A 54,864-nucleotide genomic window follows, 5' to 3' on the forward strand; every position below is an offset into this window, starting at 1 on the left:
CTGACGGCGGGCGCGTGCTATTGCAGCCCCCGGGCGAGGCCGGGAGGCGGGACATGCGGGCGATGGGACGGCTGGCGGCGGCGCTCGCCTTCGCGACGGGCGCTGGCGGCGCGGCGCTGGCCGTGGTGAAGGGGCGCGACGCGCCCGAACTGGCGCGCCACGCGGTGATGGTGCTCGACGACCGGGGCGGCTTCTGCACCGGCGTGGTGGTGGCCCCGGACGTCGTGATGACGGCCGGCCACTGCATCGCGGGGGCGAAGGCGTGGCGCATCCATTTCCGCGACGCCGCCGGCGCGCCGACGATGCTGGAGCCCTCCGGCGTGGCGCTGCACCCCGGCTATAACGGCCAGGCGGTGCAGAACCGGCGGCAGTCGATCGACCTCGCGCTGGTGCGCCTGCCCGCTCCCCTGCCCGCGCCGTTCGCCCCCGTCGCGCTGGCGGCTTCCGACGCGAGCGGCGGCAAGCTCTCCTTCGCCGGGCGGACGCTCGGCGTCGGCGGCTACGGGCTGGCGGCGGAAGGCGAGCCGCGCACCGGCGGCCGCTTCCGGCTCGCGGAGCTCGGCGTGGTGGAGCCGTACGGCCCCAGCCGCATCCTCGTCTGGCTCAGCGACCCGTCGTCCAAGCCCGGCGCGGGCGCGTGCCAGGGCGACAGCGGCGGCCCGGTGTTCGGCGACGGCGGCGAGGTCGTCGCCGTCACCGTCTGGGCGGAGGGCGTCGGCAAGGCCAAGTGCGGCGGCCTCACCCAGGCCCTCCTCGTCGCCCCGCAGCGCGGCTGGATCGACTCCGTGCTGGCGAAGTGGCGCTGACCCAGCGCCTTACGACAGGCCGAACTTCAGCAGCTTGATGGCGTCGAAGTCCTGGATGCCGCCGCCGACGCGCTTGGTGGTGTAGAACAGCACGTAGGGCTTGGCGGTGAACGGATCGCGCAGCACGCGCACGCCCAGCCGGTCGACCACCAGATAGCCGCGCCGGAAGTCGCCGCACGCCACCGAGAAGCTGTCGGCGGCGATGTCGGGCATGTCCTCCGCCTCGACGACGGGGAAGTTCATCAGCGTCGCCGGCTGGCCGACAGCCGCCGGCGGCTGCCACAGATACTCGCCCGTGCTCGACTTGAACTTGCGGATCGCCGCCTGCGTCTTGCGGTTCATGACGAAGCTGGCGTTCTGCCGGTAGCCGGCCTTGAGCGCGTAGACGAGGTCGACCAGCATGTCGGACGGGTTGGCGGCGGGGAAGCCGCCGGCGACGCCCGTCGGCACGTAGGCGAGCTTGCCCCAGCTCCACGCCGCCGTCGTCGCCTTCGTCGCGGCGAGGAAGCCCGACGGCTTGTTGACGCCGTCGCCGTTGACGAAGGCCGCGCCCTCCTGCTCGGCGAACACCGTCTCCACCTCCTCGGCGATCCACTGCTCGATGTCGACGGCGGCGTCGTCGAGCAGCGTCTGCGTGGCCGAGGGCATGGCGTAGAGCTCCATGGCCGGGAAGTTCAGCTCCTGGATGGTCTGGCTGCCGGTCACCGGGCGGGCGGCCGCCTCGGCCACCCAGCCGGCGGCGGGGCCGGCGCTGGAATAGGCCTTCTTGAAGGTGGCGGTGGAGATCTCGCGCACCGAGGCGATGGCGCGGATCGGCGACACCGCGCTCATGCGGCGCAGCAGCTCGCGCTCGGCCGGCGGCGGCACCAGGTAGCCGCCGTCGGGGCCCGAGCCGGCCGACAGCGCCTTGGCCTCCAGGCTCTTCAGCCCGGACGCCTCGCCGGCGCGGACATAGAGGTCGAAGGCGGCCTTGTGCTCGGCCAGGCCCGGCGCGTCGTCGCCGCGCGGCTCCGGCGCGCCGAGCGGCGGCCGCGCCGCCTTGATCTGCAGCCGGTCCAGCCGCGACTTGGCCTCGTCGAGCGCGCGGTCGATGCGCTCGAGCCGGTCGACCGTCAGCGGATCGGCGGTGAGCCGCGTCTCGATCTCGGAGAGGCGCGCGTCATTGGCGTCGCGGAAGGCCGCGAAGGCGCGGTTGAACTCCTCGAACGCGCCGGCGACGTCGCCGGCCTTGGTCTCGGGGGAAGCGGGAAGCGGGGTCATGTCGTGTCTCCGGTTGCGAGGTCAGGGACGCAGCGCGCTCGCCGCGCGGCGCAGGGCGGCGGCAAGGGCCGCGTCGGGGTCGCTCTTGACGGCGGCGACGCGCGCCTGCGGCAGGAGCGGGAAGGTGACGAGCGAGATTTCCCACAGGTCGACCCGCGTCAGCCGGCGCACGCCGCTGCGCGGATCGGCGCGCGCGGTCTCGGTCTTGAAGCCGATCGACAGGCCGTCGAGCGCGCCCTGGCGCATCAGCGCCAGCAGCTCGCGGGCGCGGGCCACGGCGAGGTTCAGCCGGCCGCGCACGAACAGGCCGCGCGCATCCTCGCGGATGACGCTCCACGCGCCGACCGGCTCGTGCGGGTCGTGCTGCCAGAGCATGCGCACGCCGGCGACGCCGCGCTTCGCGAGGCTCTGCGCGAAGGCGCCGGGCATCACCATGTCGCGGCCGAGGTCGACGACGCCGAACAGGCTGGCGTAGCCCTCGAACACGCCCGGCGCGCCCTCGCGCAGGGAGGGTGGCGCGGGGGCCGTCTTGGTCTCGGTCGGCCCGGGCGGCGGCAGCGGCGTCGGGCGCAGGGGCACGGCGGCGCTCATGCCGGCCTCGCGCGCGGCGGGCGGGAGCGTCTTCCGGCGGAGCGCTCCCGCGCCGCGCCGATCAGGCTGACGAAGTCGCGGATCACGGACGAGGCGTCGGGCAGGTCGTCCGTCGCGTCGTGCGTCTCGACGTCCGGCGCGGGCTCGCGGGGACGGCGCAGGCGCGCCTCCCCGTCCCGCGCCCCGGCGGGGCGATGGAGCATGGCAAGTCCTCGGTGCTGAAAAACGGATGCGAAAAAGGCGGCCTCAGCCGCGCCGGTCGGCCCGGCTGTTGAAACGGTGCAGCTCGCGCACGAACTCGTCGAAGCGGCGGTTCGAGGCGGCGAGTTCGCGCAGCAGGCGGTAGGCGAAGGCCGACGCGCCGCTGGCCCACAGCAGCAGCGCGATGTCGGCGAGGTCGCCGCGCCCGATCACGGCCTCGATGAGCGGACTTTCGAGCATGGGGACCTCCGGGCCGGGGGATTGCGGAAGGGGCCGGTCAGGCCCCGGTCGACGCCGCGCCGTAGCCGACGGCCTGGCGCTTTTCGTCGGCGGTGAGGAAGTCGGCCGCCGTGACGCGCCGCCACAGCGCCTCGCGCTCGCCGGCCAGCGCCTCGACGCGGTCGAGGTCCGGCTCCAGGCGCAGGCCTTCGCCGAAGGCGGGCGCGAGCCAGTGCGCCAGGCTCTGCGCGGTGCGCGACACCAGCGGCAGCACCGTCTGCCGCCAGAAGGCGCGGTTCGCCTCGGCGTAGTTGGCGTAGGTGTTGTCGCCCGGCAGGCCGAGCAGCGGCGGCGGCACGCCGAAGGCCAGCGCGATCTCGCGCGCCGCGGCGGCGCGGGCCTCGATGAAGTCCATGTCCTTCGGGCTCATCGACAGCGGCTTCCAGTCGAGCCCGCCTTCCAGCAGCAGCGGCCGGCCGGCGTTGGCCGCGCCCTGGAAGCCGGCCTCCAGCTCCGCCTTGAGCCGCGCGAACTGTTCGTCGCCGAGGTTGCCGCCCTGCCCGCCGGCGTAGATCAGCGCGCCGGAGGGGCGCGCCGCGTTGTCGAGCAGCGCCTTGTTCCACGCGCCGGCGGCGTTGTGGATGTCGAGCGCCATCGCCGCCGATTCCATCGGCGACAGGCCGTAATGGTCGTCGAGCGGGTGGAACAGCGTCAGGTGGAGGATCGGCGACAGGCCCTCGGCCGGCCGGGCGAAGCGCACGGCGCGCCCGCCCACCCCGTATTCCCAGCCCTCCGGCCATCCGTCCGCGCCGGGGATCACCTTCATGCGGTCCGGCCGTAGCGCGTGCAGCTCGCGCGGCGCGCCGTCGACGCACACCGCCTCGACATAGGCGTTGCCGGCGACGAGCAGGTGGCCGTACACGGCCTCCAGCAGCGCCGCGCCGCCCTCGCGCGGGTTGGGCCGGGCCAGGAGATCAAGCGCCGGGTGGCGCGTGGCCTCGCGCTCGCCATCGAAGGCGGAGAGCGGCACGCCGGCGGCCGTCTCGGCCACCATGCGCACGCAGCGATGCACGACGGCGTTGCGCTGGTAGCCCTCGCGCGCCAGCGCGGCGTAGTCGCGCGGCGTCCACGCCGGCCGGCCGCCATGCTGCAGGGCGACATAGGCCGCCACGCGCGACGCCTTGCGCTCCACCGCGTCGGCCGCGCCCGGGCGCGCCCCGCGCCCGAGCAGGCGAGAGAACAACGACATGCCAAATCTCCTCGATGATGATCGGCCAGCTTCCGTTTCGCGCCCCTACAGCCCCCGCACCCTCGGCGTCGCGGAGGGGGTGAGGGCGAGGGCGGTGACGGCCCAGACGAGGGCGTCGAGGCGGTCCGGCGAGCGGCCGGAGGACAGGCCGTAGCCGTCCGGGCCGGGGCCGAAGTCGCACAATTCGTCCTCCAGTTCGCGGAACGCGCCGGCGTGGCGCACGCGGCCCTGCTCGTAGAGGTGGGCGACGGGCTCGGCGCGCAGCGCCTTGCCGCGCGTGGCGCGCACCGCCGTCACCGGCACGGCGGGGTCGGCGGCGCGCAGCACCTCGCGCGCCATGTCGCCGCCCTGGTTGACCTCGACGATCAGCGCGTCGGCCTCCAGCCGCCGCCACAGCGCGATGGCCTTGGCCGCCCACGCGGCGGGGCTGGCCCCGCCGAGCGTCTCGTCGGCCAGCACGTGGACGATCCCCGCCCGGTCGATGCCGGCCGCCACGATGCCGCAGCGGTCGGCCCGGCGCGAGGCGGAGGCCGGCGGGTCCACCGCCACCACGATGCGCGCCAGCGGCGGCGCTGCGTCCTCGCGCGCCAGCTCCAGCCGCTCGCGGCTCCACAGCGCGTCCGGCCTGTCCTCGATCAGCTCGCCGTCCAGCTCCTGCCGGCCGAGCCGCGTGCCGGCGTAGCGCGCCACCACGCCGGCCAGGAAGTTCGGCGCGAGATTGAAGGCGTTGGCCCGCGTGCCGGCGCGGCTGATCGCCGTGAGCGGGTCTTCGATGAGCTTGCGCAGCAGCTTCACGGGCCGCGGCGTCGTCGTCACCACCTGGCGCGGATGCGCGCCGAGCCGAAGGCCGAACTGCAGCATGTCCCAGGTCTCCTGCGCCAGCCGCCATTTGGCGAGTTCGTCGAGCCAGGCGGCGTCGAACTGGGGGCCGCGCAGGCTCTCCGGGTCCTCCGCCGAAAAGGCCTGCGCGATGGCCCCGTTGGGCCAGGCGAGGCGGCGGCGGGAGGGCTCCCACACCGGCCGGTCGGCGCGGGCGTGGACGCTCATCAGCCCCGACACGCCCTCCACCATCACGTCGCGGACGTCGGCGAAGGTCTCGCCCACCAGCGCGATGCGGCCGGCCGGCGCGGCGGCGAAGGGCGGCAGGCCGAGCGCCACGCCGCGTACCCACTCCGCGCCGGTGCGCGTCTTGCCCGCGCCCCGTCCGCCCAGCACCAGCCAGACGGTCCACGGCTCTCCCCCCTGAGCCAGCTCAGGGGGGATCTGGTCTTCGCGCGCCCAGCCGCTCCACAGCGTCAGGAGCGCGTCGATCTCAGCCGGGCGAAGCGTCGCCACCAGCGCCCGCATCTCCCGCGCGCTCGCGCAGCCGCTGAAGACGGCGAGCAAGCTCCTCGCGGAAGCGATCGAGGTCTCTCGGGGGCTCGTCGTCATCGTCCATCCCCTGCGGGCTGTCGTCCGGAACGGCCGGCCGGGCCTTCGCGGCGGCGGCGCGCGACGCGTCCTCCCTGGCTCTCGTCGCCTTGGCGATGTCGGCCGCGCTCAGCTCCCGCACCGTGCGGGCCAGCACGGCCAGCGTGCGGGCCTCGCGCTCGCCCGGCGCGTGGGCCGGGTCGGCGTCCTCGTCGGCGGCTCGCAGCCGCTGCTCGATGGCCGCCACCTGCCGCTCGGCCGCGCGCCACAACCGACCCACCAGGGCGGCGCGGCGCGGCTCGGTGAGCCGCCCGCTGACGGACAGGCTCGGCCGGCGGGGCGGCAGAGGCGCGGGGGCCTCGTCCTCCTCCGGCAGCGCCTTGTTGAGCCAGTAGTAGAACTTGCCGGGGGTGAGGCCGGTCTGCTCCAGGATCAGCGAAACCTTGACCCCGCGCGCATAGAGCGCCCGGGCTTCCACGATGGGTGCGGATTCGAAATCGTGCTTGGTCATTGAAATCAACTCCCCTTGCAAGGCGAGGGAACGCGCCCGCCGAAAACCGGCGACCGCGCTGGCCCCCCGCCGGGCGCAATCGTGGAGAATGACCGAACCCTAGCCCACCAGCGTCACGCTGTCAAGGTGTTTTTTCCTACATTGTGATTTTTTGCTGAGAGATCGAGGCGGTGGGATGGGCGGGCTTTCGCCCGCCCCCCGTACCCGGAACCCCGCAGCGCCAGGGGTCCCACGGCGAGTGCGGGCCTCTGGCCCGCCCGCCCCCGGAGCGGTGGAGCGAAAGCGGAACCGAATCCGGGGCCCAGCGCACGATGTTCGCGCGTCAGCGCGGCATTAGGGAAAAGGCCTATGCAGCGCCGCTTCGCGGCATCATCCATGCGCTGGACCCCGGATTCCCCTCCGCTGACGCTGCGGGGCTCCGGGGACGGGCGGACTGGCGTCCGCTATGTGGTTGCACTCAGAGATTGGGGCGGACTTCGTCCGCAACGACGGGCGAACCGCCGCGCCCCCCCTCACACCACAAAATTCAATCCGCTCACACCCCAAAATCCGCCCTCTTCAACGCTCCGAGCGACACGCCCGCCAGCGTGATGGTGGCATCGCCGGCGCCGACGACCGCGTCGCCTAGCTGGCCTGGTCAAGCTCCGCCCTCACAAATAACGTTTTTAGGATTTACCGGGACAAGCTTCCTATTGTGGATATCGACACGCCAAGCTTGGTAGATCGGGCTTAGCTTCCATGTCAGCGCAGGTCCCTGTTTGTCTTTTCCATAAGCAACGAATAATGATTTTGAGTTCGCCCGATCACGACAATTAAGCGGATAGGAAATCGAGTTTCCTTTCACCATCACCGCATCGACAATGATAGACTTTTCGCCATCTTTAACATTGATCTCTTGATCGGTATCTAACAAAATAACGTTCTCGTTGTCGAATTGCACCAGCGACAATCCAAACGAACAAGACTTATATCCAGACACTTCCAGGCACGAACCGCCTAAAATTTTCACCCCTTCGTCGTGCTCGAGGTCCGATAATTTTTTCCCGATCAGGTGCCTTTTCTCGACTGCAAATGCATTCGTTGGAATGAGTGAATGCGATGTCATGTAAAAAATTGTCAATATCAATATTTTAGAAAATATATTCACTTCTTCACCTCGTATCCTGTAGTTTTTTGATACTTACTGCTTTGAAGTTCTTTGCTATTGCTTGGAATGAAACGATTTCAGGTCTGCAAGTTTGCCGTCAGTTTGCGACTGGAATGGTAACAGCGCCGCCTCTCGTGTCGAGGGACTGGCGGTTGAACGGCCATCCTGCCGAGTTCCTGAACCCGCGGGTTTCCGCGCCTCCCTCACACCACGAAATCCGCCCCCTTCAGCGATGCGAGCGAGACGCCCGCGAGCGTGATGGTGGCATCGCCGGCGGTGACGACGGCGTCGCCGGCGGCGTTTTCGGTCATCGCGGCGAGCACGCCGGCTTCGCCGTAGAGGCCGAGGCCGCGCAGGTCGAGCTTGTCCTGCGCCGCGGCGAAGTCCTCGATCAGGTCGTGGCCCGTGTCGCCGGCCCCGAACAGGAACACGTCGGCGTCGCCGCCGCCCGCCAGCGTGTCGTCGCCCTGCCCTCCGCGCAGCGTGTCCGCGCCGGCGTCGCCCGCCAGCCGGTCGTCGCCGGCCTCGCCGCGCAGCGAGTCCGCGCCCTCGCCGCCGGAGAGCGTGTCGTCGCCGGACTGGCCGGCCAGCAGGTCCGCCCCGTCGCCGCCGAACACCGCGTCGTCGCCGTGCGCGGCGTAGACGGTGTCGTTGCCGGCGTCGCCGAAGATGAGGTCGTCGTCGCCGGCCACGGCGTCGACGAAGGAGGGCCCGCCCTGCAGAAGGTCGTTGCCCTGCCCGCCATAGAGCGTGTCGTGGGAGAGGCCGCCGTTCAGCGTGTCCGCGCCGGGATCGCCGATCAGCTCGTCCGCGCCGTCGTTGCCGCTCAGCAGGTCGTTGCCGCCGCCGCCGATCAGGCGGTCGTTGCCTTCCTGCCCGATCAGGGAGTCGTCGCCCGCCGCGCCGCGCAGCGTGTCGGCGCCAAGGCCGCCCTGGATGGTGTCGCTGTCGGCCCCGCCGTCGACCGTGTCGTCGCCGGCGAGACCGTTCAGCGCGTCGGCCCCCGCACCGCCCCAGATCGTGTCGTTGCCGTCGTCGCCGGCGACCGAATCGTTGCCGTCGCCCGCCTGCACGCGGTCGGCGTCGCCCGAGGCGAACACCGTGTCGTCGCCTGTGCCGCCGTCGACGCTGTCGCGGCCCGCGCCGCTGGCGATGAGGTCGTTCCCCGCCCCGCCGAGCACCGTGTCGTCGCCGTCGCGCGAGGTGGGCATGTCCGCCGCCCCGGTCAGGGTGTCGTTGCCGTCGCCGCCGTCGATGCTGTCGTTGCCGGTGAAGTGGTCGTACTTGTCGGGGGTCTGGTGATCGAGGATGAGATCGTTGCCGGCGCCGCCGAGCAGGGTGTCGTTTCCGTCCGTTCCGTAGACGGTGTCGTCGCCGTCCCCGCCGTCGCTGACGTCGCCGGTATTGAGCGCGCCGGAGATCACGTCGTTGCCCGGCCCGCCGCTGTTGGAGGACGCGCCCGAGAGCGTGTCGTCGCCGCCCTCCCCGTAGAGCACCGGCCCGCCCTCGCGGGCGAAGAGATTGTCGCCGCCCTCGCCGCCGAGAACGGTGTCGCGGCCGAAATTGTCGACGATGACATCGGCCCCGTCGCCGCCATCGAGCAGATCGTCGCCATTGTGGCCGTACTGGTCGTTGCTATAGGCGTCGACGAGGGAGTCGGCGCCGAGGCCACCCAGCAGTGTGTCGTCGCCGGCGCGCGCCTCGATGGTGTCGTCGCCGGCTAAGCCGCTCAGGGAGTCGGACTCCGGGGTGTCCAGCAGCAGGTCGCCGCCATCCGTGCCGTTGATGATCGCCATGGCCCATCCCTCCCTTCAGGCGGACGCGGGGTCCGCGGGACGAGGGCGACAACGGGCGGCGGGGCGGAACGTTCCGGAGAGGGTCAGGGCTTGCGGCCGGCCTTCTTCGGCCAGGCGAGAGGCCAGGGGCGGATGCGGTCGACGACGTCCTCCAGCGCGATCTCGTCTTCGCGGCAATGGACCTTGCCCTTCACCGAGACGCCGGCCTGCTCCACCGTTTCCGGCGTGCCGGAGACCAGCGGGTGCCACCACGGCAGGTCGCGGCCCTCGGCGACCAACCGGTAGCCGCAGGTGGGCGGCAGCCAGGTGAGCGTGCGCACCGCCTCCGGCGTCAGGCCGACGCAGTCCGGCACCACGGTGGTGCGGTTCTCGTAGTCGGCGCAGCGGCAGGTGGCGGCGTCGAACAGCCGGCAGGCGATGTCGGTGGCGTGGATGCGGCCGGTGTCCTCGTCCTCCAGCTTGACGAGGCAGCAGCGGCCGCAGCCGTCGCACAGGCTCTCCCACTGGGCGCGGTCCATGGCTTCGAGCGGGGTGTCGCGCCAGAACGGCCGCGACGCCGGCTCGCGCAGCGCCGCGTCGGCGGGGGGCAGCTTCCCGGCGGCGGTCGCCCGTCTGGTCGTCCTCGTCATCCCGGCTCCACTGTCCCGCCCCGGGGCGGAGTGTTTCACGGCGTCTTGACTAAACGTCAACCCGCCCGGGCGATACGTGCGAACACGCGCTCGCCACGAGGCTTGATCGCGACTAGAATTGGCACTGAATCCTCACGCGCTCCGCCCGCCGGGGCGCACCCTGCAACCCAGCCGCGCAAGGGGGCGATCTTGGACTTCCGCGGCAGGCTCTCGGCCTGGCAGCGCTTCGTGCGCGCCTTCGAGGCCTTCGACTCGTGGACCGCCTTCACGCTCGGCGAGGCCGGGCGGCGGCTCGGCGTGGGCTGGGACCGCTACAGCGCCTTCGCCGACCGCTTCCAGGCGCGCGGCGGCAAGCGCCTGATGGCGGACCTGGCCTGCGAGGGGCTGACGCTGGGCACGGTCGGCCTGCTGTTCATGCTGACGCTCGCCATCCCGGCGTTCCGCGAGGTCGGCGGCGACGACTGGCTGAAGAAGCAGGATCTCGCCGTCGTGTTCCTGGACCGCTACGGCAACGAGGTCGGACGGCGTGGAATTCGACACGATGATTCGATCGCGCTCGACGATTTTCCCGAACATCTGATCAAGGCGGTGCTCGCCACCGAAGATCGCAGGTTTTACGAGCATTTCGGCATCGATTTCATCGGAACTGCGCGCGCGCTGATGGCCAACGCCCGCGCCTCCGGCGTGGTGCAGGGCGGCTCGTCGCTGACCCAGCAGCTCGCCAAGAACCTGTTCCTCACCAACGAGCGCTCCATCGAGCGCAAGGTGAAGGAAGCATTCCTGGCGATCTGGCTGGAATTCCACCTCACCAAGAATGAAATCCTCAAGCTTTACCTCGACCGCGCCTACATGGGCGGCGGTACTTTCGGCGCGTCAGCTGCGGCTGAATTTTACTTCGGCAAGTCGGTCAAGGATATCAACTTGGCGGAAGCGGCGATGTTGGCGGGTTTGTTCAAGGCACCGACCAAATTCGCGCCGCATGTCAACCTGCCCGCCGCCCGCGCCCGCGCCGCCGACGTGCTCGACAACTTGGTCGACGCCGGGTTCATGACCGCCGGCCAAGTCTACGCCGCCCGCCGCAACCCGGCGACGCCAGTCGCGCGCAAGCAGGAGATCAGTCCAGACTACTATCTCGACTGGGCCTTCGCCGAAATGAAGCGCCTCGCCGACGACGGGAAACTTGGGCATGACCGCGTGCTCACGGTGAAGACCGCGCTGGATACTTCCATCCAGAAAGGGGCGGAAGCATCGCTGGAGTCCATCCTGCGCCAGTATGGCGGCTCCTACGACGCCAGCCAGGCGGCGACCGTCGTGATGGACCCGGACGGCGCGGTGCGGGCGATGGTGGGCGGCCGTGACTATGGCGCGAGCCAGTTCAACCGGGCCACCGACGCCCTGCGGCAACCGGGTTCGTCTTTCAAGCCTTTCGTCTATACGACTGCTCTTCTCACGGGCAAGTTCAAGCCGTCGACGATCGTCGTGGACGCGCCGATCTGCATCGGCAACTGGTGCCCGAGCAACTACGCGCATTCTTACTCCGGCTCGATTCCTCTTGCCGTCGCCCTGGCGAAGTCGATCAATACGATCCCGGTGCGGCTCTCCATTGCCATCGGCGACGGAAGTCCCAAGGCCGGGCGCGCCAAGATTGTCGACACCTGCCGCCTGATGGGCCTCACCACCCCGCTCACCGACACCGTCTCCCTGCCCATCGGCGCCGCCGAGGTCACGGTGCTCGACATGACCGCCTCCTATGCCGTCTTCGCCAATGGCGGCAAGCGCGCCGACCCCTACGCCGCCGTCGAGGTCCGCAACTCCCACGGCGACGTCATCTTCACCCGCGAGAAGGATGGCCCGAAGGCGAAAACCATTCTGCCGGAAGGGGTTATCGCCGACATGAACTCCATGCTGGTGAAGGTCGTGGAGGAAGGCACGGGCCGCAAGGCGCTGCTCCCGGGCATCAAGGTGGGCGGCAAGACCGGCACCACGAACGCCTATCGCGACGCCTGGTTCGTCGGCTTCACCGGCAATCTCGTGGCGGGAGTCTGGTTCGGCAACGACGACTACTCCTCGACCAACAAGATGACCGGCGGCTCCCTCCCCGCCATGGCCTGGCACGACATGATGGCCCCCGCCCACCAGGGCATGGAGCTGCGCCCCCTGCCCGGCATCGCGCCGGCCGCGCCCGCCGTCGCCTCCGCCTCGGCCGCCTCCCCCGCCGCGCCGGCCGAGGCCCCGGCGGCCCTGCGGCCGACCGTGCTCAACCGCCGCTCCCTGGAGGCGCTGGGCGGTATCGAGACCCTGCTGCGCAACCTCAACGCCCGCCGCGAGCTCTTGCCCGACGCCGCCTCGCTGGAGACCGGCACGGTCGCCCAGAACGCCCGGACGACGGGCGGAAAGGTCGTGGTTCCGTGAGCGCGGCCGCCCGCCCGGGCGAAGCCGATTTCGCGCTGCGCGAGACCCGGGCCGGCTCCGGCCTCGGCCGCCTCGCCGGCGTCGTCGCCTGCTTCCTCATCGCCGCCGGCACGGGCCTGGGCGCGACCTGGCTGGCGCTCGAGAACAACGCCGGTCTGGACGCCGTGAAGGCGGGGCCGTGGACCGCCTGGCCGCGCAACGGCGCGCCGGACGCCGACCCCTATTCCCGCGCCGTCGTGGCGCGCTCCGGCGAGCTGCCGCTGGGTCTGGGCGAGGGGCTGGCCTTCACGGCGACGCGCGACAGCGCCCGCCGACCGCTGGTGGGGCGCTGCATCTACCGCGTCACCGGGCGCACCCCGCAGACCCGCGCCTGGACGCTGACGGTGAGCGCGCCAGGCGGGCGGCTGATCCCCAACGCGGCGCGCCGCTACGGCTTCACCTCGGAGGAGATCGTCCGCGACGGCTCCGGGCGCTTCACCATCGTGCTGTCGCGCGAGGCGCGCCCGGGGAACTGGCTGCCGGTCGAGACGGAGGGCCGGGTGGAGCTGATGCTCCGGCTCTACGACACGCCCGTCAGCGCCGTCGCGGCCGCGCTCGATCCGGGGTTGCTTCCCACCATCGAACGGGACGGCTGCTCGTGACCATCGGCCGCATCCTCTATGTCACGGCCGCGGGGCTGATCCTGGGCGGCATCGTCCACCTGGGATCGGTGCTCGCCATCCCCGCCGCCGCCTCCCCCAACGCGGACGACCGGCTCGCGGCCTACGCGCCGCGCCACCAGCTGACTATGCTGCCGCGCGCCGAGCCCGGCCCCGGCCTGCCTCACCGCGACCCCGCCGTGGCGCTCGGGGTGTGCCGCTTCGACCTCGCCGCCGGCCCGCTGCGGGTGCGCGCCTCCTCGGTCGACGGCTTCCTGTCGCTCGCGTTTTATACACCGACCGGCAGCGTGTTCTATGCGCTGACGGACCGCAGCGCGGTGCGCGGCGCGCTCGACATCCTGGTCGTGACGCAGGAGCAGCTCGACGAGATCGTCGCTGGCGATCCCGAGGACGAACCGGTCAGCGAGTTGCGGCTGCTGGCCCCCCAGACGGCGGGCTTCGTGACGTTCCGCGCGCTGGCCGGGGAGCCCGATCTCTACCCCGAGGCGGAGGCGCGCATCCGCGCCGCGCGCTGCGCGCCCGAGCCGCTGAGCACGGGCGCGACCCGATAGTCCGCTACTTGGGCGGAAGCTCCTTCTCCGTGCGGGGAAAGAACGTGGCGGAACGCGCGGTCGGGACCGCCCCTGGCGTCACCGAGCAGCGTTCCAGGCTGCGCCGCCCCGCCGCGAGGGCCGCCAGCGTGCGCTCGGCCTTGACCGCGTCCCGGTCGGGGCTCTCGACCACGAGCCGGTCGAGAGCGTAGCGATAAGCCGCCTCGCGTTCGAGGATAGCGACCCGGACCTCGGCGACGACGCGGCGGTTCTCGTCGACCCTGTTGGCCGCCTCGGCGCGTTCGTCCGGACTCAGGGAGGCCGTTCTGTCGAGGGCGGAGAGGCGCACGCGGTCGGTCTCGGCGACCCGGCACGCCACCGCCGCGAAGGGGTCGATCAGCTGGCGGTCCGCCTCGGCGTCCTCGCGGACACGCTGGTAGCGCGCGCGCGGCGAGCGGTCCGGCGCGGAGGAGATCGCATCCCAGTAGGTGGGTCCGTCGAGCGCGCCAGCCGACCCGGGCAGCAGCCGGGCGGAGGCGGCGTCCGCGGCGACGCGGGTCCAGCCGTTCCCGGCCTGCGGAGGCGTGCGGAAGCGGTAGGACCGCGTACGCAACTCCTGTTCGTCATCGGTCAGCAGCGCCCCGGAAACAGCCTCACCTCGCGCCGCGGCTGCGTACCAGCCCGCGCCGGCGAGGCCGCTGTTCCACACCGACGCGGTGGGCCGGCCGAAATCTCCCGTCTCGACGCATGCTGAGACGGATAGCGCCAGGCCGAGCGCCGCCGCCGCGCGCGGCGTCCTCGAAACACTGGTCATCCGGCGCGCCGGCGCGAGCGTCTCGGCGGCGTCTTCGCCGCGGTCGCGCCGAGGCCGCCGGCCGTGGGGCGGCCAGGCCCGGGCGGATCGTCGTTGCGTGTGTAGCGGACGCCGGTGAAGAACAGGATTTCGGCGCCCGCCCCGCTCGGCGGTTCCGCCGCGCGGCGGCGCGACTCGGTCGCGCGGAACGGTAAAATCAGGGCCATGCGGCCACCCCTTGCAGCCGGGACTTCGCTGAGACTTCGACAAGACGCGGTCATGGTTAACGGCGGGTAAACAGGCCTTGGCTCCCGCGCGAACCGCAACCGGCGGTGCGCAAAAGCCACACTCATCACCCTGTGGATGCAGGCATCCGCAGCGCCCGGATTAACCCACCGCTAACTACGCCGGCCTAGCGTCGAGGGCATCGATTCTTCGTCCGATTCACCTGCAACCTGGCAGGTCGCCATGCCCTCCATCACGCCGCCGGAACTCCAAGGACTCGTGGCGATCGCCCGCGAGGAAGGGCTCGACATGAAGCCCGTCCTTCTGCGCGTGCTCGTCGACCTGTTCATCCAGGCCGACGGCCACACGCCTGACGAAGTCGCGCAGTTCCGCGAGATCGCCGGCGCGCTCTCGCGCGAGGTGGACGCCGAGACGGCCCTGACGGTGGCGTGCCGCCTCTCCGTCTACGACGAGACCCCGCCCAGCGTCGGCGAGGCGCTGATCAGCCGCAAGGACGACGCCGCGCGCATCATCCTGGCCGACGCGGCGTGGCTGCCGCGCTACGTGCTGGTCGAGCAGGCGGCCGCCGGCCACCGGCAGATGGCCGCCGCGGTGGCGGCGCGCGCCGGGCTGGAGGCGTCGATCGTGCGGCTGCTGCTGTCGCGCCGCGACGCGGTGGTCGACACCACGCTCGCCGCCAACACCACGATTCGCCTGGGCAGCGACATGCGGTCCGAACTGCTGGAGCGGGCGCGTGACGAGGACGCCATCGCGACCGCGCTGCTGTCGCGGTTCGACCTGGCTCCCATCGACAAGGCCGTGCTCTTCCTGGTGGCCGACAAGGCCACGCGCGCCGCCATTCTCGAAGCCGCCGAGGCGATGGCCGCCTCCGGCAGCCCGGAGCGCTGGACGGCTCCGCCGCCCGAACTGCTCACCGGCCTCGAACTCGCGGCCCGTTCCGGCGACACTTCCTCGCTGGCCGCGCTGCTGGCGCTCGCCTTCGGCTGCGCCGTCGAAAAGGCGGCCCGCCTGGTGCGCGACCGGACGGGAGAGGGCTTCGCGCTGGCGCTGGTGGCGCTCGGGGCGCCGGACGACGTGCTGGTGCGCGTGCTGACGGCGCGCGATCCCCTGGTGAGCCACACAACGCACCGCGTGTTCGCGCTCGTCGACATGGCTCGTGGCCTATCCCAGCCCGCCGCGCGCCTCGTCGTCGCGGCGATCCTGGGCCGCAACCGCGACGCCGGGGCGGCGCGTCACGAGCCGGTCTACGACCCCGCCGTCGCGCCCGAGCGCCGCGGCGGACAGCCGGGCCAGACGGCGGCGCGCGAGCAGGTGACCGCGCTGCGCGCCTGACGCCGTTCAGACCTCGGCGAGGTCGAGGCGGGGATTGCCGCTGCGGTCGTCCACCTCGACGATCCACAGATCCGAATCGAACCTGATTTCCTTCTGGAGCCGGGCTTCCGCGTCCGGGATCAGAATGGCCTCGTCGGCGTGCAGCCTGACGAAGCGGCGGACGAGGTCGTCGTCGGCGTCGAAAGCCGTCTGCGGCGCAGGGCCGTAGAGGGCGCAGGTCCCGTCGAGGCGGTCGATCTTGATCCAGATGGCCCCGGCTTCCGCGGCCCCGCGCCGGCGCAGAACCGCCTGCACGCCCTCGATGTCGCAGCGCCGGATGTAGGCGGACACCCAGATGTCGCTGCGCAGCCTCATGGCCGGCGCGTCATTCGACGGGCACGCCCGAGGCGCTGGCCAGCTCGCGCGCCGTTCGCCCGCTCGCCTCGCCCGTCACGGGAAGGCGGCGATCCCGCTCGAAGCGCTCGATGGCCTGCTTGGTGCCCGGGCCCATCAGCCCGTCCGGCTTGACGGGGCCGTAATTGAGCTTGTTGAGGGCGCGCTGGGCGGCCAGCACCGCGCGGCTCGGCTCCACGGCGGCGGGCGCGGGAGTAGCTCCGCCCCGCAGCATGTCGGCGATGGCGTCGCGGGACGACGCGGCGGCAGGAGCCGGGGCCGGCGCGGCGGCCGGCGCGCGCGGCGTCGTCGGCTGGGCAGGGACCGCGGCAGCCGGCTGGGCGAGATCGGCGGGGCGGGCCGGCGGGAGCGGCCGCGCGGCCGAAGCGGCCGGGCGGGCGTCGCCCTGGAACAGCGGCGCGGGATGCGGCCCGCCCTGCAGCGCCAGCGCGTTGATGATGATGCCGACGCCCACGGCGGCGCCGGTCGCGCCGACGACGACGCGGCCCGGCTTGCGGAACAGGGCCCGCAGCCACTGCCAGCGGCGGCGCTTCTGTCCTTTCCGGGACGGACGGACCTGTCCGAGGACGAAGTCGTGGTCGGCGCGGGCGAGCATCTCAGGCACGTTTTTTGACCTCTTTCGAGGGTGAAGTTGTATCGGGAACCGGGTCTGACGCCACGGGACGCTCCGCAACGCCGGCCGTGACGCGCTGTTCCGCCGGATCGAGCAGGCCGTAGCTCACGGTCCCGCGCTTGCGGCGGTCGGGCGGCGTCAGCGGCAGGCTCAGGAGAACGGTCGTGCCGCGCCCGGGCGCGCTGTCGATTCGCAGCGAGCCGCCATGCAGCGCCACGAGGCTCTTGACCACGGAAAGGCCGAGTCCCGCCCCCTCATGGCCGGAGTCCTTGCCCGCGCGGCCCTGGAAGAACGGCTCGCACAGCCGCGACTGGTCCTCCGGCGCGATGCCGATGCCGGTGTCGTCGACCGTGAAGAGCACGCCGTCGAGATCGCGCGTCGCGCGCAGGCGCACCTGTCCGCCGGCCGGCGTGAACTTGATCGCGTTGCCCACGACATTGAGCAGCATCTGCCGGCAGGCCCGCTGGTCGGCGAGGATGCGGGGCAGGCCCGGATCGACGATGCAGTCCAGCGCCACCCGCGCCTGGTCGGCGTTGATGCGCAGGATCTCCGCGGTGCCCTCGACGAGGTCAATGACGGACAGCGGCTCGGGGTCGAGCGGGAACGCGCCGGCTTCGATGCGGGAGACGTCGAGCAGCGTGTTGACCACGCCGAGCAGGTGCTCGCCCGACATATGGACGATGCGCGCGTAATCGCGTCGGCGGGCGTCTTCCTGCGGCACGAGGGCGGGGTCGGCGAGGATCTGCGAGAAACCGATAATGGCGTTCAGCGGCGTGCGGAGTTCGTGGCTGACCGTGGTCAGAAAGCTGCCCTTGAGCGCGTTCGCCGCCACGGCCTCGGCGCGCGCGGCCTCGAGCCGCTCCAGCCGCTCGCGCGTCTCGGAGACGTCGCGCATGACGCTGACGACGGTGGCCCCGCCGTCGCCCGAGAAGGCGCGGGGCCGCATCTCGAAGGTCGCGAAGGCGGGGGCGGGGCCCTGCCCCGGCGTCGCCTCCTCGCAGCGTACGCGCACGGTGGCGCGGACATCCGCCACCCCGTCCCCGGCATCGCTCAGCGCCTTGAGGTAGGATGGGCGGTCGGCGACGTGGACACGGTCGAACAGGCCGCGCCCATGCAGGCCGCCCGGCGCGACGCCGAGGAGCGCCTGGCAGGCTCTGCCGACCGAGACGACCTGGCCCTGCGCGTCCTGCCAGACAACGAGGTCGCCGAACGCCTCCTCGATCAGCCCGGCCTGCGCGCCGATGCGGCGCTCCCGCGCGGCGCGGACGCCGAAATCCCGCATGGCGAAGAGCCCCAGGCCGCTTGCCGCCGCGAGCTGCGCGACGGGCGCGGCGAGTTCGCCGAGCCCCGCCCCCTGCGACAGCGCCAGCGTGGCCAAACCGGCGGTGGAAGCGCCCACGGCGGCCGCGAGCACCAGCGGGCCGCCCAGAACCGCGGCCTCGACGGCCAGTATCGGCACGATGGCCAGCAACGGGGAGCCTAGCCCCTGCCCGTCCGCCATCCAGAAGGCCCCGGCCAGCAGGCTCGCGAAGGAGAGCGCGAACGCGGCGAGGAGACGGCCCGTCCGCGAGGCCAGCACCGCCCAGCCCGCCTGCGACGCCGCCGCCAGGATGAGCAGGCCGGCCGTCAAGCCCATGCCGCCCGAGGTGGCGAGCACGACCGGGATGGCGGCCAGCGCCAGCGCGCTGAGGGCGAGGCGGCTGCCGATGAACCAGCAATGGCGCGCGCGCGTCTCCGGCTCGGCGGCGGCCGAGGGATACACGAGGCCACCGAGGTGCCTCGCTATCGCGGTCATGGCCGTTTCGCTGTGCAAGTGACGTCAGCTGCGCGAAGGCGCATCCCTGTGGCTCGTCGCCGAACAATGGCAGGCCGCCCTTAAACGAAACCTAAGCGCCCGCCCGGCCTTGTCGGCGCTTCCCTCGGAGGGCGCGCGCGGCACGGCGGCGACGGGGCGGAAACCCGAAAAGACGGTGAACAAAAGGTTGCGGCAACCGCTCGCCTTGTCGCGGTCCGACTCACCTTTGGCCGAAAAAGCCCTGAAGATCCCTTGACCACTCCTTAACGCCTCGCCGCGAGAGTCGCCGTCGATCGGAGCGCCCCATGGGTTTCCTGCTGCGCGTCGGCATCGTCGTCGCGATCATCTATGCGCTGTCCCCGGTTCGCGAGCCGATCGGGACCGAGGCCGCGCGCGCGGTGGTCGGCGAGGCGGCGGAGAGCGCCGGCGCGGCGGCGATTCGCTATTGCGCGGCCAACCCCGCCGAATGCCGGCGAGCCGCCGCGGCTCTCGGAAGCGTCGCGCCCCGCGAGGCCGGTTCCGCCAGGGCCGAGCCCTCGTCTCGCCCGCGCCCCGCCGACGCCAGACCGGCCCGATAGGCCGGCGCCGGCGTTTCTGCGTCCGATTCCGGAGGTTTTCCGGCGCGGCGACCTATATAAGGCCGGGCGTGACCGGCTTCGCGGGCGGGCGGAGCCTCGACAACGGATGGCAGGATGGCCACGAGCATTGACGAGATCGTCGACAACTTTTCCTTCTTGGACGAGTGGGACGACCGCTACCGCTACCTCATCGAGCTGGGGCGCACGCTCCAGCCCATGCCGGAGGCCGACCACAACGACGTCAACAAGGTGCGCGGCTGCGCCAGCCAGGTCTGGCTGACGAGCACGACGCGCCCCTCGCCCGACGGGCCGGTGCTCGATTTCCTCGGCGACAGCGACGCCCACATCGTGCGCGGCCTCGTCGCGCTGGTGCTCGCCCTCTACTCGGGCCGCCCGGCGCGGGAGATCGTCGAAACCGACGCGATGGCTCTGTTCAAGACGCTCGGGCTCTCCGAGCACCTGACGCCGCAGCGCTCGAACGGCGTTCGCTCGATGGTGGAGCGAATCAAGAGCGACGCCCGCGCCGCGCTGGCGGCGGCGGGGTGAGCTATCCTCCCTCGCCGGGCCGCAGGAGGGTTTCGGTCGGCCGGTAGCCAGGGGCGCCCCAGGCCCGCAGCCCGGCGGAGCGGTCCGGTCCCCGCGCCTCCGAGGCGATGCCGTAATGCTCGGCCAGTCGCCGGAGCGCCATCACCAGCACAACCTTGGCCGACCGCGCCGGCCATTCGCGCTCCCGCTCGACGACCTCGAGGCCCTTCAGGAAGCCACAGACGTCGAGAAGAAGGCCGGCGAAATCGCCGCCAATCGCTTCCGTCGCCCGCGCCACGCGCTGCCTGGCGGCCAGAGCCGCGTCGCTCGCCGCCATCGGGCCACCGCCGCCGCGCGCCATCGCTCCACCGCCGAACTTGTCCCAGTCGACGCCCATGCGCGGCGTCATCATCGCCGTCGTCAGGTCGGCGCGGAACCGTTCGCCGGCGAGGAACGCGGCGTCGTCGAGCAGCGGCCGGCCGCTCCGGTCACGGCGGCGACGCAGCCAGGCCAGCGGGCTCTCCCCCTCGTCGACGCGGACCTCCCGGGCCTCGCCATCGACGTCGACGGTGGATGTGCCGATGCGCCGGTGCTGGGCGAGAAAGCGCTCGTCGGGGCGGGCGTCATCCCGGCGCAGCCGCGCCCGACCCGCCGCCGAGATGCGCACCCGGTCGGCGCGGGCCGGGTCGACCTCCGCCAGCCCGGCGCGCGTCAGCTCCGCCAGCCCGCTGGCATCCTCCGAGACGGAGGGCGGCAAGTCCGGCGTCGGCCTGGCCAGGGCGCGCAGCAGCGCGATGGCGCGAGGGGACAGCCGGTCCGGGCGCGGGGAATGCGGCGGACGGGGCGACTTCGAGCGGTTCGAGGATTGCGGCATGACGACCTCTTGCGAATTAGGATTTTCATCCTATTTCAGTCGAGATCGTTCGGTCAATGGCTTTCGGCAAGACATTCGGAGCCCGGCCGTAGCAGCAATTTATCGCGGAGTTGGCCGTGACTGTCGACGGACTTTTTTCACATGGCAGGACTGTCGAGGCGACGGCCCGGGAGGCCGTGCGGCGCACGGTCGACGGCGGAGCCGCAAGCTACGCGCGCGGGCTGCACCTCTGGCGGCTTTTGCGACGGAAGGTCCCGGCGACCGGGGACGAGATCGTGCATGCCCTGCGGGCCGCGCTCGATGTGGAGCGCGGCCTGGGACTGTCGGGACACTGGAGCTACGACTTGAACCGCCACATCGCTCTAAGCCAGGCTCTGCGCGCCGAGCTGGCCGCCGCCGGCGAATCGACGCGTGCGCAACCGGGGCTCGGCGAGGGTTGACGTAAGGCGGGCTCGACGTCGACTGCCTTCCCGCCTCGCAGCGTGGACCGAAGGAGCGCTACTTCCGCTTGCGGCGCTTCTGGCCAAGGCCCATGTCCTTGGCGAGTTGCGAGCGCGCCTGGGCGTAGTTCGGGGCGACCATCGGATAATCGGCGGGAAGGCCCCACTTCTCGCGATATTCGTCGGGCGACATGTCGTATTGCGTCCGCAAATGGCGCTTCAACGACTTGAACTTCTTTCCGTCCTCGAGACAGATGATGTAGTCCGGCGTCACGGACTTGCGCACGGCGACAGCCGGCTTCGGCGCCTCCACCGGAGCCTCGACCGGTCCGGTCGAGATCCGCAGCAAGGCATTGTGAACGTCTCCGATGAGGATCGGCAGTTCACCCGAATTGACGGAGTTGTTGCTGACATACGCGGACACGATATCGGCCGCCAGCTCGATGTAATTCTGGTGGGACACTTTTTCGCTCATGACGTCGACTCCGATGGCAGCCACCGATGGCAGCTCCTACCCGCCGCGACATGGCAAGGGGATGCGCGCAGAATTCTGAAAAGCCGCGTCTCGCAGACTTTACAGAACTGTGACAAGCACTTGAATTGCTAGTGGCGATAGTGCGCTGCTCTGTTTGTTTTCCCGACGTTTATGACAAATCCTAAATTTTCGCAATACACAAAATCAAGGTTGTTGGGGTTCTTCTAAGTTATGCACCGGGGCCGTAGTTTTGACGCGCCCGTTTAAGGGCGGGTTCGGGACAACCTTCAATCATGAGGTGGGCACGCGCCGCTCCACAGCTTGCGCCGAACAAGGGCGAGCGCTCTGAAAAATACTGATTTTCTTGTGCGCTCCTCTTGCGCCGCGCATTTCCTGACCGGACTAGTCGGCTTTCCGATTTTCGCCTCCGCCGCCCGTGAATTGTCCGGTCGCCTTCCATGAACCGGCAAGCATCGGAGGATTGTTCCCCACCGCATGACTTGGAGGGGCCATTTCGCCCTGAATACAACGGCGGACATCGCGCCGCCCCGACTCGGGCGAAATTTCGACGAACGCCAACCTGGCCCCATCCAACGCCGCGCGGGCATCCGCTCGCGAAGCCATGACTGGCCTCGGCGCCGCCCGGCGCGTTATGCCATGGGCATCGCCGCCGGCCAGGAGCATCGTCATGTCGGACATCACGCACACCGCGGGCCGCATCGCCCCGCCGGCGATCCCGGCGCGCCCCCACGTCACGTCGCTGCACGGCATCGAGGTCGCCGACGAGTTCGCGTGGCTCAAGGCCGAAAACTGGCGCGAAGTGCTGCGCGATCCGTCCCAGCTCCCCTCCGACATCCGTGCGGTGCTCGACGCGGAGAACGCCTATTCCGACGCCGTCATGTCCGAGCTGTCCGGCCTGCAGGAGCAACTCGTCCGCGAGATGCGGGCCCGAATCAAGGAGGACGATTCCGACGCGCCGCTGCCCGACGGCCCCTACGCCTATTACGACAGCTACCGGACAGGCGGCCAGCACAAGCTCGTCTGCCGCAGCTTCCGCGACGGCTCGTCGCCGACCATCGTGCTCGACGGCGACGCTCTGGCGAGCGGCAAGCCGTTCTTCGAACTCGGCGACCGGCACCACTCGGACGACCACCGCTGGCTCGCGTGGAGCGTCGACGAGAAGGGCTCGGAATTCCACCGCGTGCGGGTCCGCGACATGGCGACGCTGGAGGACCTGCCAGAAACCATCGAGGACACCACGGGGGATGCGGTGTGGGACGCACGGGGCGAAAGCTTCCTCTACGTCGCCGTGGACCGGAACCTGCGGCCGCGGACGGTGAAGCGGCACATCCTCGGTCAGCCCGTTTCGACGGACGCCGTTGTCTACGACGAACGCCGGGAGGGGTGGTTCGTCAGCCTCGAGCGCAGCCAGTCGGGCGCGTTCGCCTTCATCAGCATCAGCGACCATGAAACGACCGAGGTGCGGTTCCTGCCGCGCGACGACTTCTCCGCCGAGCCCGTCGTCATCGCCCGCCGCGACCCCGGCGTCCGCTACGAAGTGGAGCACTACGCCGACGACTTCGTGATCCTCACCAACGCGGACGGCGCGGAGGACTTCAAGATCGTCACGACGCCGGTGGCCACGCCGGACCGCGCCAACTGGCGCGACCTCGTTCCGCATCGCCCCGGCGTGATGCTGCTGTCGATCTACGTCTATTCGCATCATCTGGTCCGCGTGGAACGGGAGAACGCGCTGCCGCGCATCGTCATCCGCTCGCTGGAGACGGGCGTGGAACACCACATCGACCAGGCCGAGGAGGCCTACGCGCTGCGCGTCCTGTCCGGCTTCGAATTCGACACCGCGACGCTTCGCTTCACCTATTCCTCGATGACCACGCCCGAGGAGACCTATGACTACGACATGAACACTCGCGAGCGCGTTCTGATGAAGCGGCAGACCGTCGCCTCCGGCCACGACCCGTCCCGCTACGTCACCCGTCGGCTGGTGGCGACCTCGGCCGATGGCGCGCTCGTGCCGGTGTCGATCCTGCACCGCGCCGACCTGACGCTGGACGGCTCCGCGCCTTGCCTGCTCTACGGCTACGGAGCCTATGGCTTCGCCACTCCCGCCAGCTTCGAAAGCGAGCGCCTTTCTCTCGTGGACCGGGGCTTCGTCTACGCCATCGCCCACATCCGCGGCGGCACCGAGAAGGGCTGGGCCTGGTACACCGAGGGAAAGCGCGCGAAGAAGCCCAACAGCTTCCGCGATTTCGTCGCCGCCGCCCGCCTGCTGGCGGAGAGCGCCTATACGGACTCCGGCCGGATCGTCGCGAACGGCGTCAGCGCCGGCGGGATGCTGATGGGCGCCGTCACCAACCTCGCCCCCGACCTGCTGGCCGGCGTCATCGCCGAGGTGCCCTTCGTCGACGTGCTCAACACCATGCTCGACGCCGACCTTCCGCTCACGCCGCCGGAATGGCCGGAATGGGGCAATCCGATCGAGAGCGCGGCCGATTTCCGCACCATCCTCTCCTACGCGCCCTATGAGAACGTGCCGCGGGCGAGGCTGCCCGCCATCCTCGCCGTCGGCGGCCTGGCCGACCCGCGCGTGACCTACTGGGAGCCGGCGAAGTGGGTGGCGCGGCTGCGCAGCCGGATGACCGGCGGTGGGCCGGTGCTGCTGCATACCGACATGAGCTCGGGCCATGGCGGCGTCTCGGGCCGCTTCGATCGCCTGCGCGACGTCGCGCGCACCTTCGCCTTCGCCATCGGCGCGACGCGCGGGCTGCTGCATGGCTGATCGCCGCGTGCGGGCCGGCACCGCGCCGCAATCTGCGCGGCGTTGACGGCGCGGCGCGCAAGGGGTTCCATGCCGCCCCGACAGACCGAGGGACGCACGGCGATGGCATTCACACAGACATGGACCTGGTTCGACGGCGGCTGGAGCGAGGGCAATCCGCCGATCCTCGGCCCGCGCTCGCACGCATTCTGGCTGGCCTCGTCCGTGTTCGACGGCGCGCGCGCCTTCGAGGGCGTCACGCCGGACCTCGACCTTCACATGGCCCGCGTCAACAACTCGGCGGCGCTGATGGGCCTGGAGCCCAACGTCAACGTCGAGACCATGCTGGGGCTGACGCGCGAAGGCATTGCGAAGTTCGACCGCGACGCGGAGCTCTATATCCGGCCGATGTACTGGGCCGAGGAGAGCGGCGCGAGCGCAATTTCGCCCGACCCCGCCTCGACGCGGTTCTGCCTCTGCATCTACGTCGCGCCCATGCCGAAGCCGCTGGGCTCGGCTATCACCCTCTCGCGCTACCGCCGGCCGACGCTGGAGACGGCGCCCGTCGACGTCAAGGCGGGCTGCCTTTATCCCAACAATGCGCGCGCGCTGAAGGAGGCACGATCGCGCAACTTCGACAACTGCCTGCTCACGGACATGCTGGGCAATGTCGCGGAACTCGCGACCGCCAACATCTTCATGGCGAAGGACGGGGTGGTGTTCACTCCGGCCCCGAACGGCACGTTCCTGAACGGCATCACGCGCCAGCGAGTCGTCAAGCTGCTGGCCGAGGACGGCACGAAGGTGGTGGAAACCCGCCTCACCTACGCCGATTTCCTCGCCGCCGACGAGATCTTCTCGGCGGGCAATTACGGCAAGGTCCAGCCGGTGACGCGCATCGACGACCGCGATCTGCAGCCGGGTCCGCTCTACCGCAAGGCACGCGAGCTGTACTGGGCCTACGCACACGCGGGCTGAGCGGGGCGCGGCGGATTGCGGATTAACGTCGCGTTCACCATCTTCGCCCAAGTCTGGCGCATGGCCAGGCTGAAGGCGTTTTCGCTCGTCGCGCTCGTCCCGCTGCTCGCGGCTTGGGGAACGCCGGATCACCAGATCCGGTATTCCCGCGACCGCGGTGGCAGCTGCGCGGCGATGATCCCGTTTTACGGCCCCGAGCGGCTCTGGACCGGCCATTTCGCCGGCGGGCGACCGGTCGAGGCGGAGGCGGATCGCGACTTCGTCGACTGGCGAGTGGCCGACACCTGCTTCTTCGACCGCATCGATTGCGAGACGTGGCTGGCGCGCGTGCAGCGCGGCTGGCCGATGCGTCCCGGCTTCGCCTGGTGCGCGACGGTCGAAGGCGGCCGCACCGTCGTCAGCCCCGGCGCCAAGGGACCCCTGAAGCGTTGAGCGCAGCCATCAGCACGGCGAAGTAGACGATCACGCCGAGGCCACCGAGGAGGGCGAACTCGGCTTCGGTCCGGAACTTCGGCAGGCCCGACGTCCAGTGCGCAATGGGGGGACCGGCGAGCCAGGCCACCACCGCGAGCGCGGCCGAGGCGGCGGCGACGCAAACCAGCGTGCGCCGCAGGGCCGTGTCCGGCTTCATCGAGCCGTTCCGCAGCGCCAGCCCGGCGAGAAGGGCGAAGTTGACCCACGCGCCCACCGCTGTCGCGAGCGCCAGGCCGGCCGCGCCCATCGAGCGGAACAGGAGCAGCTTGAGCACCAGGTTGACGGCGATGCCCGAGAACGAGGCGAGCAGCGGTGTCGCCGTGTCCTGGCGGGCATAGAAGCTGGCCACGGCGGACCGGATCAGCACCACCGCGGGCAGACCCACGCCATAGGCGGCCAGCGCCGCGCCGGCCGCCAGCACGGAGCTCTGGTCGAACGCGCCGCGCATGAACAACGCCGCCATCACGAGGTCGGGGATCAGCAGGAAGGCGACGAAGAACGGTGCGGCCAGCGCCGTCGTGAAGGCCATGGCGCGGTTCTGCGCGTGCCGCGCGCCCTCGAAATCGCCTGCCGCGAACCGGCGGCTCATGGTCGGCAGCACCACCGTTCCCGCCGCGATGCCGATGACGCCGACGGGAAGCTGGTAGAGGCGGTCAGCGTAATAAAGCGACGACACCGCGCCGGTTGGCAGGAGGGAGGCGATGATCGTGTCGGCGAACATGGCGATCTGCACGCCGGCCGAACCGATCACGGCCGGGCCGAGCGTGCGGAAAAAAACCCGCATGTCCTTGTCCATCGCCAGGGCGCGCGGCCGGGGCAGGCAGCCCGCCCGTTTCGCGGCGGCCATAAGCAGCAGCAGCTCCAGCACGCCCGCCGCCGCGACGCCCCACGCGGCGGCGTGGCCGGCGGTGGGGAACAGCCACGCGACCGACAGGGCGGCCACGATGGCGACGTTGAGCAAAATGGGCGCGGCCGCCGGCGCGGCGAAGCGGTCGTCCGCGTTCAGCACGCCCGACAGCAGCGTCACGAGCGTGATGAACAGCAGATAGGGAAAGGTGATGCGCGTCAGCGTGACGGCCAGCGCGAACTTCTCCGGTTCGTCCGGGAAGCCCGGCGCGAGCACGGCGACGAAGGCGGGCATGAAGACGATAGCGAGCGCGGTGAGCACGCCCAGCGCCAGCACCAGCACCATCATCAGCCGGCCGGCCAGCATCGAAGCCGCCTCGCGCCCCCGCGATTCCAGCGCGGCGCTGTAGGTCGGCACGAAGGCGGAATTGAACGCCCCCTCGCCGAAAATGGCGCGGAAATGGTTGGGCAGGCGCTGCGCCACCACGAAGGCGTCGGCCACCAGCCCCGTGCCCATGATCGCCGCCATGACGATGTCGCGCACGAAGCCCGTCAGGCGGGACGCGAGAGTGAACCCGCCGACGGACAGGATGTGTCGGAACATGCGTCAGGCCCGACGGCGGTCGGAACCGACCTTGCGCAGGGAGCTCGCCTGCGGCGGCTGGTCGTCGAAGCCGATCCGGTCGCCGACGATGTAGAGGGGCCGGCGCTTCACCTCCGCGAAGATGCGGCCGATATATTCCCCGATCACGCCCAGCGAGATCAGCTGCACGCCCGAGAAGAACATGACGGAGACGATCAGCGACGCGTAGCCGGGCACGTCGGCGCCGCGCACCAGCGTATCGATCACGAAGAAGATCGCGGTGAGCAGGGCGAAGGCGGAGATCACCGCGCCGACATAGGTCCACAGCTTCAGCGGGACGGTGGAGAACGAGGTGATCCCGTCCAGCCCGAAGCGGAACAACTTGCGGACACTGAACTTGCTGCTGCCATGCTCGCGGCGCGCCACGTCGAACGGCACGCCGACGGATTTGAAGCCGATCCAGGCATAGAGGCCCTTGGAGAACCGTGCGCGCTCCCCCATCGTCCGCAGCGCTTCGACGGCGCGGCGGTCGAGCAGGCGGAAATCGCCCGCCCCTTCGGGCAGCGGCGTTTCGCCGAACGAGGCGAACAACCGGTAGAAGGCGTGCGCCAGGAAGCGCCGCACCGGCCCGTCGAGATCGCGGTCCGTTCGCACGCCGAACACCATCGCGTTGCCCTCGCGCCACCGCGCGACGAAGGTCTCGATGAGTTCGGGCGGATGCTGCAGGTCAGCGTCCATGATGACCGTGGCGCGGCCGCGCGCATGGTCGAGTCCCGCCGCGATGGCGATCTCCTTGCCGAAATTCCGGCTGAACGCGATGGCGTGGAACCGCGGATCGTCCCGGTTGATGCGCCGCACGCGCTCCAGCGTATCGTCGCGCGAGCCGTCGTCGACGAAGACGACCTCCCAGCTCGCGACGGCGCGCTCGAGCACCGGAAGCAGGCGCGCGACCAGCGCTTCCACGTTCGCGCCCTCGTTGAAGACGGGGATGACGACGGACAGTTCGGGTTCGGTGGCGGTCACGATGGCTTCGACTCGAGTGGCGTTCTGGCTTGGCCGGCGATCCATGGTCGCCGGGGCCGCACGCATGGCATTGAAAAGAGCCGACATTGCGGTCCGACGCAAGCGGGCGCATTGAAGAGGCGCGACCGCCACGAAAGACCGGGTTTTACGCCATGCCGCCCCGCGCCAGAACGCCCCGCCCCGACACGGTCACGCTGGTCGCGGACGACTTCGCCCTGACGCCCGGCGTCTCGGAGTCCATCCTCGAACTGGCGGGGGCGGAGCGCCTGTCGGGGACCGGCGCGATGACGAACCGGCCGCATTGGGCGACTTACGCGCCTCGGCTCGACGCGGTGTCGGACGGTCTGGAGGTGGGGCTCCATTTCAACCTCACGCTCGGCCAGCCGCTCGGGGCGATGCCGCACCTCGCGTCCGGCGGCGACTTGCCCCGCTTCGGCGCGCTCGCCGGCCTCGCCTTCTCCGGCAAGCTCGACGGCGACGAGATCGAGGCGGAGGCGGTCCGGCAGATCCGCGCCTTCGCCGATCGGCTCGGCCGCCTCCCCGATTTCATCGACGGGCACCAGCACGTCCACGTGCTTCCCGTCGTCCGCGCGGCGCTGCTGCGCGCCGTCGAGGCCGAATTCGGGGGAGAACGGCCATGGCTGCGCGACCCGTTCGACACGCCGGGGGCCATCCTGGTGCGCGGCGTCGCGGCGCAGAAGGCGCTCGTCATCGCGGGCCTCGCGACCGGCTGGCGGCGGGCGCTCGGCCGACGCGGGCTGGACCACAATGTCGGCTTCGCCGGCGTCAGCCCCTTCGATCCGCGCCGAGATTTCGCGGCGGACTTCGCCCGCTTCCTGCGCGCGCCGGGACCGCGCCACCTCGTGATGTGCCATCCCGGCTTCGCCGACGCGGAGCTCGCTTCCCTCGATCCGGTGGTCGCCACCCGGCCGCTGGAACACGCCTTTCTCGCGGGCGACGCCTTCCCGGAAGCGCTCGCGGAGGCGGGGCTGGCTCTGGAACGCCGGCGCGCGCCGTAGTTCGCGCGCGAAAACGCTCAATTCACGAAAGGCTTAACCCCCTTTTTACGCGCGCAACCGATAGTAGCGCAACATGACTTATGAAACCCCCGCTAGTCTCGAACATCCGAGCCGACGGTCGCTGAAAGGCGTCCTCGTGCTGGCGCTGACGACCGTGCTCGCCCTGGTGATGGGCGGGCTCGTCGGCATCATGCAGTACCGGTCCGAAAGCCGTGTGGTGCTGGATTTCCACGCCAAGAATCTGGCCATCCTCGGGGCCGCCAAGCCCATTCTGGTGCATGGGTTCGAGACGAAGGACGGGCTCGACGGCCGCCGCGCCCTGGAAGGCATGATGGCGGATCCCGACTTCGAGTCGGGCATTCTGCTCGACATCACGGGCAACGTCTTCGCCCGCGCGACCGCCTTCCGGCATTCGCGGCCGGGGATCGAGGCGAAGGACCTGGAGGCGGCGGGCGTGCGTGGCGGCGGCGCCATCGATGGCCCGCGGCAGATCGATTTTTCGGATTCGACCCTGTACGTGGCGCCGATCCTGACGGAGTCCAACCAGCAACTGGGCGTTCTCGGCGTGCTGTTCTCGCGCGTCGAACTGCTCGACCGCATCCGCCGCGAGTTCATCCTGGCGGCGGCAAGCCTGGTCGGAGCGGTGGCGGCGGTCAGTCTCGCCCTGTGGATCATCCTCGGGCGAATGACCGGCCCGGTGCTGCAGCTGGCCGAGACGACCCGGCGGCTGGCGCAGGGCGACCTCTACGTCGCGGTTCCCGCCACCGACCGCGAGGACGAAGTCGGCTCGCTGGCCCGCGCCGTGCAGGTGTTCCAGAACCGCCTTGTCGAGCGCTCGGCGCTCCAGGCCAGCAGCGAGACGGACCGCGCGGCACAGGCGGCGCGCGAGGCGCGCATCGACCAGCTCGTGTCCGAATTCCGGCTGGCGGTGGGCGAGGCGCTGACCACCGTCGCCGAGAACAGCGAGCAGATGACGTTCGCGGCGCGCACGCTCACCGACATCGCCGCGGAATCGGCCAAGCGCGCCAAGGGCGCGTCCCAGGCGACCCGCGACGCATCGGAAACGGTGAAAAGCATGACCAGGGCCTCGGGCGCGCTGTCGGCCGCCATCGCCCAGATCGAGTCGCAGGTCACGCGGGCCCGCGACGCGGTCGTCGACGCCTCGGCCACCACCAAGGCGACCACTACGACCGTGCAAAGCCTCGCCGGCAAGGCGCACGACATCGGCGAGGTCGTCAGCCTGATCCAGGCCATCGCAGCGCAGACCAACCTCCTCGCCCTCAACGCCACCATCGAGGCGGCGCGCGCCGGCGAATCCGGGCGCGGCTTCGCCGTCGTCGCCTCCGAGGTGAAGAACCTCGCGGGGCAGACAGCCCGCGCGACCGAGCGCATCGCCGAGCAGATCGGGGCGATCCAGGGCGCGACCGTCTCCGCCGTGCAGGCGATCGGCGCCATCGCCGAGCACATGGAGGCGGTGGAAGGCTTCACCGGGGCCATCGCCGGGGCGGTGGAACAGCAGGTGTCGGCGACGAACGAAATCGCCGTCGGCGTCGCGCGCGCGGCGCGGGGCACCGAAAGCGCCGCCGCCGACATGAAGGAGCTCGACATGGTGGTCGGCGAGACCGACCAGTCGGCCGCCCAGGTCAACCAGTCGGCGATGGACGTCGCCGAGCAGGCCAAGCGCCTTCACTCCACCATCGACCGCTTCCTCGAGGCCGTCTCGGCCGCGTAGGCCGCCGGACGCGTCGTCGTTCCCGACCGGGCTCGCACCCAGCAAAAAGGCGGGCTTTCGCCCGCCTCCCTGCCCGTCTCGCGCGGATTTTCCGCTCAGCGCGCTTCCGCGTAGAGCTTCGCGACGTATTCCCAGTTCACGAGGTTGTCGACGAACGCCTTCAGGTAGTCGGGGCGGCGGTTGCGGTAGTCGATGTAGTAGGAGTGCTCCCACACGTCGACGCCGAGAATCGGCGTCGCGCCGTGGACGAGCGGGCTCTCGCCGTTCGGCGTCTTCATGACCGCGATCTTGCCGTCCTTGACGGCGAGCCAGGCCCAGCCCGAGCCGAACTGCGTGGTGCCGGCGGCGATGAAGTCCTCCTTCATCTTGTCGACCGAACCGAGGCTGGAGACGATCGCCTTCTCCAGTTCGCCGGGGATCGCGCCGCCGCCGTTCGGCTTCATCCAGTTCCAGAAGTGAAGGTGGTTGTAGTGCTGGCCGGCGTTGTTGAAGAGGCCGGCGTTCTTGCCGAACGAGCCCTTCACGATCTCCTCGAGCGACTTGCCCTCCCACTCCGTGCCCTTCAGCAGGTTGTTGCCGTTGTTCACGTAGGCGAGGTGGTGCTTGTCGTGGTGGTACTCGAGCGTCTCGCGGGACATATAGGGCTGGAGCGCCTCGTAGGCGTAGGGCAGGTCGGGCAGCGAGAAGGACATGTCTGGCACTCCTGGTCAGCTTCGGGCGCTCGGAATGAGCAGCCGGGGGAAAATCGAGACCGGGAAGTTAGGCCGGCGCGCGGCCGGCATCAATGGTTCGCGCGGAAAAACGGGGGCTCCTCCCTGAACCGCTCGAGGTTGGCAGGCCCCCGCAACATCACTACTGTCGCGAATCCGACAGTCACGGATCATCGATGCGCATGGTTTTTCTGCTTTATTGCGTCAGCACGGTCATGGTTCTGGGCGGTGGCGCCCTCGCCTTCTACGGCGCGGAGAACATCCGCACCGAGAGCGGAGCCACCCTGGCGCTCGCCGGGGTGGCCCTGTTCTGCTGCGGCTTCGTCCTGCTGGCGCTCGCGGCCGTGCTGAAGGAGCTGCGCCGCCTGCGCCGCGTCGTCGAGGAGCCCGAGCCGGCCGCCGCGCCGGTCGCGCCCGCGGCCCCGCCTCCCCCGCTGCCGAGCGTTCGCCCGCCTGCCGCCGGAACCATGCCGCCGCCCCCGCCGGGCATGACGCCGCCGCCCGGCGAGCCCGATCTGTCTCCGGCCGAACGGCTGCGTCGGGACAAGGAAAGGGCGGCGAGCCGAGACGACGAAAGCGGGTCGGAAACGGCCAAGTCGCCCGAAGCGACGGTCGAGGCTGACAAATCCGCCGAGCGGACGCTGACGGCCACCTACGCCTCCAACGGCAACACCTTCTACATGTATTCGGACGGCACCATCGAAACCGACACGCCCGAAGGCCGCCGGCGCTTCGGCTCGATGGACGAGCTTCGCCGCTACGTCGAAAGCGGGGTGCAGGCGGAGCCCGCCGCGACGGCCGAACGCTGAACGCGTCGCGGGAAGACATTCGACAGACTTCCCCCGCAAGTTTTCAAAGAATATCCCTGGAGCACCACCGGTTCTTAACTTTTCGGCCCTAGCGTCGGGGCATTGAAGAGCCGAAGGTGTTTTCAACCGTGGATATTCGCCTGGGTCCCGAGCCTGGCCGGGACGAGATTTTCGACGTGTGCCGCCGCGCCAAGGAAGCCCTTCCAAGCGGCCAGCCCCTGCGTCTCGTCACCGAAGATGTCCAGCGCGTCTCGCCCGCCCTGGCGCAGCTGATCATCGGAATCTCGCGGGCCGCCGGCCCCGACGCGCCCTTCACCCTGGTGTCCCCCTCCGCGCCGCTGGTCGACGCCTTTCAGGCCTACGGCCTTTTCGCCGATTTCATGACCATACCGATGGAGTAAACCGTGCGGATCCTTGCAATCGACGACACGCGCACGTTGCGCGAGCTCCTTTGCCGCACGCTGCGCGCGGCATCGCACGACGTGGTGGAGGCCGAGAACGGCGAGGAAGGCCTGACACGGTTTTCCGAGGACCGGCCCGACGTCGTCATCACCGACCTGAACATGCCGGTGCTCGACGGCATCGAGTTCACGCGCGCCGTGCGCGCCCGCCCCGACGGCGGCGAGGTGCCGATCATCATTCTCACCACCGAGAGCGCCTCGGAGATCAAGGCCGAAGGACGCCGCGCCGGTGCGACCGCCTGGATGGTCAAGCCGTTCGATCCGCAGCGCCTCCTCGATATGCTCGGCCAGTTGAGGAAATAAGCCGATGGATGCGCTCGCAGAAATCCGCGGCATCTATTTCGACGAATGCGACGAATTCACCGGGCTGCTCGAAGGCTATCTCGCCGCCATGGCGGAGGGCCGCGCGACCTCGGAGGACATCAACGGCGCGTTCCGCGCCGTCCACTCGATCAAGGGCGGCGCGGGCGCGTTCGGGCTCAGCGCGCTCGTCAACTTCGCCCACCGGTTCGAGGCGTGCCTCGACGCGCTGCGGTCGGGCCGGGTGTCCGTCCACGCCGCGCCCATCGACGTGCTGCTGCAAGCGGGCGACGTGCTCACGAACCTCGTGCAGGCGTCCCGCGACGGCGCGACGCTGCCGATCGACTCGGGACTTCTCGAGGCACTCGAGGCCTTTTGCGGCGGAACTCCCAAGCAGGCCGTGCCGGCCGAGTTCGCCATCGAGCCCGAGCCGGCTCCGGCGGAGGAAGCCGCGCCGCCCGCGCCCTCCCGTCGGCCCGTGACGGTGAGGATCACCCCGGACGCAGACCTGTTTCGCCGGGCCATCGACCCCCGCGTGGTGTTCGAGGCCCTGGCCGGCTTCGGCGCGCTGGAACTCACCTGCGACACCTCGGCGATCCCGCCGCTGGACAGCCTCGACCCACTGACCTGCCATCTCGCCTGGACCGCGGTCGTCAATACCGACGCGACGCCGGGCGCGATCGTCGAGGCCATCGACTGTTTCCTCGCCGACCACGAATTCACGGTGCTGGACGGCAGCGATGCCGATCACGCGTCCGCGCCCGCGAACCAGGGCGACACGCCGTCTCCGCAGGCGGACGCCGTCGCGCAGCCCGGACCGGCGGCATCGGCGGACGCCGCCGCCGTCGCGAAGCCAGAGCCGGCCGCCGTCACCGCGCCCGGACGCAGGGCGGGCGGCGGCACGATCCGCGTCGACCTCGATCGCATCGACAAGCTGATGAACCTCGTCGGCGAGATCGTCATCACCCAGTCGATGCTGACAGAGCGGGCGACCATGCTGCCCAAGCGGGAGGCGGCGGTGTTCGTCGACGCGCTGTTCTCCCTCAACCGCCAGACGCGCGAGCTGCAGGACAACGTCATGGCTGTGCGCGCGCAGCCGGTGAAGGTCGTGTTCCAGCGCCTGCCGAGGCTCGTGCGCGAACTGGAGCGCTCGCTCGGCAAGAAGGCGGAACTCAAGCTCGCGGGCGAGGACACCGAGGTCGACAAGACCATCGTCGAGGAGCTGGCCGATCCGCTCATCCACATGATCCGCAACGCCATGGACCACGGGCTGGAATCACCCGAGGACCGGCTGGCGGCGGGCAAGCCCCAGGAAGGCGTGATCCGCGTCTCGGCCGAGCATCGCGGCTCGCGCATCCTCATCTCGATTTCCGACGACGGAAAGGGCATCGACCGCGACCGGCTGATCGAAAAGGCGCGCTCGCGCGGACTGATCGCGCCGGACGTCGACCTCACTCCCGAGGAAGCCGACAACCTGATCTTCCACCCCGGCCTTTCGACCGCCGCCAAGGTGACGGACGTGTCGGGCCGCGGCGTGGGCATGGACGTCGTGCGCCGAAACGTCGAGGCGCTGGGCGGTCGCATCACCGTCGAATCCAGTCCCGGGCGCGGCTGCAAGTTCACCCTCGGCCTGCCGCTGACGCTCGCCGTGCTCGACGGCATGATCGTGCGGGCCGGCGCGGAACGCTTCGTCTTCCCGCTGTCCAGCATCGTCGAAACGATGCAACTCGATTCCAGGTCGGTGGAGCCGCTGCCCGGCGGACGCAGCGTGCTGCGCCTGAGGGGCGAGGTCGCGCCGATCATCCGGCTGCGCGACCTGCTCGGCATCCGCGCCCTCGGTAACGAGCCGAACGTGGTGATCGTCGAAACCGACAGCGTGCCGCGCCTCGCCATCGCGGTCGACGAGATCGTCGGCCAGCAGCAGGTCGTCGTGAAGAACCTCGAATCGAGCTTCCGGCGGGTCGAAGGCGTGTCCGCCGCCACCATCCTCGGCGATGGCCTCGTCGCCCTCATTCTCGACGTCGACGCGCTCCCCGCCATGACGCAGACGAGCCGTCGCGCCCCACCGATGACTGGAATGTACGGAGCAGCCTGATGAGCGCAGCCCACGACCTGAGCGGACTTCCGCAGGCCGCCTCGGCGGACCTGCAGCAGATCGTCACCTTTCGCATCGACGACCGAACGCTGGGCGTCGAGGTGGAGGCGGTGCGCGAGATCAAGGGATGGCAGCCCACCACGCCACTCCCCAACGCCGCCTCGCACGTGCTGGGCGTCATCAACCTGCGCGGCGCGATCATCGCCGTCTACGACCTGCGTCGCCGCCTGGGCCTCGGCCCGGCGGAGGTGTCGCGCTCGAGCGTGGTGATCGTCGTTGATCTCGGCGAGCGGCTGGCCGGCATCCTGGTCGACGCGGTCTCCGACATCATCGACATGCCGCGCTCGTCGTTCCGCGCCGCTCCCGACATCGCCGGCGAAGGCGACGACGCGCTCAAGGCCCTGCTCGTGCGCGGCAACGACGTCATCGCCCTGCTCGACCTCAGCGCCATCGTCAGGGAGACGCCGATCTAAGCTCCGGCCCGCTTGGCTTTTCATTCGTTCCTTTTTCCGGACCCGATTTCACAATGAGCGTTCCCGTACTGTCTCCGGCACGGCCGCGTTACGCGGCCGCCCCTGGCCCGTTGCCGCGGACCGGCGGCGAGGCCGCCTCGATCGACGACGCCGACATCCAGCTCTCGAAGGAAGACTTCGCGCTCATCGCGGGCATCGCGCGCGACCAGGCCGGCATCGTCATCCGCGCGCACAAGGCGGCGATGATCCGGGGTCGGCTGCTGCGGCGGCTGCGGGCGCTGAACCTGCGGTCGGTGCGCGACTATTGCGACCTGCTGCGCGGCCCGGACGCCGACGCCGAGCTGCCGCAACTGCTCAACGTGCTGACCACCAACCACACCGCGTTCTTCCGCGAGCGGCACCACTTCGACCACATGCGCGCGCACGGCCTGCCCGAGACGCTGGCGCATGCGGCGCGGGGAGACGGGCGCGTGCGGATCTGGTGCGCCGCGGCCTCGACCGGCGAGGAGCCCTACTCCATCGCCGCCATCGTCAACGCGGTCAATCCCGGCCGGAACCTGGACGTCCGCATCCTCGCCACCGACATCGACACCGACGTGCTGGCCAGGGCGACCGCCGCCGAGTATTCGCGCGAGGTGGTCGAGCGCGCGCCCGCCGATCTGCGCGGCCTGCTTCAATGCGAGCCGGCGGGACGCGACACGGTCCGGATCGGGGCCAACCTGCGGCGGCTGCTCACCTTCCGGCAGCTCAACCTGGTGCAGCCCTGGCCGATGCGCGGGCCGTTCGACGCCATCCTGTGCCGCAACGTCATGATCTATTTCGACGGCCCGACCAAGAAGAGCATCGTGGACCGAAGCTTCGATCTGCTGCGGCCCGGCGGCTGGCTCTATCTCGGCCACTCGGAATCCCTTTCCCCTCCGCACCCCGGCTTCGAGCTGATCGGGCGCACGGTCTATCGGAGGCGTTGATGGCCCCTCGCGACCCCTCGCCCGCGCAGCCGCGCCGGGCGTTCCATGATGCCGCGTCGGGCTCGACACTCGTTTCGGTTGCACCGGGCGGCCATTACGTCACCAGCGACAGCAACGAGATCGTGGTGACGCTGCTGGGCTCCTGCGTCGCCGCCTGCGCGCGCGACACGGTGTCGGGGGTCGGCGGCCTCAACCATTTCCTGCTGCCGACCGGGGACGTTCACGACCGTGCGCAAGGCTCGGACGAGGCGATGCGCTTCGGCGACTACGCCATGGAGACGCTGCTGAACTCGATCTATCGCAAGGGCGGACAGCGCGGCCGGATCGAGTTCAAGATCTTCGGCGGCGCGCGGGTCCTGGGCGGGAGTTCGCTGCTCAAGATCGGCGAACAGAACATCGCCTTCGTCGAGAAGTTCCTGCGGACCGAAGGCTTTCCCATCGTCTCGCGCTCGGTCGGCGGCACGGCCCCGCGGCGGCTGCGCTTCCATCCGGCCACCGGCAAGGCCTTCGTCCAGGAACTCGACCGCACTACCGCCGCCAACGTCACCCACGAGGAAGAGACCTACAGCAGCCGCCTGAGACGCCGCGCGCCGGCGGGCGAAGTGGAATTTTTCTGATGCGCAACGCCAGCCAACCCTACCGCGTCTTCGTCGTCGACGACTCGCGCACCATTCGCCGCCTGATCGGAGCCATCGTCGAGGAGACCGACGGCCTCGTCCTCGCCGGCTCGGCCGAAAGCGCCGAGGAGGCCTGGGACGTCCTGAAGAACCCCCAGACGGCGGCGGACGTCATCTCGCTCGATATCGAATTGCCCGGCATGAACGGCATCGAGTTCCTGCGCCGCCTGATGGCGGTGCGGCCGATCCCCGTTCTCGTCGTCTCCGGCCACACCGACGCCTCCGCCGACCTCACGCTCACGGCGCTGGAGACGGGGGCGATCGACTGCATCCAGAAGCCGGACGGCCGCCCCCAGGAGATCGACCGCTTCATCGCCGATACCCGGGCGGGCCTGATCCGCGCCGCGCAGAGCAACCAGAAGGCGCGCGGCCCTTCGCTCGCCGTTCCCGCCCGCGCGGCCCGCCCGGCCGGGCCCGCCCTCGCCGTCGATCCCGACACGGTGATCTGCATCGGAGCCTCGACGGGCGGCGTCCCGGCCGTGTGCAAGGTCGTCGCCGGCCTGGCCGGCCTCGGCGCGCCGATCCTCGTCGTCCAGCATATGCCGCCGAGCTTCACCGGTCGCCTCGCCGCGCGCCTGGCGCAGACCACCGGCCTGCCCTCGCAGGAGGCGCGCGACGGCGACCGCCTGGCCCCGGGCTCGGTGTGGGTCGCGCCGGGCGGCAGCCACATGCGGCTCGTGCGCAAGGCGGGCGGCTATTTCGCCAGCCTGGCCGAGGAGCAACCGGTCTCCGGCCACATGCCCTCCATCGACGTCCTGTTCGAGTCCGCCGCGCGGCAGGCCGGCGGCAACGCGGTCGGCGTCATCCTCACCGGCATGGGCCGCGACGGCGCGGACGGGCTTTTGTCCATGCGCAACGCCGGGTCGCCGACCTTCGCGCAGGACGAGGCGACCTCGGTGGTCTTCGGAATGCCCAAGGCGGCCGCGCAGATCGGCGCGGTCGAGCAGATGCTCCCGCTCGACCGCATCGCCGACGCCGTGGCCGCGACCCTGACACTCTCGCGCCCCGACAGGCCGCGCCGCATCTCGCAAGGAGCCCGATATGTCTGACATCAGGTCGACCAAGGTGCTGGTCGTCGACGACCAGAAGAGCATGCGGGGTCTGGTGCGGTTCGCGCTGATGCAGATGGGCATGGAGACGGTCGACGGAGCCGAGAGCGGCGAGGAGGCGATCAAGAAGCTCACCCAGGTGCGCTACGACCTCGTCATCACCGACCTGCACATGGGCGGCATCTCCGGCCTCGGGCTGCTGAAGGCGATCCGCTCGCACCCCGTCCTTCGAGGGACGCCGGTGATCATGGCGACCAGCGAGACCTCGTCGGACGCCGTGCGGCAGGCGAAGACGGCCGGGGTCGACGCCTTCATCCTCAAGCCGGTGGAGCCGAACGCGCTGCAGTCGCGCGTCAAGACGGTTCTGCGCGTCGCCTGAACGGGGGCCCGCAACGATGCAAAGCCGGGTCGAGACCCGGCTTTTTTCGTTTGAAGATCAGCGGGTTGGCGGAGGTCAGGCGACCTTGGTCATCGGCCGGTCCTCGCGCTCGATGCGCACCCCGTCGCCGTCGAGGACGAGCGTGGTCCAGGCGGCCCGGGTCAGCTCCACCAGGCCCGCCCCGTTGCCGCGGGCGAAGTGGGAGTAGAGCTCGCGGGCCGCGCCCCGCAGCGAGGTCGCGCCGCCGGGGTCCGCGCCCAGCACGACGGTCGAGGGCGCGATGGCGCGCAGGGGCTCGGCGCTGGCGATGCCGAGGTCGCGGGCCGTCAGCACGACGTCCAGCGGGCGGGAGCCGTGGACAATCATGCAGGCGGCCTGGAGGTCGGGATCGGTGGCGGCGATGTCGCGCCAGTCGAGGCCGGAGGTCGCGCCGCAGCACATGGCGCTGCTGGCCAGCCGGCCCTCGCCATGCATGACATGCAGGGCCACCGGGCGGTGCGGCCGGCCGGGCCTGGCGGCCTCCGCCTGCAAGATCCGCAACTGGGTTTCGCCGAGTTCGTAGATCTCGGAAGCATCGAGCGTTTCAACCCGTCGTTCACCCCGAATATTGCGGTAGAACTGCGGAGCGTCGACATCGGCGCCTGTGCGCTCGAGACACATTTTCACGGGGAAAAATTCGACGAGCGCGTCGATCACCGGCACGCCCTGCGGCTCGGCGCATTCGTGGATGAAATAATCGATCGCGCCATCCTCGAGGATTTCGAAGATCCTCTGCACCGCCTCGTTGGGCGTGCCCAGGCCGACATGGCTGCCGAAGAGGACCCGGCTTCCGTCCGAACAGACGACCAGGATCAGCCCGGCGGCGGCGTCGACAATGTGGATCTGGGTGGCGCTCATGTTCTTGCATTCCCTGCCGGCTTGGTTCTGGCCGACGGCGAAGTCTCGCCCATCCCGCTTGCGGAACGGTTAACCCCCTCTACTGCTACCGGTTGTGCAACCGCTTGAATCGTCAGCACGGCCCCGCCGCCGCGCCGTTCGGAAACCGACATCGAAACAGCTTTGGAAACGCCGCGTTTCGGGCCGGAATCCGCGCCCGAACACCGCCGCGATCCGAACGTCGAGCGCGGGAATCGCGGATTCCGAACGTTCAGGCCGAATTCCGCCCTCTGTTCTACTCGGCGGCGGATTTCTGCGTGTAGCCCAACCGCCGGTTGAGTTCGGCGAGCAGGTCGCCGGCCGCGTCGGCGATCACCGTGCCGGGCGGGAAGATGGCCGACGCGCCGGCCTGGCGCAGCGCCGCGAAGTCCTGTTGCGGGATGACGCCGCCGACCACGATCATGATGTCCGGCCGCCCGGCCTCCTCCAAAGCGGCGCGCAGCTCCGGCACCAGCGTCAGGTGGCCGGCCGCGAGCGAGGATACGCCGACGATGTGGACGTCGTTCTCCACCGCCTGCCGCGCCGCCTCGGCGGGGGTGGCGAACAGCGGGCCGATGTCGACGTCGAAGCCGAGGTCGGCGAAGGCGGAGGCGATCACCTTCTGGCCGCGGTCGTGCCCGTCCTGGCCCATCTTGGCGACGAGGATGCGCGGCCGCCGTCCGTCGTTCTCGGCGAAGTCCTCGACCATCTGCTGCACGCGTCGCACGCTCTCGGACATGGGCCCGACCTCCCGCTTGTACACGCCGGAGATGGAGCGGATGTCGGCGCGGTGGCGGCCGAACACCTTTTCCAGCGCCAGCGAGATTTCGCCCACGGTCGCCTTGGCGCGCCCCGCCGCCACCGCCAGCTCGAGCAGGTTGGCGTCGCCCGCCGCGCCCTTCTCCAGGGCGGCGAGCGCCGCGTCCACCGCCGCCGGGTCGCGCTCGGCCCTCAGCCGCGCCAGCTTGTCGAGCTGCTGGGCGCGCACCGCCGCGTTCTCCACCTTCAGCACGTCGATGGGCTTCTCGTCGGTCGGCCGGAACTTGTTGACGCCGATCACCGACTGGGCGCGCGAGTCGATGCGCGCCTGGGTGCGCGCCGCCGCTTCCTCGATGCGCAGCTTGGGAATGCCGGCCTCGATGGCCTTGGCCATGCCGCCGAGCTGCTCCACCTCCTCGATGTGCGCCCACGCCTTGGCGGCCAGCTCCGCCGTCAGCCGCTCGACGTAGAACGAGCCGCCCCACGGGTCGATGATCCGCGTCGTGCCGCTCTCCTGCTGCAGGAAGAGCTGGGTGTTGCGGGCGATGCGGGCGGAGAAGTCGGTCGGCAGCGCCAGCGCCTCGTCGAGCGCGTTGGTGTGCAGCGACTGGGTGTGCCCCTGCGTCGCCGCCATGGCCTCGATCTGCGTGCGCACCACGTTGTTGAACACGTCCTGCGCGGTCAGCGACCAGCCCGAGGTCTGCGAGTGGGTGCGCAGCGGCAGCGACTTGTCGCTCTTCGGCCCGAAGTCCTTCACCAGCCGCGCCCAGATCAGCCGGGCGGCGCGCAGCTTGGCGACCTCCATGAAGAAGTTCATGCCGATCGCCCAGAAGAAGCTCAGGCGCGGCGCGAACTGGTCGACCGTGAGCCCCGCCCCGATGCCGGCGCGCAAATATTCGACGCCGTCGGCCAGCGTATAGGCCAGCTCGAGGTCCTGCGTCGCCCCCGCCTCCTGCATGTGGTAGCCGGAGATCGAGATGGAGTTGAACTTCGGCATGTGCCGCGACGTATAGGCGAAGATGTCGGAGATGATCCGCATCGAGGGCGCCGGCGGGTAGATATAGGTGTTGCGGACCATGAACTCCTTGAGGATGTCGTTCTGGATGGTCCCGCTTAGCTTCTCCGGCGGCACGCCCTGTTCCTCGGCCGCCACGATGTAGAGCGCCAGCACCGGCAGCACCGCGCCGTTCATGGTCATCGACACCGACATCTGGTCGAGCGGGATGCCCGAGAACAGCGTGCGCATGTCGTAGATGGAGTCGATGGCGACACCCGCCATGCCGACGTCGCCGGCCACGCGCGGGTGGTCGGAGTCGTAGCCGCGATGGGTGGCGAGGTCGAAGGCCACCGAGAGCCCCTTTTGCCCGGCGGCGAGGTTGCGGCGGTAGAAGGCGTTGGAGTCCTCCGCCGTGGAGAAGCCGGCGTACTGGCGCACCGTCCACGGCTGGTTGACGTACATGGTGGGGTACGGCCCGCGCACATAGGGCGGCAGGCCGGGGAAGCCGTCGACGAAGTCGAGCCCGGCGCGGTCGGCCTCGCCGTAGACGGGCTTCACCGCGATGCCTTCCGGCGTCATCCACGGTTCGCCGCCGGCCGTGGCGACGGGCGCGGCGTCGGCGAAGGCGATCGAGCTGAAGTCCGGAATGCGGGTCATGGCGACGGCCTTTGACGTGTCTGTTCGATCAGATGACTATGGCACCGGCGCGGCTCACGCCGCGCCGAGCAGCGCCTCGTGGGCGTCCCGCAACGCGGCGAGCACGTCCATGCCGGCGAAGACGAAGCCGTCCACGCCCGCCTCGCGCCATGCCGCCTCGTGCTCGCCGGCACGTCCGGCGAGCCACACGCGCGCCGCGCCGGCCGCCTTCAGCGCGCGGGCCGCGGCGGCGGCATCGCTCGCATAGACGTCGTCGGACGAGCACAGGCACGCCGCCTTCGCCCCGCTGGCGCCGAAGGCCTCGACGAGAGCCGCGAGGTCCGTGCCGCCCTCCCGGGCGAAGCCGTCATTGCCGAGCGCGGCGACGCCGCCGGCCTCGAACAGGTTCTTGGCGAAGGTGGCGCGCGCCGTGAAGGCGGAGATCGGTCCGAGATTGGCGAGGAACACGGCGGGCCGCCTTCCCTTCGCCTCGGCGTCGTCGGCGGCGTCGCGCAGCGCCTCGTAGGGCTCCGCGAGGCGCATTGGCGCGAGCGACGGCCACTGTCCGGAGGCGGGAGCCGGCGCCGGGGCCGGCGCGAGCACGTGGACCGGCTTCTCGGCGATGTCGGGAAACTCGCTCGCCCCGGTCAGCGGATCGCGCCGCGTCGCCACGGCCTTGGCGCGCGCGGCCCTGACCTTGGCGACCTCGCTTTGGAATGCGCCCGACGCCAGCGCGGCGAACAGCCCGCCTTGCTTTTCGATGGCCTGGAAGCCGGCCCAGCCGGCCTCAGCCAGCGCGTCGGTCATCGCCTCGATGCCGCCCGAGCCGGCCGCCGGGTCGGCGACGCGGAAGAGGTTGGATTCCTCCAGCAGCACGAGCTGCGTGTTGCGGGCGAGCCGCCGCGCGAAGGCGTCCGGCAGGCCGAGCGCCGAGGTGAAGGGCAGCACCGAGACGGCGTCCGCCCCGCCGACGCCGGCCGCGAACACCGCCACGGTCTCGCGCAGCAGGTTCACCCACGGGTCGCGCCGGGTCAGCATGCGCCACGCCGTCTCGCCGTGCAGGTGGGCGCGCGCCGGCGGCAGGCCGCAGGCCTGCGTCGCCCGCGCCCACAAAAGGCGCAGCGCGCGGAACTTGGCGAGGGTGAGGATCTGGTCGGCGTCGGCGGCGAGCCGGAAGCCGATAAGCCGCGCCGCCGCGTCGAGGGGCATGCCGCCGGCCTCCAGCGCGCGCAGATAGGCGATGGCGGCGGACAGCGCGAAGGCGAGCTCCTGCGCCTCCGAGCCGCCGGCCGCGTGGACGGCGCGGCCATCGGCGGCGAGCACCGGCCCGTTAAAGCCGCGCGCCGGGAACGAGGCGGCGAGCTCCGCCACCATCGGCGCGAGTTGCGGCCACTCGACCGGGGTTCCGCCCATCAGCGCCATCTGGCCGAGCGGATCGAAGCCGAACGACACGTCGAGCGCGGCGGGGTCGAGCCCGCGCGCGTCGCACAAATCGGCAAGGGACGTGGCGGCGTCCTTGGTGGCCAGCGAGAGGTTGAGCGACAGCGAAATGCCGGCCTCCAGCACCACGCCGTCGAGCACGCGCGCCAGCGTGGCGGCGTCGCCCGAGGGCAGGCCGAAGCCGTGCGCTCCCTGCGACCCCGCGAAGACGAGGTGCAGCCCGGTCGCGCCGTTCTCCAGCTCCTCCAGCGCCAGCGCGTTGGCCTGCGCCGGATCGGGATGCTCGACGCAAGACAGCACCGCCCACGGCCGCCCGGCGGCGCGCCCGGCGATCGGCCCGCGCCCTTCCGCCTTGGGGTAGAGCGGCTGCACGGCGACGCCGTCATAGGTCGTCGACACGAGCTTGCGCTCGAACGGCGCGCCCTTCAGCACGCCCTCGACAAGCTTCAGCCACTGGTCCCGCGTCGCCGCCGGAAACGCCGACGCGATGGAGAGTTCCGCCATTCCGGCCCCTCTCGATGCCTTTTCTCAATCGGCGGGACCATGCCACACCCCCACCGAACCGCGCCACCTCTCCGTTCGGCTACGGGTGGGCGGCGAGAGCGAGACAGGCCAAGGGCGGAGGGCGCACAACGAAAGGGGAAGGCTTCGCGGCGGAACGCCGGAGAGTTGCTCTCGCGCGGCGCATAAAAAAAACCCCGGAGGCCGTAGCCACCCGGGGGGGCCGCTGGGCGCACCATGCGGCGTTGCGATATGCTATATAGACTCGCACTGTGTCTTAGTCAAGGTGTTTCATCGTGCGTGGCGCTGTATATTACGATGGCTTTAATTTATATCACGCCATAGATGACCTGAATGCACCTCACCTTAAGTGGTGCAACTTGTGGAAATTAGGCGAACTGATCTGCCGAGGTCACGCCAGAACGCTTGGAAAGGCCGTTTTTTGCTCAGCCTACTTCCCTGGCGACCATGGAAAGAAGATTCGCCACGAGCGCTACGTCGAAGCGCTCACCCTGACCGGGGTGGAAACGATTCTGGGGCATACAACAAGAGAGCCGCAGCAGTGCCCGAAGCCCGATTGCAGTCACGTGTGGGACATCGTGCGAGAGAAGGCGACTGACATCAATCTTGCGCTCGCGATATTCGCGGGTGCGATGGACGACCTTTATGACATCGCCTTCGTTGTCACGGCGGACACGGATCAGGTCGCCACGTTTCAGGCCATCCGCGCTCGCTTCCCGGCGAAGAAGTTATTCAGTGTCACCCCACCAGCGCGTCATCCGTCCAAACACCTTCGCGATCTTGCCGATGGTGTTGTGCGACTGAATGACGATCACATCGATCAGTGCGTGCTTCCTGGCCTCGTCCAGCGCGAAGGCAAGCGAAGCGTGATGCGGCCCAAGGAGTACGATCCTCCTCCCGGCTGGGTTCATCCTGACCACCGTCGCCGCTGAACCGACGCCACTCTTAGCTCCTCCTCCTCCTATCTCCTCCCCGCCCGCGCCAGCGCGATGGCGATGTCGACCAGGGCGGCGGTGAGTTCGGCGTCGGTGGGGCGGACGGTCTTGCGGCGGCGGCGGGGGAGCGTGCCGGGGGCTGGAGCCGGGCGGGGCAGGTGGACGAAGACGACGGGCCGGCGCGCGCCGGACGCGCGGGCCTCGTCCAGCGACCAGAAATACATCGCGTTGCAGAGATAGGCCCCGGCGTCGTTGGACAGCCGCGCCTTCAGCCCGGCGCGGCGCAGCGCCGCGAGAATGGCCCCCAGCGGCGCGGCGGAGCGCAAGGCGGCGGGCGAGCCCGGGCGCAGCGCCCGCAGCGCCGGGCGGTTGCCCCGCACGTCCGGCGACAAAGCGCGCGTGCGGTTTTCGCCGCGCGTCTCCACCCGCAGCATGCGCTCGCGCGGGGCGAGGCCGAGATGCAGGCAGGCGACCGGCGCGGCGGCGGCGATCACGCCGGGCGCCTGCGCCCCGGCGGCGGCGTAGGAGGTCTCGAACACGTGCGCGCGCGCCGAAAGGCCGAGCCGCCGCAGGCGGGGCGAGCCCGCCACGGCGCGCGCCAGCGTCGCCGTCGGGTTGACGCGTACCTTGGGATAGGGGCCGAAGCCGGTGACGAGGACCAATGGCGCGTCGGGGCCTTCCATGCGCGCCTCCTCAGCCGTCCAGCCCGAGCAGGGCGACGATCTCCTCGGCCGCCAGGGTCGGCGACAGCGAACCCTCGGCGACCGCCGCCTCGACGCGCGGCATGCGCGCCCTGACACGCGGATCGTGGCGCAGCCTGTCGAGCAGCCGCTCCTCGATCATCGTCCACATCCAGCGCGTCTGCTGGGCGCGGCGGCGGGCGGCGATCTCGCCGGTGGCGGTGAGCCGGGCGCGGTGGTCCATCACCTTGGCCCACAGATCGTCGAGCCCCTGGTTGGCGAGGCCGGAGACGAGCACGACGGGCGGGCTCCAGTTCGGGCTCGTCGGGGCCATGATGTGCAGCGCCGCGCGGTACTCGGCGGCGGCGGCGCGGGCGCGGCCCAGCCCCTCCCCCTCCGCCTTGTTGACGGCGATCATGTCGGCCAGCTCCAGCACGCCCTTCTTGATGCCCTGCAGCTCGTCGCCCGCGCCGGGCAGCATCAGCACGAGGAAGAAGTCGGTCATGTCGGCCACGGCGGTCTCGGACTGGCCGATGCCCACCGTCTCGACCAGGATCACGTCGAAGCCCGCGGCCTCGCACAGCAGCATGGTTTCGCGCGTGCGGGAGGCGACGCCGCCCAGCGTGCCGGACGAGGGCGAGGGGCGGATGAAGGCGGCGGGATCGACCGCCAGCCGCGCCATACGGGTCTTGTCGCCGAGGATCGAGCCGCCGGTGCGCGAGGAGGACGGGTCCACCGCCAGCACGGCGACGCGGTGGCCCGCCCGCGTGAGGTTGGAGCCGAGCGTGTCGATGGTCGTCGACTTGCCGACGCCGGGCACGCCGGTGACGCCGACGCGCACGGCGGCGCCGGTGTGCGGCAGCAGCGCCTGCACGAGCTGGCGCGCCGCCGCCTGGTGGTCGGCCCGGCGCGACTCGACGAGCGTGATGGCGCGCGCCAGCGCGGCGCGGTCGCCGGCGAGGACGCGCCGCGCCAGCCCGGACGGATCGGCCGAAGGAAGCTCCGCGGTCATGGTTCAGGCTTACGACACGGCCCCGGCGCGCCGCAATGGCGGCGGCGGGCCGGCCGCACGGCAAAAAGGCGGAGCGCGCCGGCATGGGGAGGCCGCGCGCAAGCCGCGCGCATGAGTTGCATCGTCGCGTTGACGTTGATCAATCGCCAAGCTATCCGTGGACCTCGTGCGTGCGAGGGGTTGCGTCGACACATGCGTACCATTCCAGGTTTCCGCCGGTCGTCGCCGCCGCGCGCCTTCGCCGCCCTGCTCCTGGTTCCGTTTCTGGCGCTCTCGCTGGCCGGCTGCGGCGGCGGCATCCCGCTCGGCGTGCTCGATCCGGTCGCCGTCGCCGAGGGCACGAAGCAGGTGCCGCTGTTCGTCGCGACCACCCGCGCCAAGCCGAAGATCGAGCTGGAGCGCATGTTCTCGGGCGACCGCGACAAGACGGTCAACCACGCCAAGCTCACCGTCTCCATCCCGCCCAACCACCAGACCGGGCAGATCGAGTGGCCGAGCCGCGCGCCGGGGGACTCGCGCGTCAACTTCGTCACCGCCGACCGCGACTACATGAACTCTCAGGCCTTCCTGCAGACGATCAAGGCCGAGCTGGCGCGGCGCAAGCCGGACGACCGCACCGTGCTGGTGTTCATCCACGGCTACAACACCAAGTTCGAGGAAGCGGTGTACCGCTTCGCGCAGATCGTCAACGATTCCGGCTTCAAGGGCGTGCCGGTGCTGTTCACCTGGCCCTCGCGCGGCGCGCTGCTCGACTACCCCTACGACCGCGAGAGCGCGGTGTTCTCGCGCGACGACCTCGAGGCGACGCTGGACGACATCGCCACCAAGACGGGCGTGCGCAAGATCGACGTGCTGGCCCACTCGATGGGCAACTTCCTGTTCGTCGAGACGCTGCGCCAGGCGACCATCCGCGGCAACGGCACGTTCCACGGCAAGATCGGCCAGATCATGCTCGCCGCGCCGGACATCGACATCGACGTGTTCCGCCGGCAGCTGATGGTGATCGGCCAGCTGAAGCTGCCGATCACCGTGTTCGTCTCGCGCGACGACAAGGCGCTCAACTTCTCGCGCATGGTGTGGGGCAGCCAGGTGCGCGCCGGGGCCTACACGGTCAGCGACCCGGCGGTGATGGAGAAGCTGCGCGAGGCCAACATCACCGTCATCGACCTCTCGGAGGTGAAGGGCACCGACGCCATGAACCATGGCAAGTTCGCCTCCTCGCCCGACGTGGTGAAGATGATCGGCGGCCGCCTCGCCGAGGACGGCGGCATCCAGCAGCGCCCGGCCGGGCTCGGCGAGGGCATCATGGCGCTGGGCGCGACGGTCGGCCACACGGTGGGCCAGACGGTCGGCACCGCCGTCGCCGCCCCCGGCGCGATCCTCTCCGGCCAGGCGCCGGTGCTGGCGGGCCAGGCGGATTCCGAGTAGCGCGCGGCCCGCGTCCCATTCTCGTCACCTTCGGGTGTCATGGCCCCTGCGGCGACGCCGGAGGCCCTGGCGATTCACGCTTCGGTAAGCGCGTCGCGGTTTAACGCGGCTCCCGCGCCCAGGCGGCGCGGGGCGGCGAAGAGGGGGCTGGTCCCGTGCGGCAGGGCGCGTTTCATCGAGGGTGCATCTTGCGGCGTCTGCTCGCGGCGGGAGCGGCGGCGACGCTGGCGCTCGGGCTCGCCGGCTGCGGCGGCGGCGCGGGGATCACCGGCTCGACCTCGCTGTTCGGCTCCGCCCAGGGCTCGCAGGCCAGGATGGTGCAGATCTTCGTCGCCTCGACGCGCAAGGACGCCTCCAGCGGCGAGGCGTCGCGCGGCGCGCACTTCGCCATCGACGCCATCAGCATCCCGCCGGGGCATCAGCCGGGCGCCATCGAGCAGCCGAGCTGGGGGTCGCCCAGCCGGGCCAGCCATTTCGTGGTGACCAACGAGCGCAAGCTGTCGACCGAGGGCTTCCAGCGCGAGCTGGCGGCGCAGGTCTCCGGCCGCGTCGGCGTCAGCCGCGACGTGCTGGTCTACATCCACGGCTTCAACACCGGCTTCGACGAGGCGCGGTTCCGGCTGGCGCAGATCGTCGCCGACGGCAACTTCACCGGCGTGCCGGTGCTGTTCACCTGGCCGTCGCGCAACCAGCTCCTCGCCTACGGCTCCGACAAGGAGAGCGCCACCGCCTCGCGCGATCCGCTGGAAAAGCTGCTGCAGGACCTCGCCGCCACGCCGGGCGTCGGCCGCGTCCACGTGCTGGCGCACTCGATGGGCACGTGGCTGGCCATGGAGGCGCTGCGCCAGAACGCCATCGGCGGCCACGCCGACCTCGGCGGCCACATGGGCGAGGTGATGCTCGCCGCGCCCGACATCGACCTCGACGTGTTCCGCGCCCAGATGGCGCGGCTCGGCGGGGCGGCGCGCGTCTCCGTGTTCGCCGCCGCCGACGACCGCGCGCTGTCGGTGTCGGCGACGCTGGCCGGCTCGCGCCAGCGCCTCGGCGCGCTCGACCTGTCGCGCAAGGACCATGTCGGCGAATTGCTGGCGATGAACGTGCGCGTCTACGACCTCACCAAGGCGAGCGCCGGCGACATGTTCCGCCACGGCACGTTTGCCGAGGCCCCCGAGGTGGTGAAGAGCATCGGCCTGCAGCTCGCCGAGCCGGCGCGGATCGAGGGCAAGCCCAGCCCGGACGCGCAGGCCGAGAGCTTCGTCGACCCCGGCGTCGCCGAGGCCCGCAAGGCCGCGACGCCGCTGCTGCCCGGCGCGGTCGAAACCGCCCCCCTGCCCCCCGCGCCGATGTAGGCCGGCGCTTCGGCGCTACTCCCCTTTCGGGGCGGCGGCAGCGTGGGAGATGGCGGGGCCGGCGTCGAGCCCGATGCGGCCGAAGCCGGGGAGCTTGAGGGCCGGGCGGCGGATGTCGAGGCCGGCGACGAGGCCGAGCAGGTTCATCTCGACCCCCTCGGTCCAGCCCACCGTCAGGCCGAGCAGGCCGGACCAGCCGATCTGCACGCCGGTATGGCTCGGCGCGAGGCCGGCGATCCTGCCGTCCGAGCGGTAGTCCTTGCCGAGCGCCGTCGGCGGCAGGGCGATGCCGGCCTCCGGGATGGCGGCGACGACATGGGCGACGAAGGTGTTGGAGTTCGGCCCCGGCCAGGCCTGGTAGGCCCCCGCCTCGCGCCACGGGTAGCTCGCCACCGCCGCGCGGATGCGCGGGATCAGCGCCTCGGCCTTCTCGCCCTCGATGGCGGCGACGACCTCGGGAACCTGCCCGAACCAGCGCGCGTCCGGCGCCCAGCCGTCGGTGCGCACGGGCGTGCCCCAGCCCACCTTGTCGAAGCGCGTGTAGCGCGGCGCGCCCTTCTCCTTCACCACCAGCCAGGTGTGGTGGGCGAAGATGCCGCGCCAGCGCCCCACGCGCGCGGCGTAGACGAGCACGACGGCGTCCGGCTTCGCCTCGGGCGGCGGCAGCAGGCCGGCGCTGGACCAGCTCGCCTGCGACCACGAGCGCGGATGGTCGTTGGCGAACCACCACGCCGCATGCAGCGCGAGCGGGACGAAGAAGACGAACAGGATGAGGGAGATCACGCGGCGGAGCCTCGACATGAGCCTCCAGTCACCAAGGAACAATGGCGGCATCAAGACGCGACGCCGCCCGTCTCCCCTGCCCTACGACGCCAGCGCGGCGAGGATGCGCGCCCAGGAGCGCGCGCCCTTGTGGAAGCTCTTCACGTCGTATTTCTCGTTGGGCGAGTGGACGCGGTCGTCGTCCTGTCCGAAGCCGACCAGCAGCGTGTCGAGCCCCAGCGTGCGCTTGAAGTCGCCGACGATCGGGATCGACCCGCCCGTGCCGATCATCACCGGCGCCACGCCCCACTCCTCGGCCAGCGCCGCCCCGGCGCGCGTCATCGCCGGCATGTCGAACGGCAGGCGGATCGCCCGCGACGCCTTGTGGCGGATGAACTCGACGCGGCAGTCGGAAGGCACGCGGGCGCGCACGTGCTTCTCCAGCGCGCGGCTCACCTGGTGCGGGTCCTGGTCGCCGACGAGGCGGAACGACACCTTGCAGGAGGCCTCGCCGGCGATCACCGTCTTGGTGCCCTCGCCGGTATAGCCGCCGATGATGCCGTTGACGTCGCAGGTGGGACGGGACTGGATGTGCTCGATCAGCATGCGGCCCTTCTCGCCCACCGAGTGGCGCAGGCCTACCGTGCCGAGGAACTGGTCTTCCGTCAGGGCCAGCTGCTTCCAGCGCGCCATCACCTCGGGCGGGGTCTCCGGCACGCCGTCGTAGAAGCCCTCCAGCGTCACGCGGCCATCCGCGTCGTGCAGGTCGGCGATAATGCGCGCCAGCACGCGGATGGGGTTCGCCGCCGCACCGCCGAACAGGCCGGAATGCAGGTCGCGGTCGGCGCAGCGCACGATGATCTCCTCGTACACCATGCCCCGCAGCGACGAGGTGATCTGCGGCGTGTCGCTGTCCCACATGCCGGTGTCGCAGACCAGCGCGTATTCCGCCTTCAGCGCGTCACGGTGCTCCTCGACGAATTCCGGCAGGTGCTTGGAGCCGTTCTCCTCCGCGCCCTCGACCAGCACGGTGACGCCGAGCGGCAGCGAGCCGGTGACGCGCTTCCAGGCGCGGCACGCCTCGACGAAGGTCATGAGCTGGCCCTTGTCGTCGCAGGCCCCCCGCCCGACGATGGCGCGCCGTCCGTCCGGCAGCGTGGCGAGGCGCGGCTCGAACGGCGGCGTCTCCCACAGGTTCAGCGGGTCGACCGGCTGCACGTCGTAATGGCCGTAGAACAGCACGTGCGGCGCGCCGGGCTTGGGCGCGTGGCCCACGACGACGGGATGGCCGGCGGTTGGCATCGGCGCGGCGTCGTCGAAGCCGAGCGTCTTCAGGTCGGCGGTCAGCCAGTCGGCGGCGCGGCGGCAATCGCCGGCGAAGGCGCTGTCGGTGGAGATCGACGGGATGCGGAGGAAGTCGAACAGCCGCTCGATGGAGGCATCGAGGTCGGCGTCGATGCGGGCGAGGACGGCGTCGAGCTGGGACATGGACTCACCTTGAAGATCGGACGAAAGCCGGCGCAGTTGGACAGGCCCCGACCGCCCCCGTCAAGGCGCGCCGACGCGCGTCAGCGCGGCGGAATCGAAAAGGCTGATGAAGCGCCGCTTCGCGGCAGCATCCATGCGCTGGCTCCCGGATGCCCTCCGCTTTCGCTCCGGGGCTCCGGGAACGGGCGGGCCTCCGCCCCGTGCCGCTATTTGCTGAGGCTGCCGAGGACGCCGCGCAGGATGGCCTTGCCGAGCTGGGTGCCGACGGTGCGCGCGGCGGAGGAGGCGGCGTTGGCGATGACGCGCTCGGTCACCGTCATGCGGCCGCGACCGCCGGAACCGCCGCTCGAGCCGCCGCCCAGGATGCCGCCGAGGATGTCGCCGAACAGGCCGCCGCCGCCCTGCGGCTGCGCCTGGCCCGGCGCCTGTCCGGCCGGCGTCCCGCCCTGGCCGGAGGCCGGCGCGGGCGTCTGGAGCTTGCGCTTCTGCGTCAGGATCTCGTAGGCCGACTCGCCGTCGATGGCGGTGTCGTAGCGCCCGCGCACGGGACTCGACATCATCACGCGCCGGCGCTCGTCCGGCGTGATCGGCCCGACGCGCGCGGCCGGCGGGCGGATCATCGTGCGCTCCACCATGGTCGGCGTGCCCTTGCCCTCCAGCGTGGAGACCAGCGCCTCGCCGACGCCGAGCTGGGTGATGACCTCCTCGGTCTTCAGCTTCGGGTTGGGCCGGAACGTGGAGGCCGCCGCGCGCACCGCCTTCTGGTCGCGCGGGGTGAAGGCGCGCAGCGCGTGCTGCACCCGGTTGCCGAGCTGGGCGAGCACGGTGTCGGGAATGTCGAGCGGGTTCTGCGTGACGAAGTAGATGCCGACGCCCTTGGAGCGGATCAGCCGCACCACCTGCTCGATGGCGTCCAGCAGCGCCTTGGGCGCGTTGTTGAACAGCAGGTGCGCCTCGTCGAAGAAGAACACCAGCTTCGGCTTGTCGGGATCGCCGACCTCGGGCAGCTGCTCGAACAGCTCCGACATCAGCCACAGCAGGAAAGTCGCGTAGAGACGCGGGTTCGCCATCAGCTTGTCGGCGGCGAGCAGGTTGATCGAGCCGCGCCCGTCGCGGTCGGTCGTCATCAGATCCTTGATCTCCAGCGCGGGCTCGCCGAAGAACTTGGCCGCGCCCTGGTTCTCGAGGATCAGCAGCTGGCGCTGGATGGAGCCCACCGTGGCGTCGGCGACGTTGCCGAACTGCATCGCCACGGGCTTGAGGCTGTCGTCCTTGGTCATCTCGTTGAGCAGCAGCCGCAGGTCCTTGAGGTCGATCAGCGGCAGATGCTGCTCGTCGGCGATGCGGAAGGCGATGTTGATGACGCCTTCCTGCGTCTCGTTGAGGTCGAGCAGCCTCGACAGCAGCAGCGGCCCCATCTCCAGGATGGTGGCGCGAACCGGATGGCCCTGCTCGCCGAAGAGGTCCCAGAACACCACCGGGAACTCGTCGGGCTGGTAGTCGTAGCCCATTTCCTTGGCGCGCTTGACGAAGGCGTCGCGCGGCTCGCCGGGGGCGGCGACGCCGGACAGGTCGCCCTTCACGTCGGCGGCGAACACCGGCACGCCGGCGGCGGAGAAGCCCTCGGCCAGCACCTGCAGCGTCACCGTCTTGCCGGTGCCCGTCGCGCCCGTGATGAGCCCGTGCCGGTTGGCGAGCTTGAGCACGAGGGTCTCGGGCTTGGTGCTTTTGCCGATAAGGATGGCGCCGTCGGTCTGCGTCATGGGGTACCCCGATCTGGTCGTGCGCGGTTTCTTTATAGGTCGACGGCGCGGCGAGTTCCACCCGAGCGGCGGCTTGGCCGCCGGCGGGCCGGCTCGCTTGTGTTTCCCGGCCGCGCATGAACAATGGCGCGCGACGACGGTTGTTTCGCCGGGTTGCGCACGCGAGAGGATGGAATGGAAGAGCTGGTCGCCCACATCGCCGAGAAGGCCGGCCTCGATCTCGCCACCGCCCGCGAGGCGCTGGGCGCGGTGCTCGCCTTCCTCCAGAAGGAAGCGCCTCCCGAGGAGGTGGCCCGGCTGATGGCCAGCCTGCCCGGGGCCGACACGCTGGCGCTGCTGGAAGGCGACCAGGGGGGCGGCCTGATGGGCAAGATCGGCGGCCTGTTCGGCGGCGGCGGCGGGCTGATGGCGCTGGCCGGCCAGCTCGGCGGGCTCGGCCTCTCGATGGACCAGATGCACACGCTCGGCCACGAGCTGTTCGCCTACGGGCGCGACAAGGTCGGCGAGGACTCGATGGGGGCCATCATCGGCGCGGTGCCGGGCCTGTCGCAGTTCGTGTGAGCCGGGCGCGCGCCCGGCTTCTCACGCCAGCGGCCCGGCGGGGCGCACGCCGCCGACGCGGATGCCGTTCCAGTTGACCAGAGCCGGGTGCGACAGCGCCTCCAGGCGCGTCGATTCCGGCTCGCTGAGCGGCAGGAAGCGGCGCACCAGCGCCGCCAGCATCACCTGCGCGGCGCGGCCGTGCCCGTCCAGGCATTTCAGCGCGATGCCGAGCCCCACTTCCGGCAGCGCGGCGCAATAGACGCCCTCAGCGCCGGTCTTGCAGAACACGCGCTCGCCGAACAGGCCCATCATCTCGGTGTCGAAGCGGCCCGTGCCGGCCACCATGAAGGGGTGCGCGGCCGCCGCCGCGCGGATGCGCGCCAGCGCCGCCGCGCGCTCGCGCCCGACGCCATGGCCCGTGCCGACGCGCGCGAAGGCCAGCGCCAGACCGCGCAGGGGTGTCGCGTAGGTGGGGATGGAGCAGCCGTCGACGCCGCGCGCCGCCTCGGACAGGTTCTCGCCGGTCATCTCCTCCATCGCGGCGCGCACCTCGCGCTGCACGCGATGGTCCGGACCGACATAGCCGGCGGGGTCCTCGCCCAGCCCGCAGGCGAGGCAGACGAAGCCGGCGTGCTTGCCCGAGCAGTTGTTGTGGAGCGCCGTGGGCCGCTCGCCGGAGCGCGCCAGCTCGCGCGTCGCCGCCTCGCCGAGCGGCCAGTGCGCGCCGCACTCCAGGCACCCCGCGTCGCGGCCCGCCTTGGCCAGCATGGCGGCGGCGGTCTCGGCGTGCAGGGGC

At 70.8% G+C, this 54,864-nt stretch carries 55 protein-coding genes (1 of these 55 running past the window's edge); 26 read left to right on the forward strand and 29 right to left on the reverse strand.

Going from position 1 to position 54,864, the window contains the following annotated elements; genetic code table 11:
• Positions 1–53 precede the first annotated feature (53 nt).
• The gene (locus NK718_RS04615; RefSeq protein ID WP_254739106.1) at positions 54–806 is read left to right on the forward strand and encodes a S1 family peptidase; all 753 of its coding nucleotides are present in this window, start codon (positions 54–56) and stop codon (positions 804–806) included.
• 9 nt (positions 807–815) lie between these two features.
• Here NK718_RS04615 and NK718_RS04620 read toward each other — a convergent pair whose 3' ends face one another.
• From NK718_RS04620 to NK718_RS04665, 10 genes are all read right to left on the reverse strand, one after another.
• Positions 816–2,066: a phage major capsid protein gene (locus tag NK718_RS04620; RefSeq protein WP_254739108.1), complete on the reverse strand. Its 1,251-nt coding sequence runs from the start codon at positions 2,064–2,066 to the stop codon at positions 816–818.
• 21 nt (positions 2,067–2,087) lie between these two features.
• Positions 2,088–2,657, reverse strand: a complete 570-nt coding sequence (locus tag NK718_RS04625) for an HK97 family phage prohead protease (RefSeq protein WP_256515391.1) — start codon at positions 2,655–2,657, stop codon at positions 2,088–2,090.
• Positions 2,654–2,860 (reverse strand): hypothetical protein, encoded by a 207-nt coding sequence (locus tag NK718_RS04630; protein ID WP_254739110.1) that lies wholly within the window; start codon positions 2,858–2,860, stop codon positions 2,654–2,656. The genes NK718_RS04625 and NK718_RS04630 overlap by 4 nt, the downstream gene beginning before the upstream one ends.
• A gap of 43 nt (positions 2,861–2,903) precedes the next feature.
• The gene (locus NK718_RS04635; RefSeq protein WP_254739112.1) at positions 2,904–3,098 is read right to left on the reverse strand and encodes a hypothetical protein; all 195 of its coding nucleotides are present in this window, start codon (positions 3,096–3,098) and stop codon (positions 2,904–2,906) included.
• 37 nt (positions 3,099–3,135) lie between these two features.
• Positions 3,136–4,326 (reverse strand): phage portal protein, encoded by a 1,191-nt coding sequence (locus NK718_RS04640; protein ID WP_254739114.1) that lies wholly within the window; start codon positions 4,324–4,326, stop codon positions 3,136–3,138.
• A 45-nt stretch (positions 4,327–4,371) separates the two neighbouring features.
• Positions 4,372–5,673 (reverse strand): DNA-packaging protein, encoded by a 1,302-nt coding sequence (locus NK718_RS04645; protein WP_254739309.1) that lies wholly within the window; start codon positions 5,671–5,673, stop codon positions 4,372–4,374.
• A complete protein-coding gene (locus NK718_RS04650; RefSeq protein ID WP_254739116.1) occupies positions 5,639–6,247 on the reverse strand; it encodes a hypothetical protein in 609 nt (202 codons plus the stop codon). The genes NK718_RS04645 and NK718_RS04650 overlap by 35 nt, the downstream gene beginning before the upstream one ends.
• A gap of 637 nt (positions 6,248–6,884) precedes the next feature.
• Positions 6,885–7,352, reverse strand: coding sequence for a hypothetical protein (locus NK718_RS04655; RefSeq protein WP_254739118.1), 468 nt, complete (start codon positions 7,350–7,352; stop codon positions 6,885–6,887).
• Positions 7,353–7,597: 245 nt separating this feature from the next.
• Entirely contained in the window at positions 7,598–9,190 is a 1,593-nt protein-coding gene (locus NK718_RS04660; RefSeq protein WP_254739120.1) for a calcium-binding protein, read from the reverse strand.
• A gap of 83 nt (positions 9,191–9,273) precedes the next feature.
• Positions 9,274–9,759 carry a YcgN family cysteine cluster protein gene (locus tag NK718_RS04665; protein WP_371877217.1) on the reverse strand — a complete coding sequence of 162 codons (486 nt, stop codon included), beginning with the start codon at positions 9,757–9,759 and terminating at the stop codon, positions 9,274–9,276.
• 249 nt (positions 9,760–10,008) lie between these two features.
• On the opposite strand from NK718_RS04665, the gene NK718_RS04670 reads away from it, so the two are divergent.
• From NK718_RS04670 to NK718_RS04680, 3 genes are read left to right on the forward strand one after another with little or no spacing between them, the layout of a single operon-like run.
• Positions 10,009–12,231 carry a transglycosylase domain-containing protein gene (locus NK718_RS04670; RefSeq protein WP_254739122.1) on the forward strand — a complete coding sequence of 741 codons (2,223 nt, stop codon included), beginning with the start codon at positions 10,009–10,011 and terminating at the stop codon, positions 12,229–12,231.
• Complete coding sequence (locus NK718_RS22135; protein ID WP_254739124.1) at positions 12,228–12,872, forward strand: DUF1214 domain-containing protein; 645 nt, start codon at positions 12,228–12,230, stop codon at positions 12,870–12,872. Before NK718_RS04670 ends, NK718_RS22135 begins: the two co-directional genes overlap by 4 nt.
• Complete coding sequence (locus NK718_RS04680; RefSeq protein ID WP_254739126.1) at positions 12,869–13,441, forward strand: DUF1254 domain-containing protein; 573 nt, start codon at positions 12,869–12,871, stop codon at positions 13,439–13,441. The genes NK718_RS22135 and NK718_RS04680 overlap by 4 nt, the downstream gene beginning before the upstream one ends.
• A 4-nt stretch (positions 13,442–13,445) precedes the next feature.
• On the opposite strand, the gene NK718_RS04685 is transcribed toward NK718_RS04680, so the two are convergent.
• Both NK718_RS04685 and NK718_RS04690 read right to left on the reverse strand, forming a co-directional pair.
• Positions 13,446–14,234, reverse strand: coding sequence for a hypothetical protein (locus tag NK718_RS04685; RefSeq protein ID WP_254739128.1), 789 nt, complete (start codon positions 14,232–14,234; stop codon positions 13,446–13,448).
• Positions 14,231–14,440, reverse strand: coding sequence for a hypothetical protein (locus tag NK718_RS04690; protein ID WP_254739130.1), 210 nt, complete (start codon positions 14,438–14,440; stop codon positions 14,231–14,233). The genes NK718_RS04685 and NK718_RS04690 overlap by 4 nt, the downstream gene beginning before the upstream one ends.
• 241 nt (positions 14,441–14,681) lie before the next feature.
• On the opposite strand from NK718_RS04690, the gene NK718_RS04695 reads away from it, so the two are divergent.
• Entirely contained in the window at positions 14,682–15,791 is a 1,110-nt protein-coding gene (locus tag NK718_RS04695) for a DUF2336 domain-containing protein (RefSeq protein WP_254739132.1), read from the forward strand.
• 6 nt (positions 15,792–15,797) lie between these two features.
• Here the strand turns inward: NK718_RS04695 and NK718_RS04700 are convergent, their stop codons facing one another.
• From NK718_RS04700 to NK718_RS04710, 3 genes are read right to left on the reverse strand one after another with little or no spacing between them, the layout of a single operon-like run.
• Positions 15,798–16,145: a DUF1491 family protein gene (locus tag NK718_RS04700; protein ID WP_254739134.1), complete on the reverse strand. Its 348-nt coding sequence runs from the start codon at positions 16,143–16,145 to the stop codon at positions 15,798–15,800.
• Positions 16,146–16,155: 10 nt separating this feature from the next.
• Positions 16,156–16,779: a peptidoglycan-binding domain-containing protein gene (locus NK718_RS04705; protein ID WP_254739311.1), complete on the reverse strand. Its 624-nt coding sequence runs from the start codon at positions 16,777–16,779 to the stop codon at positions 16,156–16,158.
• Position 16,780: 1 nt separating this feature from the next.
• The gene (locus tag NK718_RS04710; RefSeq protein WP_254739136.1) at positions 16,781–18,592 is read right to left on the reverse strand and encodes a sensor histidine kinase; all 1,812 of its coding nucleotides are present in this window, start codon (positions 18,590–18,592) and stop codon (positions 16,781–16,783) included.
• Positions 18,593–18,897: 305 nt separating this feature from the next.
• Here NK718_RS04710 and NK718_RS04715 point away from each other — a divergent pair, with 305 nt between their 5' ends.
• Positions 18,898–19,170, forward strand: a complete 273-nt coding sequence (locus NK718_RS04715) for a hypothetical protein (RefSeq protein WP_254739138.1) — start codon at positions 18,898–18,900, stop codon at positions 19,168–19,170.
• Positions 19,171–19,284: 114 nt separating this feature from the next.
• A complete protein-coding gene (locus NK718_RS04720) occupies positions 19,285–19,716 on the forward strand; it encodes a SufE family protein (protein ID WP_254739140.1) in 432 nt (143 codons plus the stop codon).
• Between the two features lies 1 nt (position 19,717).
• Here the strand turns inward: NK718_RS04720 and NK718_RS04725 are convergent, their stop codons facing one another.
• Positions 19,718–20,569 carry a DUF6456 domain-containing protein gene (locus NK718_RS04725; RefSeq protein WP_254739142.1) on the reverse strand — a complete coding sequence of 284 codons (852 nt, stop codon included), beginning with the start codon at positions 20,567–20,569 and terminating at the stop codon, positions 19,718–19,720.
• A gap of 116 nt (positions 20,570–20,685) precedes the next feature.
• On the opposite strand from NK718_RS04725, the gene NK718_RS04730 reads away from it, so the two are divergent.
• Positions 20,686–21,009: a DUF6477 family protein gene (locus tag NK718_RS04730; protein ID WP_371877212.1), complete on the forward strand. Its 324-nt coding sequence runs from the start codon at positions 20,686–20,688 to the stop codon at positions 21,007–21,009.
• 58 nt (positions 21,010–21,067) lie between these two features.
• Here the strand turns inward: NK718_RS04730 and NK718_RS04735 are convergent, their stop codons facing one another.
• Positions 21,068–21,484, reverse strand: a complete 417-nt coding sequence (locus NK718_RS04735) for a Ros/MucR family transcriptional regulator (RefSeq protein ID WP_254739313.1) — start codon at positions 21,482–21,484, stop codon at positions 21,068–21,070.
• A gap of 688 nt (positions 21,485–22,172) precedes the next feature.
• On the opposite strand from NK718_RS04735, the gene NK718_RS04740 reads away from it, so the two are divergent.
• The 3 genes from NK718_RS04740 to NK718_RS04750 all read left to right on the forward strand — a co-directional run bounded on the left by NK718_RS04740 (position 22,173) and on the right by NK718_RS04750 (position 25,673).
• On the forward strand, positions 22,173–24,284 hold the full coding sequence (locus NK718_RS04740) for a S9 family peptidase (protein ID WP_254739144.1): 2,112 nt from the start codon (positions 22,173–22,175) through the stop codon (positions 24,282–24,284).
• A 102-nt stretch (positions 24,285–24,386) separates the two neighbouring features.
• Positions 24,387–25,241, forward strand: a complete 855-nt coding sequence (locus NK718_RS04745; RefSeq protein WP_254739146.1) for a branched-chain amino acid aminotransferase — start codon at positions 24,387–24,389, stop codon at positions 25,239–25,241.
• Positions 25,242–25,301: 60 nt separating this feature from the next.
• On the forward strand, positions 25,302–25,673 hold the full coding sequence (locus NK718_RS04750) for a hypothetical protein (protein WP_254739148.1): 372 nt from the start codon (positions 25,302–25,304) through the stop codon (positions 25,671–25,673).
• On the opposite strand, the gene murJ is transcribed toward NK718_RS04750, so the two are convergent.
• Together murJ and NK718_RS04760 are read right to left on the reverse strand one after the other, a co-directional pair.
• Positions 25,639–27,165, reverse strand: coding sequence for a murein biosynthesis integral membrane protein MurJ (gene murJ, locus NK718_RS04755; protein WP_254739150.1), 1,527 nt, complete (start codon positions 27,163–27,165; stop codon positions 25,639–25,641). The genes NK718_RS04750 and murJ overlap by 35 nt on opposite strands.
• A 3-nt stretch (positions 27,166–27,168) precedes the next feature.
• Positions 27,169–28,212 carry a glycosyltransferase family 2 protein gene (locus NK718_RS04760; protein ID WP_254739152.1) on the reverse strand — a complete coding sequence of 348 codons (1,044 nt, stop codon included), beginning with the start codon at positions 28,210–28,212 and terminating at the stop codon, positions 27,169–27,171.
• A gap of 107 nt (positions 28,213–28,319) precedes the next feature.
• Here NK718_RS04760 and NK718_RS04765 point away from each other — a divergent pair, with 107 nt between their 5' ends.
• Together NK718_RS04765 and NK718_RS04770 are read left to right on the forward strand one after the other, a co-directional pair.
• Positions 28,320–29,186, forward strand: a complete 867-nt coding sequence (locus NK718_RS04765) for a ChbG/HpnK family deacetylase (protein WP_254739154.1) — start codon at positions 28,320–28,322, stop codon at positions 29,184–29,186.
• Positions 29,187–29,259: 73 nt separating this feature from the next.
• Positions 29,260–30,918 carry a methyl-accepting chemotaxis protein gene (locus tag NK718_RS04770; protein WP_254739156.1) on the forward strand — a complete coding sequence of 553 codons (1,659 nt, stop codon included), beginning with the start codon at positions 29,260–29,262 and terminating at the stop codon, positions 30,916–30,918.
• Between the two features lie 95 nt (positions 30,919–31,013).
• Here the strand turns inward: NK718_RS04770 and NK718_RS04775 are convergent, their stop codons facing one another.
• Positions 31,014–31,610 carry a superoxide dismutase gene (locus tag NK718_RS04775; RefSeq protein ID WP_254739158.1) on the reverse strand — a complete coding sequence of 199 codons (597 nt, stop codon included), beginning with the start codon at positions 31,608–31,610 and terminating at the stop codon, positions 31,014–31,016.
• 200 nt (positions 31,611–31,810) lie between these two features.
• Between NK718_RS04775 and NK718_RS04780 the strand changes: the two genes are divergently transcribed.
• The 9 genes from NK718_RS04780 to NK718_RS04820 all read left to right on the forward strand — a co-directional run bounded on the left by NK718_RS04780 (position 31,811) and on the right by NK718_RS04820 (position 38,839).
• The gene (locus tag NK718_RS04780) at positions 31,811–32,437 is read left to right on the forward strand and encodes a hypothetical protein (RefSeq protein ID WP_254739160.1); all 627 of its coding nucleotides are present in this window, start codon (positions 31,811–31,813) and stop codon (positions 32,435–32,437) included.
• Positions 32,438–32,565: 128 nt separating this feature from the next.
• The gene (locus tag NK718_RS04785) at positions 32,566–32,838 is read left to right on the forward strand and encodes an STAS domain-containing protein (protein ID WP_254739162.1); all 273 of its coding nucleotides are present in this window, start codon (positions 32,566–32,568) and stop codon (positions 32,836–32,838) included.
• Between the two features lie 3 nt (positions 32,839–32,841).
• Complete coding sequence (locus tag NK718_RS04790; protein WP_254739164.1) at positions 32,842–33,201, forward strand: response regulator; 360 nt, start codon at positions 32,842–32,844, stop codon at positions 33,199–33,201.
• A 4-nt stretch (positions 33,202–33,205) separates the two neighbouring features.
• Positions 33,206–35,293 carry a chemotaxis protein CheA gene (locus NK718_RS04795; protein ID WP_254739166.1) on the forward strand — a complete coding sequence of 696 codons (2,088 nt, stop codon included), beginning with the start codon at positions 33,206–33,208 and terminating at the stop codon, positions 35,291–35,293.
• Entirely contained in the window at positions 35,293–35,766 is a 474-nt protein-coding gene (locus NK718_RS04800) for a chemotaxis protein CheW (RefSeq protein ID WP_254739168.1), read from the forward strand. The genes NK718_RS04795 and NK718_RS04800 overlap by 1 nt, the downstream gene beginning before the upstream one ends.
• A gap of 53 nt (positions 35,767–35,819) precedes the next feature.
• On the forward strand, positions 35,820–36,734 hold the full coding sequence (locus tag NK718_RS04805) for a CheR family methyltransferase (protein ID WP_254739170.1): 915 nt from the start codon (positions 35,820–35,822) through the stop codon (positions 36,732–36,734).
• Positions 36,734–37,351 (forward strand): chemoreceptor glutamine deamidase CheD, encoded by a 618-nt coding sequence (locus NK718_RS04810; protein ID WP_254739171.1) that lies wholly within the window; start codon positions 36,734–36,736, stop codon positions 37,349–37,351. Before NK718_RS04805 ends, NK718_RS04810 begins: the two co-directional genes overlap by 1 nt.
• Positions 37,351–38,460, forward strand: a complete 1,110-nt coding sequence (gene cheB, locus NK718_RS04815) for a chemotaxis-specific protein-glutamate methyltransferase CheB (protein ID WP_254739172.1) — start codon at positions 37,351–37,353, stop codon at positions 38,458–38,460. Before NK718_RS04810 ends, cheB begins: the two co-directional genes overlap by 1 nt.
• Positions 38,453–38,839, forward strand: a complete 387-nt coding sequence (locus tag NK718_RS04820) for a response regulator (RefSeq protein ID WP_254739173.1) — start codon at positions 38,453–38,455, stop codon at positions 38,837–38,839. The genes cheB and NK718_RS04820 overlap by 8 nt, the downstream gene beginning before the upstream one ends.
• 75 nt (positions 38,840–38,914) lie before the next feature.
• On the opposite strand, the gene NK718_RS04825 is transcribed toward NK718_RS04820, so the two are convergent.
• From NK718_RS04825 to NK718_RS04835, 3 genes are all read right to left on the reverse strand, one after another.
• Entirely contained in the window at positions 38,915–39,736 is an 822-nt protein-coding gene (locus tag NK718_RS04825; RefSeq protein WP_254739174.1) for a hypothetical protein, read from the reverse strand.
• Between the two features lie 274 nt (positions 39,737–40,010).
• Positions 40,011–42,167, reverse strand: a complete 2,157-nt coding sequence (scpA, locus tag NK718_RS04830) for a methylmalonyl-CoA mutase (protein WP_254739175.1) — start codon at positions 42,165–42,167, stop codon at positions 40,011–40,013.
• Between the two features lie 54 nt (positions 42,168–42,221).
• On the reverse strand, positions 42,222–44,090 hold the full coding sequence (locus tag NK718_RS04835; RefSeq protein WP_254739176.1) for a methylmalonyl-CoA mutase subunit beta: 1,869 nt from the start codon (positions 44,088–44,090) through the stop codon (positions 42,222–42,224).
• Between the two features lie 293 nt (positions 44,091–44,383).
• On the opposite strand from NK718_RS04835, the gene NK718_RS04840 reads away from it, so the two are divergent.
• A complete protein-coding gene (locus tag NK718_RS04840; protein ID WP_254739177.1) occupies positions 44,384–45,040 on the forward strand; it encodes an NYN domain-containing protein in 657 nt (218 codons plus the stop codon).
• Between the two features lie 29 nt (positions 45,041–45,069).
• On the opposite strand, the gene NK718_RS04845 is transcribed toward NK718_RS04840, so the two are convergent.
• Both NK718_RS04845 and meaB read right to left on the reverse strand, forming a co-directional pair.
• Positions 45,070–45,726, reverse strand: a complete 657-nt coding sequence (locus NK718_RS04845; protein WP_254739178.1) for a pyroglutamyl-peptidase I — start codon at positions 45,724–45,726, stop codon at positions 45,070–45,072.
• A gap of 10 nt (positions 45,727–45,736) precedes the next feature.
• On the reverse strand, positions 45,737–46,735 hold the full coding sequence (meaB, locus tag NK718_RS04850; RefSeq protein ID WP_254739179.1) for a methylmalonyl Co-A mutase-associated GTPase MeaB: 999 nt from the start codon (positions 46,733–46,735) through the stop codon (positions 45,737–45,739).
• Positions 46,736–46,927: 192 nt separating this feature from the next.
• Between meaB and NK718_RS04855 the strand changes: the two genes are divergently transcribed.
• Both NK718_RS04855 and NK718_RS04860 read left to right on the forward strand, forming a co-directional pair.
• Entirely contained in the window at positions 46,928–48,163 is a 1,236-nt protein-coding gene (locus NK718_RS04855; RefSeq protein ID WP_254739181.1) for an alpha/beta hydrolase, read from the forward strand.
• Positions 48,164–48,351: 188 nt separating this feature from the next.
• Positions 48,352–49,512: an alpha/beta hydrolase gene (locus NK718_RS04860; protein WP_254739183.1), complete on the forward strand. Its 1,161-nt coding sequence runs from the start codon at positions 48,352–48,354 to the stop codon at positions 49,510–49,512.
• 15 nt (positions 49,513–49,527) lie between these two features.
• On the opposite strand, the gene NK718_RS04865 is transcribed toward NK718_RS04860, so the two are convergent.
• From NK718_RS04865 to NK718_RS04875, 3 genes are all read right to left on the reverse strand, one after another.
• On the reverse strand, positions 49,528–50,313 hold the full coding sequence (locus NK718_RS04865) for a DUF3750 domain-containing protein (protein WP_254739185.1): 786 nt from the start codon (positions 50,311–50,313) through the stop codon (positions 49,528–49,530).
• A gap of 63 nt (positions 50,314–50,376) precedes the next feature.
• A complete protein-coding gene (locus tag NK718_RS04870; RefSeq protein WP_254739187.1) occupies positions 50,377–51,762 on the reverse strand; it encodes a dipeptidase in 1,386 nt (461 codons plus the stop codon).
• A gap of 206 nt (positions 51,763–51,968) precedes the next feature.
• Entirely contained in the window at positions 51,969–53,525 is a 1,557-nt protein-coding gene (locus NK718_RS04875) for a helicase HerA-like domain-containing protein (RefSeq protein WP_254739189.1), read from the reverse strand.
• A gap of 174 nt (positions 53,526–53,699) precedes the next feature.
• On the opposite strand from NK718_RS04875, the gene NK718_RS04880 reads away from it, so the two are divergent.
• A complete protein-coding gene (locus NK718_RS04880) occupies positions 53,700–54,086 on the forward strand; it encodes a DUF2267 domain-containing protein (protein ID WP_254739191.1) in 387 nt (128 codons plus the stop codon).
• A gap of 21 nt (positions 54,087–54,107) precedes the next feature.
• Here the strand turns inward: NK718_RS04880 and NK718_RS04885 are convergent, their stop codons facing one another.
• On the reverse strand, positions 54,108–54,864 hold the 3' portion of the coding sequence (locus tag NK718_RS04885) for an asparaginase (protein ID WP_254739193.1). The gene runs 248 nt beyond the window's last position; only the last 757 of its 1,005 coding nucleotides appear in the window; its start codon lies beyond the right edge, outside the window — the gene reads right to left on this strand; it ends in the stop codon at positions 54,108–54,110.

Source organism: Alsobacter ponti, from assembly GCF_024294805.1.
GTDB lineage: Bacteria > Pseudomonadota > Alphaproteobacteria > Rhizobiales > Beijerinckiaceae > Alsobacter > Alsobacter ponti.

Excerpts from the sequence above, each read along its gene's own strand:
- NK718_RS04640 (WP_254739114.1), bottom strand. The coding sequence starts at position 4,326 with ATGTCGTTGTTCTCTCGCCTGCTCGGGCGCGGGGCGCGCCCGGGCGCG.
- NK718_RS04720 (WP_254739140.1), top strand. The coding sequence starts at position 19,285 with ATGGCCACGAGCATTGACGAGATCGTCGACAACTTTTCCTTCTTGGAC.
- NK718_RS04845 (WP_254739178.1), bottom strand. The coding sequence starts at position 45,726 with ATGGAAGGCCCCGACGCGCCATTGGTCCTCGTCACCGGCTTCGGCCCC.
- NK718_RS04800 (WP_254739168.1), top strand. The coding sequence starts at position 35,293 with ATGAGCGCAGCCCACGACCTGAGCGGACTTCCGCAGGCCGCCTCGGCG.
- NK718_RS04660 (WP_254739120.1), bottom strand. The coding sequence starts at position 9,190 with ATGGCGATCATCAACGGCACGGATGGCGGCGACCTGCTGCTGGACACC.
- NK718_RS04820 (WP_254739173.1), top strand. The coding sequence starts at position 38,453 with ATGTCTGACATCAGGTCGACCAAGGTGCTGGTCGTCGACGACCAGAAG.
- NK718_RS04805 (WP_254739170.1), top strand. The coding sequence starts at position 35,820 with ATGAGCGTTCCCGTACTGTCTCCGGCACGGCCGCGTTACGCGGCCGCC.
- cheB (WP_254739172.1), top strand. The coding sequence starts at position 37,351 with ATGCGCAACGCCAGCCAACCCTACCGCGTCTTCGTCGTCGACGACTCG.
- NK718_RS04870 (WP_254739187.1), bottom strand. The coding sequence starts at position 51,762 with ATGTCCCAGCTCGACGCCGTCCTCGCCCGCATCGACGCCGACCTCGAT.
- NK718_RS04745 (WP_254739146.1), top strand. The coding sequence starts at position 24,387 with ATGGCATTCACACAGACATGGACCTGGTTCGACGGCGGCTGGAGCGAG.
- NK718_RS04695 (WP_254739132.1), top strand. The coding sequence starts at position 14,682 with ATGCCCTCCATCACGCCGCCGGAACTCCAAGGACTCGTGGCGATCGCC.
- NK718_RS04750 (WP_254739148.1), top strand. The coding sequence starts at position 25,302 with ATGGCCAGGCTGAAGGCGTTTTCGCTCGTCGCGCTCGTCCCGCTGCTC.
- NK718_RS04655 (WP_254739118.1), bottom strand. The coding sequence starts at position 7,352 with ATGACATCGCATTCACTCATTCCAACGAATGCATTTGCAGTCGAGAAA.
- NK718_RS04765 (WP_254739154.1), top strand. The coding sequence starts at position 28,320 with ATGCCGCCCCGCGCCAGAACGCCCCGCCCCGACACGGTCACGCTGGTC.
- NK718_RS04740 (WP_254739144.1), top strand. The coding sequence starts at position 22,173 with ATGTCGGACATCACGCACACCGCGGGCCGCATCGCCCCGCCGGCGATC.
- scpA (WP_254739175.1), bottom strand. The coding sequence starts at position 42,167 with ATGACCCGCATTCCGGACTTCAGCTCGATCGCCTTCGCCGACGCCGCG.
- NK718_RS04635 (WP_254739112.1), bottom strand. The coding sequence starts at position 3,098 with ATGCTCGAAAGTCCGCTCATCGAGGCCGTGATCGGGCGCGGCGACCTC.
- NK718_RS04645 (WP_254739309.1), bottom strand. The coding sequence starts at position 5,673 with ATGCGGGCGCTGGTGGCGACGCTTCGCCCGGCTGAGATCGACGCGCTC.
- NK718_RS04685 (WP_254739128.1), bottom strand. The coding sequence starts at position 14,234 with ATGACCAGTGTTTCGAGGACGCCGCGCGCGGCGGCGGCGCTCGGCCTG.
- NK718_RS04630 (WP_254739110.1), bottom strand. The coding sequence starts at position 2,860 with ATGCTCCATCGCCCCGCCGGGGCGCGGGACGGGGAGGCGCGCCTGCGC.
- NK718_RS04855 (WP_254739181.1), top strand. The coding sequence starts at position 46,928 with ATGCGTACCATTCCAGGTTTCCGCCGGTCGTCGCCGCCGCGCGCCTTC.
- NK718_RS04880 (WP_254739191.1), top strand. The coding sequence starts at position 53,700 with ATGGAAGAGCTGGTCGCCCACATCGCCGAGAAGGCCGGCCTCGATCTC.
- NK718_RS04835 (WP_254739176.1), bottom strand. The coding sequence starts at position 44,090 with ATGGCGGAACTCTCCATCGCGTCGGCGTTTCCGGCGGCGACGCGGGAC.
- NK718_RS04875 (WP_254739189.1), bottom strand. The coding sequence starts at position 53,525 with ATGACGCAGACCGACGGCGCCATCCTTATCGGCAAAAGCACCAAGCCC.
- NK718_RS04760 (WP_254739152.1), bottom strand. The coding sequence starts at position 28,212 with ATGGATCGCCGGCCAAGCCAGAACGCCACTCGAGTCGAAGCCATCGTG.
- NK718_RS04735 (WP_254739313.1), bottom strand. The coding sequence starts at position 21,484 with ATGAGCGAAAAAGTGTCCCACCAGAATTACATCGAGCTGGCGGCCGAT.
- NK718_RS04690 (WP_254739130.1), bottom strand. The coding sequence starts at position 14,440 with ATGGCCCTGATTTTACCGTTCCGCGCGACCGAGTCGCGCCGCCGCGCG.
- NK718_RS04780 (WP_254739160.1), top strand. The coding sequence starts at position 31,811 with ATGGTTTTTCTGCTTTATTGCGTCAGCACGGTCATGGTTCTGGGCGGT.
- NK718_RS04615 (WP_254739106.1), top strand. The coding sequence starts at position 54 with ATGCGGGCGATGGGACGGCTGGCGGCGGCGCTCGCCTTCGCGACGGGC.
- NK718_RS04775 (WP_254739158.1), bottom strand. The coding sequence starts at position 31,610 with ATGTCCTTCTCGCTGCCCGACCTGCCCTACGCCTACGAGGCGCTCCAG.
- NK718_RS04770 (WP_254739156.1), top strand. The coding sequence starts at position 29,260 with ATGACTTATGAAACCCCCGCTAGTCTCGAACATCCGAGCCGACGGTCG.
- NK718_RS04705 (WP_254739311.1), bottom strand. The coding sequence starts at position 16,779 with ATGCTCGCCCGCGCCGACCACGACTTCGTCCTCGGACAGGTCCGTCCG.
- meaB (WP_254739179.1), bottom strand. The coding sequence starts at position 46,735 with ATGACCGCGGAGCTTCCTTCGGCCGATCCGTCCGGGCTGGCGCGGCGC.
- NK718_RS04825 (WP_254739174.1), bottom strand. The coding sequence starts at position 39,736 with ATGAGCGCCACCCAGATCCACATTGTCGACGCCGCCGCCGGGCTGATC.
- NK718_RS04700 (WP_254739134.1), bottom strand. The coding sequence starts at position 16,145 with ATGAGGCTGCGCAGCGACATCTGGGTGTCCGCCTACATCCGGCGCTGC.
- NK718_RS04715 (WP_254739138.1), top strand. The coding sequence starts at position 18,898 with ATGGGTTTCCTGCTGCGCGTCGGCATCGTCGTCGCGATCATCTATGCG.
- NK718_RS04650 (WP_254739116.1), bottom strand. The coding sequence starts at position 6,247 with ATGACCAAGCACGATTTCGAATCCGCACCCATCGTGGAAGCCCGGGCG.
- NK718_RS04865 (WP_254739185.1), bottom strand. The coding sequence starts at position 50,313 with ATGTCGAGGCTCCGCCGCGTGATCTCCCTCATCCTGTTCGTCTTCTTC.
- NK718_RS04625 (WP_256515391.1), bottom strand. The coding sequence starts at position 2,657 with ATGAGCGCCGCCGTGCCCCTGCGCCCGACGCCGCTGCCGCCGCCCGGG.
- NK718_RS04620 (WP_254739108.1), bottom strand. The coding sequence starts at position 2,066 with ATGACCCCGCTTCCCGCTTCCCCCGAGACCAAGGCCGGCGACGTCGCC.
- NK718_RS04795 (WP_254739166.1), top strand. The coding sequence starts at position 33,206 with ATGGATGCGCTCGCAGAAATCCGCGGCATCTATTTCGACGAATGCGAC.
- NK718_RS04725 (WP_254739142.1), bottom strand. The coding sequence starts at position 20,569 with ATGCCGCAATCCTCGAACCGCTCGAAGTCGCCCCGTCCGCCGCATTCC.
- NK718_RS04810 (WP_254739171.1), top strand. The coding sequence starts at position 36,734 with ATGGCCCCTCGCGACCCCTCGCCCGCGCAGCCGCGCCGGGCGTTCCAT.
- murJ (WP_254739150.1), bottom strand. The coding sequence starts at position 27,165 with ATGTTCCGACACATCCTGTCCGTCGGCGGGTTCACTCTCGCGTCCCGC.
- NK718_RS04710 (WP_254739136.1), bottom strand. The coding sequence starts at position 18,592 with ATGACCGCGATAGCGAGGCACCTCGGTGGCCTCGTGTATCCCTCGGCC.